Below are 56,468 nucleotides of genomic sequence, written 5' to 3'. Positions count from 1 at the left end.
AGCGCCAACTGCGTCGTCGTCGCCGGCCGCCGCGGGGGCGAGACCCGGTACGCCGCCGTCATGGTGCTCGCCACGGACCGCGCCGACGTCAACGGCGTCGTCCGCCGCCACCTCGACGCCCGCAAGATCTCCTTCGCCCCGCACGACGAGGCGGTGGGCCTCACGGGGATGGAGTTCGGCGGGATCACGCCGGTCGGCCTGCCCGAGGAGTGGCCGGTGCTCGTCGACGACGCCGTCGTCGAGGCCGGTGAGGTCGTCATCGGCAGCGGGACCCGCGGCGGCAAGCTGCTCGTCACCGGCGTCGACCTGCTCGCGCTGCCCGGGGCCGAGCGGCTCGCGCTCACCCGCCGCCCGGACTGACCCCGCCGCAGGCGCCGTGGGCGGCGGGGTCCGGCACGAGGACGCGCACGGTGAGGGCGGTGACGACCGGCTCCCCGTGGCTGGGGTGGAAGCGGTGGACCTCCCGGTAGCCCCGGGCGGGGTCGAGGCCCACCGCCGACGCCGCCGGGACGACGCCCAGCGGGTTGTCCGGGTCGGCGACGAGGACGACGGCGGAGCACAGGTCCCGCCGGTCCTCCTGCCCGAGGGTGAGGGCCGCCCCCCGGTCGGCGCCCCGGAAGGTCCCGAAGAAGGACGCGCGCCCCAGCGGACGGGTCCCGAGGAGCAGCTGGTAGCCGGCGCCGAACCCGGTGAGGTCGACCGACGGACGCCCGGCCAGGTGCTCGCGCTGCCGCGCACCGGTCAGCCCGCGCACCAGCGCGGTCGTGTCCCGGTCCAGGCCGAGGGTGCCGCCCAGCACCGGCGTCGTGGACCTCGCCCCGAGCACCCCACGGCCCTCGACGGCGTCACCCAGCCAGAGCACCTGCGTGAGGACCGTCGTCGTCACCAGCGTGAGCGCGACCGGCACCGCGAGCCGGTCGGTGCGGGGCCACCGCGCCCGCACGAGGGCGAGCCCCGTCGTCACGGCGAGGGCCCAGCAGGCGGCCGCCTGGGTCATCGTCGCCGAGAACCCGGTGTTCGTGCCCACGGCGACGGTCCAGGGCAGCACGACGAGCACGCCGGTCAGGACCACGGGTGGGCGGGGGGCGCGGGACGCGGCGAGGGCGAGGAGGCCCAGGGCACCGAGCCCCCAGGGCAGGAGCAGCTGCGCGGACTGGGCGCCGTAGCCCTGCGCCGACAGGAGCCACGCGCCGAGCACCGCCACGCCGACCGGGACGACGACGCCGACGACCGTCGCCAGGCCCGTCGGCCACCGCGGCACCGCGCTGGAGCGCACGTCGTGGAGGGCGAGCAGCAGGGGCAGGAGGACGAGCGGGCCGAGGACGAGGAGCACCCGCGCGGGCACCGGGGCGACGCCGAGCATCGCGAGCCACGACGAGTGCGTCGCTGCCGCCTCGTCGACCTCCAGCCCGCCCGCGAGGTGCCGGACGAGACCGGACGGCGAGAGGCCGGCCACGACGAGGACGGCGGCGCCGGCCCCCACCGCACCGACGAGGGCGCAGGCCACCGTCGGCAGGACCTGGCGACGGCCGGCGCACAGGGCGGCGAGGAGCACGAGCGCGAGGGCGGCCGCGGTGGTCGGCTTCCCCGTGAAGGCGAGGACGCCCGCCGCACCGGCGAGCGCTCCCCACGCCGGGCGGCGCGTCGTCCAGACCCGGGCGAGGGCGACGACGAGCCAGAGGGCACCGAGCAGCGCGACCACGCGGTAGCCGGGGACGCGGCCCACCCCGACGTAGGCCGTGGCGGTGGAGGCCGCGACGACCGCCGTCGTGAGGAGCGACCGGCGACGCGTCACCTCGACCCCCTCGGCGCGCAGCAGCGCCGACACCGACAGGGCGGCCGCGGCCGCGGTCACGAGGAGCGCGCCGAAGCCCACCGCCTCGAGGAGGGCGACGTCCCGTCCGACGAGCACCCACACCGGGTGCAGCAGGTACTGGACGGTGACGACCTCTCGGTCGAGCGCGACCCCGGGGTGCTCGGCGAGGACGAGGGTCCAGGCGCCGTCCCAGAAGTCGAGGCCGCGTCGGAACGAGGCCAGCTCGAGGACGACGGAGGCCGCCGCGAGCGCGACGACGACGGCCGTCGCGGCACGGTCGGTCGAGCGGGCCATGACGCGCTCCCTCCCCACCGTGCCGGACGGCCGCCACCCTAGGGGCGCCCGTCAGGCCGGCGAGGTGCCGCCGGGGCGGGCCCGGCCGAACGGACGAGTCGGTCCCGGCCCAGGAGGTGCGCTCAGGAGGTGCGGTCGCGCAGGTCCGTGACGTGCCGCGACACCGACGGGTCGAACCCGAGCCCGAGGGCGAGGTAGGTGGCCGCGAAGTCGGTGAGGGCGACGAGCGACGCCAGCCGCTCGAGCGGGTGGCCGGCGCGGGCCTCCTGCTGGAGGACGACCGCACCCGCGTCCTCGGCGGAGGCCACGACGGCGTCGGCGAGGCCGGCCGCGGCCGGGTCGAGGGTGGGGTCGCGCAGGACGAGCAGGCCGAGGCGGGGCATCGCGGGCCCGTCGAGGTAGGGGTCGGCGAAGATGTCGCGCCCGCCGCCCGCTCCCCCGCCGTCGCGGGCCCCGAGGCCCGCCGCGAAGGGCCCGTCCAGCGCGGCGACGGCGGCGCTCGCGGCGTCCGGCAGGCGGCCGTGCGTCGCCGGGACGCGGGCGGTGCGCGAGAGCATCTGCGCGGCCCGGCAGGCGGCGACCCCCGTGAGGGCGCCGTCGCCGAGGACGACCGGCACCGTGCCGTCGAGCGAGGTGGCGAGCACCTTGGCCGGGTTGACGAAGGCGTCGGACGACGGCCGGCACTCCTCGGCCACCTCGTCGAGGACCCGGGCGACCCGCTGCAGCGCGTCGTCCGGGGCGTCGGCGAGCCCGAGGCGGTCGGCGGCGACGAGGACGGGGACGAGCAGCGACCAGAGCGCCGTGCGCGAGGACGGCGCCGGCAGGGCGACCTCGACGTGGACGCCGCGGGCCCGGGCGGTGACGTCGGCCAGCGGCGAGTCGGCCGCCCCGACGGTGAGCAGCGACGCCCCGCGGCGGCCGGCCTCGGCCGCGAGGGCGAGCGGGCCGGCGGCGCGCCCGGACTGCGAGACGGCGACGACGAGGTCGAGGGGGCCGACCCAGCCGGGCAGCGGCCCGTCGGCGCGCAGCATCACCGGGACGGGTGAGCCGGGGTCGGTCAGGCAGTCGAGGACGTCGCCGACGACGGCCGAGCCGCCGAGGGCGGCGACGAGCACGGAGCGCGGGCGCTCACCACCGGCGACGCGCGCGATGCCCGCCTCCTCGGCGGACACGAGGGAGCGCCGTACCTGGGCCCCGGCCTGCGCGAGCGAGCGCAGCGTGTCGCGGGAGTCGAGCGCCGCGAGGGCCTCGACGTCGTCGAGCCGTGCCTCGTCGACCCACCCCATCGCGGCGTCCGCCTCAGGCCGGGTGCCGGGCCTCGTCGACGAGGAGCACCGGCACTCCCTCGTCGATGCGGTAGGCGAGGCCGCAGGCGCCGTTCGTGCAGACGAGCTCGGGACCGGAGGGACCGGTGTCGTCGCGCAGCTCGCTCCGGCACGCCGGGCAGCGCAGGATCTCGCGCAGCCAGGGCTCGAGGTGGGCGCTGGTGCCGGCCGGCTCGCTCATGGGGTCCTCTCCGGGGTGTCTGGACGTCGTCGCCGATCCTCCCACACCGGCGCACCGCCCGGCCCGGCCGCGCGGCGCGCCCGGGGACGACCGTGGCCGTCCCACGGTGTGTCCGGTGTTGTGACCTGCGGGGACGGTCTCTAGGGTCGGGAGGAGACGACGCCGCAGGGACGACGCGTGGGAGGAGGCGTTGTGTACCTGGAGGTCCTCGGACGGCTGCGCCTCACGGGCCCCTCGGGCCCGCTGCGCCTCACCGAGCTCGAGAGCGGCCTCCTCGCCCTCGCCGCCCTGCGCGACCAGGTCGACGTCGACTCCCTCGGCACCTGGCTCTGGGACGGTGAGCCGCCCGCGTCGGCCCGCAACCGGGTGCAGGCCCTCGTGTCGGGCATCCGCCGCAAGGCCGAGGGCATCCAGGTCCTCGTGACCGACGGTCGCGGCTACCGGCTGGCCGACCGCGTCGAGCGCGACGTCGCCGTGTGGGCCGACCGGCTGGCGGCGGCCCGGCGGGCGCGGGCCACCGACCCCGTGACGGCCCTCGAGCTCTACGACCGGGCCCTGGCGACCTTCGTGCACGAGCCCCTCCTCGGGCCCCCCGCCACCGCGGCCGTCGAGGTCGAGCGCAACCGGCTCGTCCAGGAGCGGCTCTCGGTGCTCGAGGAGCGCCACGAGACCGCCCTGCGCGCGGGGGTGCTCCAGGGCCTCGTCGCGGAGCTCGACGCACTCTCCGCGCGCCACCCCTTCCACGAGGGGTTCACCGCGCTGCTCGTCCAGGCGCTCGCGGCCACCGGCCAGCAGCGCCGCGCCCTGCAGGTCTTCCACGCGGCCCGCGAGCGGCTCGACCGCGAGCTCGGGGTGCGGCCCTCCGACGCCCTGGCCGGCGCGCTCCAGGCCGTGCTCACCGGCTCGCGCCGCCCGGCGTCCCGGCCGGGGTCGCTCCCCGCCGACGACGCGCCCGCGCCCCCCGCGGCGCTGCCGGTCCCCCGCACGCTCCCGCGGCGGCCCGACGTCGTCGTGGGCCGCGCGGCCGAGGTCGACCGGGTGCTGCGCGCCGCCGCCGGCCTCGAGCACGCCGCCGTCGTCGTGTCCGTCACCGGGCTGCCGGGCACCGGGAAGTCGACCCTGGCCCTCGAGGCCGGCCACGCGCTGCGCGACCGCTTCCCCGGCGGGACGCTCCACCACGACGGCGGCAACCTCCCGGGCGGCACCCCCGTCGAGACCCTCGTGACCACGTTCCTGCCCCTCCTCGGGGTCCACCCCGAGGGCGTCCCGGCGTCGACGCGGGCCCGGGTGGGGCTGCTGCGCTCGCTGCTCGACGCCCGGCGCGTCCTGCTCGTGCTCGACAACGTCGCCGGGGACGAGGACGTGGCGCGCCTGGCGGACCTGCTGCCCGCGGGCGCCGGCTCGATGGCCCTCATCACCTCGCGCCGTCCGCTCCCGGGGCTCGCGGCCGGGCACCACGTCCGCCTCGGCAGCCTCGACCCCGCGTCCTCCCGCCGCCTGCTCGAGGAGCTCGTCGGCACCCTGCGCACCGACGAGGCGCCCGAGGCCACCGACGAGGTGGTCCGGCTGACCGGGGGCCTGCCCCTCGCGCTCCGGCTCGCCGCCGGCCGGCTGGCGCAGCGCCCCGACCTCGGCTTCGACGACCTCGCCGCCCGGCTGCGCGGCAGCACCTCCTCGGGCCACGACCTCGCGGTGGTCCACGAGAGCCTCGAGGGGCTCGTCTCCGGTCTGCTCCCGCCGTCGCGGTCGGCGCTCGAGGCGCTGGCCCACCTGCCGGTCGACGCCTTCAGCGGCTGGGTCGTCGGCGGGGTGCTCGGCGACCCGACCGCGGGCGAGGCCGCCCTCGACGCGCTGCTGGAGGCCGGCCTCGTCGAGCCCGTCGTCCGCGAGGGGCACGACACGCAGTACCGCCTGCACGACCTCGTCCGCGCGCACGTGCGCCACACGACCCGGGGCGACCGCCCCGGAGGCGCCGGGCCGAGCCCGTCCGAGGTCGAGCTGCTGGGCTCGGCGGCGGTGGCCCGCGCGGACGCCTTCCTCGTCGACCGGCCCTACCGCCTGGTCCCGGTCCCGCAGCTCCCCGCTGCGGTCGCGCCTCCCGCCCCCGCCCCCGTGGTCCGCCGACGCTCGCGCCGCTTCTTCCGCACCGAGACACCCCTGTTCGTCGCGCTCTCGCGACGTCTCACGCCGGTCCGGTCGGACCTCGCGTGGCGCCTCCTCGCCCAGACCGCCCTGGGGACGGATGCCTCCAGCGACCTCCACGCGTGGTTCGAGGCCGACCGCGAGGTCCGGGGCGCCCTGGTCGGGGCCGACGACGACAGCCGTCTCGGGGTCGCCCACCTGCTGCTGTGCCGCGCCTGGCTCCTCCAGGACCGGCGCTCGGCGTCAGCGCAGGCGCGGGAGCTCGCGGAGGCCGCCCGGCGGCGTCTCCACCTGCTCGGGGCGCACGACGCCGCCGCTGCCGCCTCGATCGTCGCCGCGCTGGCCTCGGTGTCGCTGGGGCACCGGGCCGACGCGGAACGGGCGGTCCACGCCGCGGAGACGTCGATCGGTCGCGGCGGTGACGCGACGCTCGCGGGCTGGGCGGCCGTCGTCCGCGGGACCCTGCACAACGACTACGACGAGCTCGGCCCCGCTGCCCGGGAGTTCACCCGGGCCCGCCGGCTCCTCGAGGACTCGCCCCGCACCGTCGCCTACGCGCTCGCGACGCTCGAGCTCTCGCGGGTGCACCGCCGCACCGGGGAGCTCGGCCCCGCCGTGCTGCTCATCGACGAGGCGCTCGACCTGCTCGCGAGCATCGAGGCCGTCCACATGTACTCGTACGCCCTCGACGCCCGCGCCGAGGTGGCGCTCGCGAACGGCCGTCCGCAGGAAGCCCTCGACGACGCGCAGACGGCGCTCGACCGGGCGCTGACCTCGCACGACGCCTTCCTCGCGGCCCGGTCGCGCCGGACCCTGGCCCGCGCGCGGCTCGCCCTCGGCGACCTCGCCGGCGCGGAGTCCGACCTGCGCACCGTCATCGAGGAGTTCACGGCGCTCGAGAGACCGCTCAGCGTGGCCTTCGCCTACCAGGTCCTCGCCGACGTGCTCGACGCCACCGGCGACCGGGTCGGGGCCGGCGAGGCGCTCCGGCTCGAGGAGCAGGCGGTCCGACGGGCCACGCAGGCCCGGGTCGTGGCGCCGCGCCGCAGCAGCCCCGGCCCCGCCTGAGCCGGTCGCGCCGGCCCCGGCCGTCAGCCGGCGCGGACCACCGCGAGCACGGCGTCGCGCACCCGCGCCATCGTCGGGACGTCGGCGGCCTCGACGTTGAGGCGCAGCAGCGGCTCGGTGTTCGAGGCCCGCAGGTTGAGCCACCACATCGGGTCGCCGTCACCACCCCGGTGGGTCAGCGTCAGCCCGTCGAGCCGGTCGACCTCCACGCCCTCGGCCTCGCCCCACGCGAGCACCCGCTCCGTGGCCGCGGCCGCGTCGTCGACGGTCGAGTTGACCTCCCCCGAGGCGGAGTAGCGCGACAGGTCGGCCATGAGCACGCTGAGCGGCTGGTCCTGCTCCCCGAGGGCCGCGAGCGTGTGCAGCGCGGCGAGCATCCCGGTGTCGGCGAACCAGAAGTCGCGGAAGTAGTAGTGGGCGCTGTGCTCGCCGCCGAAGACCGCACCGTGCCGCGCCATCTCGGCCTTGATGAACGAGTGGCCGACGCGGGTGCGGACGGCCCGGGCCCCGGTGGCCGCGATGACCTCGGGCACCTGCGCCGAGGTGATGACGTTGTGCACGACCGCGACGTCGGCCGCGTCGGCCCCCTCGGCGACGGCGCGGGCCACCTCGCGGCGGGCGATGAGAGCGGTGATCGCGCTGGGGCTCACCGGCTCCCCGCGCTCGTCGACGACGAAGCAGCGGTCGGCGTCACCGTCGAACGCGAGCCCGAGGTCGGCGCCGTGCGCGACGACGGCGGCCTGGAGGTCGCGCAGGTTCTCGGGCTCGAGGGGGTTCGCCTCGTGGTTCGGGAAGGTGCCGTCGAGCTCGAAGTACAGCGGCTCGACCTCGACCGGCAGCGCCGGCAGGCCTGCCTGCGTGCCCAGCACGGCGGGCACGGTGAACCCGCCCATCCCGTTGCCCGCGTCGACGACGACGCGCAACGGCCGGATGCCGGAGAGGTCGACGAGCCCTCGCAGGAAGCCGGCGTAGTCGGCGAGGACGTCGCGCTCGGTGAGCGTCCCCTGCGGCCCGTCGGGGTCCGCGACCTCGCCGGCGAGGATGCGCTCGGCCAGCACGCGGACGTCGGCGAGGCCGGAGTCCTGCCCGACGGGCCGGGCGCCGCTGCGGCACAGCTTGATCCCGTTGTACTGCGCCGGGTTGTGGCTCGCGGTGAACATCGCGCCCGGCCGGTCGAGCGCCCCGCTCGCGTAGTAGAGGCCGTCGGTGCTGCACAGCCCGATGAGGACGACGTCGCGCCCCCGGCTGCGGACGCCCTCGGCGAAGGCCGTGACGAGCGCCGGCCCGCTGTCGCGCATGTCGTGGCCCACGACGCACGCCGGCGCGTCGTCCGCGGCGAGGACGACCTCGGCGAAGGCGGCCCCGAGGGCGCGCGCGACCTCCGGGTCGAGCTGGTCGGGGACGGTTCCGCGCACGTCGTAGGCCTTGACGAGGTCGCTGAGGGATCGCGTGGTCACGGCGCCCGAGCCTACGTGAGCACGCCCCGCGGGAAGGCCGCGGGCGAGGTCACTCCACCAGGCGGATGGGGTCGCCGTCGAGCGTGGCGCTCCACGACGTCGTGTCGGCGGGCTGCGAGCCCGCGCCGTAGTTGAACTCCAGGCGCACCCAGCACCCGCTCGACGAGGAGTCGGTGCACGAGTACGTCGACGGGATCGGGACCGTGATCGTCTGCCAGCGACCGTTGTAGATGCTGCTCACCGCGATGGTGCAGTCGACGAGGTTGCCGTTGGTGATGCCCTTGCCCTTGCAGCCGCTGAAGCTGCCGCCGGTCTCGCTCGGCGGCACCACCTTGACGGTGCTCCCGGCCACGGCGCCGTCACCGATGTCGAAGAGGTTGACGTTGAAGAACTGGCCGCTCGAGTTGCTCGGCACGCGGGCGAGGAAGAACTTCGAGGTGGTGCTCGGGATGTTGGCGTACAGGACCATCTGCGAGTAGCCCGCGACGGCGATGTTGTCCTTGTCGGAGCCGCCCGCGCCGTAGGCCCGCAGCGAGAACCGGTTGTGGCCGCTCTGGGTGTCGGTGCCGAGCCCGTTCGTGTGGACCTGGATGGAGTAGGTCCCCGGCTGGACCGTGCCCGGGATGGTGCACAGCGTGACCCAGCGACGGAAGGTCTCGGCGATCTCCGGGTTGGCGAGGTTCTGCGCCGAGTTCTTCTTGAGGGCGAGGGAGAGGTCCTCGTTGTAGCCGCCGAAGGTGCGCGGCTTGCAGCTCGCGGTGTTGAGGGTCGGCCACGCCGTCGGCTCCCAGGGGTTGCCGGCCGGTCCCTTGATGACGAACTCGGTCTTGGGCTTCGCGCCGGTGGTGAACGGCTGGTCGCCGGTGCACCACGGGGACGTGTTGCCCTTCGCGTACCGCTGCGCGGGGTTGCTGACGTAGGTGTCCGCCGCGGCCAGCGCCGCGGCCTGCGGCAGCTTCGCCGTCGAGAGGTCACAGAGGTCACCGACGGCGACGAAGGCCGGGTCGAAGGCCTGGATCGTCAGGTTGGTCACCGGCTGGCGGACGGTGACGGTGAAGACGTGCCCGTTGGGCTCGTAGTCGGCGTTGTCGCCGTTGGTGCAGCCGTCCGAGGTGGAGCTGGTGCAGTAGTCGTTCTGGAAGGCGTCGCCGCTCTGCTTGTTGGCCGGGATGCTGCCGACGTTGGCCCAGAAGGCGCCGGTGTTGTCGCAGTTGCTGCTGGCGGTCGAGCCGACCTCGGGGTCGTCCCCGAAGTGGTTGCAGGGGCTGCCGAGCGGCACCGGCCCGGCGAACTCCGCCGTCGCGTGGCGCGACACCTTCGTCGCCCCCAGCCCGAGGAAGCCACCGAAGAAGTTGGTGACGGTCGAGTCGACGTCGACGCGCAGGCGGGTCGAGCCACCGGCCAGCGACGGGGAGACCACGGCCCGGTTGACCCCGTTGGTGAACCCGTTGGTGGCGGCGTAGCGCTGCGCCTCCGCGTAGGCGCCGTACCGGTCGTCGGGGAGCTTGGTGACGCCGGCGAGCGCGGCGGCGTCGGCGGCCCGCTGGGCGCGCTGGCCCTCGAGGTACCAGTGGCCGACGTCGACCGCGAAGGCCGAGAACCCGAGCAGGACGATGAGCATGAGCCCCGAGACGACGGCGACGTAGCCGCGCTCGTCGCGCTGACGTCGGCGCAGCGGCCGGGACATCACTCGCACCCCTGCGTCTGGGGCATGGGCTCGAAGCGCAGCACGGCCGACTCCTCGATGGTGATGGAGCTGAAGACGAACTTCGTGAACGCGTTGTGCCGCGTCTTGAGGTACACCCCGATGCGGTCGGGTGGGTTGTAGGAGCACGCCTTCTGGTTGATGGCCGCCCAGTTGGAGTAGGTCGGTGCGAAGCGGGTGCCGTTCCAGCGGAACTTGACGCAGGTCGTGCACCCGCCGGCGAAGCTGCTCGTGCCGGCCGGGTACTGGTTGGCGGTGTTCGCCTTGTAGACCCAGAGCTCCTGCACCTGGCCGCGGTTGAAGGCCGTGCCCTCGGCCGCGACGCTGTCGGCGGCGTCCTGGGCGTAGGTGCTGATCCGCGGCTCGGCCGACGCGGTGCGCACGCCGGCCCGCACGGCGTCCGCGACGGAGAGGTAGTCCTTGAAGAACATCCCGAACTCGATGATGCCGACGACGAGGAGGATGAACATCGGCGTGACGAGCGCCGCCTCGACCGCCACCGCACCGCGCTCGCCGCGCGGCCGTCGGCGCATCACGGCCCCGTCCCGATGCACGGCTGCGTCGAGGGGATCTGCTCCAGGCGCATGACGACGTCCTCGGTGATCAGCGCGTTGTTGGCGAACATCACCGACGCCTTGTGCCGGTAGACGACCCGCACCCCGACGCTGTCGACGGCGACGAGCGCGCCCGAGCAGGCGTTGCGGGTGGGCCACGTCCCGGTCCCGGCGCTCGGCGTGCCGGGACCGGTGAGGGTGAACTTCACGCAGTTGACGGCGCACACCGCCGGCGTCGCGAGGACCGAGGTCGTGCCGACGTTGGCCTTGTAGACCCAGATCTCCGTGACGTCCTGCCAGCGCAGGTCGGTGAGCGCCGAGGCGGCCTGCGTGGCCGCGGAGCGCGTGAACGTCGCGTTGAGGGGGTCGGCGGACGCCATCCGGGCCCCGGCCCGCGCGCCCGTCGAGACCGAGTAGGCGTCCTTGAAGTACATCGACAGGTCGATGACGCCGGCGAGGATGGCGAAGAGGAAGAGGAAGACGATGGCGGCCTCGAGGGCGACCGCACCGCGCTCGTCCCGGGCGTCGGGGCCCGGTCCGGGGCAGCCTCGAGCGAGGCGGAGGCGCGGGCGTGCCACAGAGGGCCCCTTTCCCTGCGAGCGGTGTGGGCGCTGCCGACGCTAGGCGCGCTCGGCGGCGACCGGAACGGCTCCGGGGGCGGGAGGGGCCGAACGGCCGAGGAGGTCGGACCGGCCGGGTGAGGACGCGGCGCGCACCGGCGTCCCCGAGCGGCTCAGGCCTCGGCGCTGCCCCGCAGCATCCGCAGGTGGCCGCGCCGCGCGACCTCACCGGTGACGGGCGCCTCAGGGGTCACCGGGGCGGCCGCGGGCCGCGGACGACCGGCCTCCCGGACCGCGTCGGCCAGGGCGAGGAGGTCGTCCGACGACGGCTCGGGGTCGGGGTACTCCGTGGCCAGGCGCAGGACCTCCCAGCCCCGGGGGGCGGTGAGGCGGGTCGCGTGCTCGGCGCACAGGTCGTAGGTGTGCGGCTCGGCGTAGGTGGCGAGCGGGCCGAGGACGGCGGCGCGGTCGGAGTAGGCGTAGGTGAGCGTCGCGACCGCCGGCTGGCGGCAGCCGGTCTTCGTGCACTTCCGCGACAGGTTCACACCGAGACTCTAACCGTGCCTGCCACCCGCCCGCGGAGGCACGCCGTAGCATCGACCGGGTGAGCCCACGCCGCCGCGACCGCCACGGGCGGGGCCCCCGGGGCCCCCTCGCCTGGCCGACCGTCCCCGTGATGGCCAGCCGCCGCGAGCGCTTCGACGACCTCGTCCTCGACGCCGCGGACCGCCTGCGCCCCCACCTGGGGAACCGCTACGCGGGAACGGAGTTCGCGGTGCAGGAGGTCCCCCCGACCGACCCCGCGCCGTGGGACGAGCAGGTGGCCCCGCTCGGCCGGCTCCTGCGGGCCACGGCCGCGCGCACCGACCGCGTCGTCGTCTACCGCCGACCCGTCGAGGCCCGGGCCCACGACGACCTCGAGCTCGCCGACATCGTGCGCGAGGTCGTCACCGAGCAGGTGGCGGCGCTCCTCGGCGTGCCGGCGCACGAGCTCGACCCGGAGGTCGACCCCGACGCCTGACCGGTCAGGGCAGCGGGAAGGCGCGGCTGACGGGTGAGGTGACGTCGGTCGGCGCCAGGGGCACCTCCGAGAGCAGCTGCTGGGCGCCGGAGCCGGAGGTCGACACCACGCCGCCGCGCAGCGCCCCGGACCCGTCCGTCCGCTCGACCCAGACCGACGCGGCGCCGGCGAGGTCGACGTCGGCGGACCGGTCGGCGAGGAGCGAGACGGTCCGGGTGCGCGACTCGCCGTCGACGACGACGGTGACGTCGGCGGTGCTCGCGCCGCCGGTGCTCACGAGGTGCAGGGTGCGGGACACCCCGGGCGTCGGCGGCAGGGCCAGTCCCGCGACCTCGTCGACGACCGGCCCCGAGACCGCCCAGCCGATGTCGCCGGCGCCCTCCGGGTCCCCGACCCGGGTGAGCACCCCGGCGACGACCGGCACGTCGGAGCGGACGACCACCGCGTACGTGCCCGCCGGCACCGCCGGCAGGGGCAGCTCGGCCACGCCCTCGGCGCCGACGGTGAGGACGGTGTCGGCGCTCGTCGTCACGGGCCCGTCACGGCCGAGGAGGGTGACGCTGGCCACCGCCTCGTCCCCGCCGGGGGTGGCGACGCGCAGCGTGGCCCGGCCCCCGAGCAGCGCGGCGGGCACGACCTGCACGGTCGAGGGGTCGGCCGTGGGCACGGTGGTCTCGGCGCCGAGCGCGGTCGTCCCCTCGATCCACGTGTCGGACAGGAAGGCCGTGAGCCCGCCACCATCGGCGACGACGTGCACGGCGGGGGTCTTCTCGTCCGCGGCGACGGCGTCGAGGAGGAGGGTCGTGCGACCGCCCGGGGGCACCGTCTCGGTGCGTGCCGGGCCGACCGGCCCGTCGGCGCCGTGGACGGTGACGTCGGCGGTCACGGGGTTGCCGCCGGGGTTGGCGAGGACGAGCCGCTCGAGGCGCCCGGGTCCGGCGCCGCCGCCGAGCAGCCAGAGGTCCGTGGCGGCGGTGCGGCACGGCGTGGTCACCAGGCCGCGCAGGTCGGCGCTGGCGCTCGACCACTCCTGCGTCGCGGTGACCGCCGGCGCGAGCGAGCCCTGGGCCCGCAGGGCCACGGGACCGCTGCGGGGCAGGGCGCCGGTGCTGCGCGAGGAGCGTCCCGAGAGGGTCGCGATCGGGACCGACCCGCCGGTCGCGCGGGCGCTGCCGGCCCCGGTCGCGGGCACGGGCAGCAGCTCGGCCGGTCCCGCGACGGCGCTCACCCGGCCCGCGGGGCGGACGTCGGCGACGCCGGCGACGCCGGTCAGCTCGGGCCCGGGGCACATCGCGTCGACGCTCGTCGCGAGGCTGGTCGGGGCGACGGGGGCCTCGGCGACCCCGCTGGCCTGCGCGAGGTCGAGCGTGTCCGGACGCGCCGTGGCGCCCCACACGAGGCCGGCCGCTGCCCCGGCCGCGAGCAGGACGCGCACCGTGCCGGGGACGGCGGGGCGCAGCGCCGAGAGGCGGCTCATCGCTCCCCCACCCGGCTCTCGCGCCGGCCGAAGGGCACGGCGAGGAAGGCGAGCACGGCGACCGCGAGCAGCTGCCCGAGGTGCCACCAGCGTTGCGGGTCGGTGAGGGTGATGGTCAGCTCCCCGCGGCCGGCCGGCAGGTCGTAGGTGGGGGTCGGCTCGCCGTCGACCGCGGTGAGGACGCGGCCGTCGACCTCGACGACCGCGTGCTCGGCCCAGCCGGTCGGCTCGGCGACGACGAGGCGGCTGCCCTTCGGGGCGTCGAGCGTCGTCACGGTCGCGCCGTGGGCGCCGGTGGCGACGACGAGGCGGACGTCGTCGGGGGTCTCCATCCGCAGCCGCGGCGGCGCGACGAGGGCCTCCGAGTCGGTGCCGGAGGGGCTGAGCCGCCACAGCTCCCAGCCCGCCCGCGGCGAGATCCGCTGGAGGCCGTCGGTGGCGTCGAGGCGGCGCGCGACCTCCGGGACCTGCTCGCCCCGGACCGCGAGGAGGTCGGCCGCGGTGTCGCGGACGAGGGCCTCGCTGCCGGGGACGGCCCCGAGGAGGGCGGTGACGTCGCCGGAGACGGCGGCGTCGGCGGAGGAGGCGACGGGCAGGCCGCGCACGAGCGTGGCGTCCTCACGGCCGACGAAGCGGTAGCCGGCCCCGCGGTCGCCCGGCACGACGAAGAGCGAGCGGGTCGCGAAGGCTCCCTCGGACTGGTCGACGGCCACGGCGGGGCGGGGGTCGCTCCAGGGGCCGAGGAGGCGCCCCAGCCCGCCGGCGACGAGCCCACCGGCCAGGAGCGCGACCGTCGCGACGCCGGCCCCGAGGACCGTCCAGGCCCCGGCCCGGCGCGCACCCTGCAGGCCGCGCAGCGGCAGGCCGTCGAGGCCGCGGACGAGCGCGAGGACCAGCACGAGGACGAGCGGCAGCAGCAGCGTCCCGGCCCACGGGGTGATGGGCTGCCCCGCGGCCGGCAGCCCGGCGGGGACCGTGCCCAGCCGCACCCGGGGCGCGGCGAGGGCCACCGCGAGCAGCAGCGGGACGAGCAGCGCGAGCGTGGCGGCGCCACCGCGGCGGCGCCGGCCGGCCCCGAGGGCGAGCACCGCGACGGCGACGAAGGGGGCGGCCGTCCACCACAGGGGGGCGCCGGCGCCGCCGGCGTCGAGCAGGGCGGTGCGCCACGCGGGGAGCGGCTCCCCGCCCCACGCGGCGAGCCCGGAGCCGGCCACGACGGCCGGCCACGAGACGGCGCCGGCCGCGGCCACCCACGGCGCGAGCACCGCCGCCGGGACGAGTGCCGTGACGAGCGCCGCGGTGCGCGAGCCCCGGCGCACGAGCGCGAGGACGAGCGCGGCGAGCACCCCGAGCGCGGCGAGCACCGGCGCGAACGCGCCGAGGACGACGAGCGCGAGCGCCGTGGCGAAGGCGCTCGTGGCGGTGGCACGGCGGGCGGCGAGCAGGGCCAGCCCACCGGCGACCGCCGGGAGGAGGACGAGGGCGACGGCGGCGCCGAGCCGGCCCTGGGCGACGCCCGCCGCGGCGGGGCCGGAGGTGGCCCAGGCCAGCGCGCCGAGGGTCCGCAGCCAGCGCCGGGAGGTGACCGGGCGCAGCATCAGGTAGGCGGAGAGGGCGCCGAGCGGCATCGCGAGGAGCAGGACGAGGCCGACGACGAGCCCGGCGGGCGAGGCGGGCACGGGGACCATCGGCAGGTGCGCGACGAGCCACGCGGGCCCGGCGAGCAGCGCCGCGGCCGGGCCGGCCTGGTCGGGGCCGCCGAGGCCGCTGCCGCTCCAGCCGTCGCGCCAGGAGTGCCACAGGCCGGCTGCGGTCGCCCGGGCGCCGACGAGCTCGCCACCGGACAGCCCGGAGCCCAGGCCGGTGACGACGCCGAGACCGAGGGTGCGCCCGGCCGCCACGGTGACGGCCAGTGCGGCGAGGACGGCGACGACGGCCGGGTGGCGCAGGACGCGGACCAGCCACGAGCGGGGGTTGAGGTCGGCGGCGGCGTCCCCGATGGGGGCCTGTGGCGGGAGCAGGGCGTGGTGGACGCTGTCGCCCCACGAGGTGAGGACGGCCCGCCGCGGCTCGAAGACCGCGGCGAGGTCGCGGCGCCGGACCGCGGCGCGGTGGCGGGTGCGCCACTTCGAGCGCAGGCCGCGCACCGGGTCGAGCGAGGTGAGGGCGCCGAGCTCGGCCCACGCGCTGCGCGGCCGCTTGAGGAGCAGCAGCCCGACGGCGGCGACGACGGAGGTCAGGGCCACCCAGACGACGAGGACCGGCGACCACCACCAGGGCGCGCGGGCCAGCGCGACGCGGCGGGCCGCGCGGCGGCGGGCGGCGGTGGAGGCGGTGGCGACCGCGACGCCGGGGGCCGAGCGCATCCGGGAGGTGGGGACGACGACGACCCGGCGGCCGCTCAGCTGGGCGCGCCAGCCGAGGTCGAGGTCGGCCCCGACGTCACCGAACGAGGTCTCCCAGCCGCGCAGGTCGACGAGGAGCTCGCGCTCGACGAGGGATCCGGCGAACGGGACGGCGAGGACGTCGCTCGTCGTGTCGTACTGTCCCTGGTCGGGCTCGCCGGGCAGCGGGCGCGCGAGCAGGCGCCCGCCGCGGGTCGTGCGGATGGACAGCGCGCGCAGGCGGTGCGGCGCCTCGGCGTCGACGTGCTTGGGGCCGACGATGCCGGTCGAGGGCGAGCGGCGCCAGGCGTCGACGAGGCGGACGAGGGCCGCGGGCTCGGGGGTGGTCCCCACCGGCAGCAGCCAGAGCAGGTGCGAGCGGTCGCCGAGGGTGTCGAGGACGGCGCGGTGCACGACCCGGCGCACGGGCGCCCGGCCGTCGGCGGCGACGACCCGGACCGCGACGTCGTGGCGCGAGCGCAGCCGGTCGACGAGGGAGGTGACCGTGACGTCGCCGACGCCGTCGGGGTCGGGGACGGAGGCGCCGCCCGTGCGGTCGACGAGGAGGACGTCGTCCGGGCGCTGGGTCTGCGCGAGGAGGGCGTCGAGGAGGCGGCCGAGACCCGAGGGGTCGCGGTGGGTCACGACGACCGCCGTGACGACGGGGCGCACCGCACCGGCGCCGGCGGGCGGGGCGGTGTCCACGGGACGGGGTGGGGCGAGCGTCATCCGAGCGGGGCCTGCGACGAGGGGAGACCCCTCGTCAGACGGCGCGCTTCTTCAGCTTGCGGCGTTCGCGCTCGGACAGGCCGCCCCAGATGCCGAAGCGCTCGTCGTTGCCGAGCGCGTACTCGAGGCACTCGGAGCGCACCTCGCACGAGACGCAGACCTTCTTGGCCTCGCGGGTGGAGCCGCCCTTCTCGGGGAAGAACGCCTCGGGGTCGGTCTGGGCGCAGAGCGACCGCTCCTGCCACGACAGGGCCCCCTCGTCCGGCTCCGGTGAGCCGAGCATCCCCTCGACCAGAAAGAGCTCGTGCATCATGCTTCCTCCTCGACCTCGACCCGTGCACCCCGGCCGGTCACCCCGGAGTACATGCATGGAATTACACGCGTGTCATGCCACGCACGTCAAGCCAAACGGTGTTATCGAGTGGATTTCCCGTGATCCGGTGCCTGTGGTACGGGAGTGACGCGGCGAAAGGCGCGTGACGTCCGCGACCGCCCCGTGCACGACCGGTCGTGGTCCGCCGCCGGTCCGGCGGCGACGGGCTGAGAGACTGGCGCCCATGCGCATCACGGCTCTCGCCGGTGGCGTCGGCGGGGCCCGGTTCGTCCGGGGCCTGCGGCACCACCTCGACACCACCCCCGGCCTCGAGGACACCGAGGTCACCGTCGTCGCCAACACCGGGGACGACATCACCCTCTTCGGGCTGCGGGTCTCCCCCGACGTCGACACCCTCCTCTACACGCTCGGCGGCGGCATCGACGAGGCGCAGGGGTGGGGACGCGCCGACGAGAGCCACCGCGTGCAGTCCGAGCTCGCCGCCTACGGTGCGCAGCCGCAGTGGTTCGCGCTCGGCGACCGCGACTTCGGGACGCACGTCGTCCGCTCGCAGTGGCTGGGCCAGGGCCTGAGCCTGTCCGAGGTCACCGCGCGGCTCGCCGCGCGCTGGGGGCTGCCCGAGCAGCGCATCACGCTCCTGCCGATGACCGACACCCCGGTCGAGACGCACGTCGTCGTCGACGAGGGTGACGGCGAGCGCGCGATCCACTTCCAGGAGTGGTGGGTCCGCCACCAGGCGTCGGTGCCGGCTCGCCGCTTCGTCGTCGCGGGGCTGGACCGCGCCGCGGCCGCGCCGGGGGTCCTCGACGCCATCCGGCAGGCCGACGTCGTGCTCTTGCCGCCGAGCAACCCCGTGGTCTCGATCGGCATCGTCCTCGGCGTGCCCGGTGTGCGGGACGCCCTGCGCGGCACCACCGCCCCCGTCGTCGGCGTCTCGCCGCTCATCTCCGGCCGCCCCGTGCGGGGTCACGCCGACGCGTGCCTCGAGGCCATCGGCGTGCCGGCCACCGCCGCGGCCGTCGGCGGCCTCTACGAGGACTTCCTCGACGCCTGGCTCGTCGACCCCGCCGACGCCGGCACCACGCTGGCCCGTGCGCGGGTCGAGGTCTTCGACGGGCCGCTCCTCATGTCCGACGTCGACGCGACGGCGCGCATCGCGGCGCACGCGCTGCGGCTCGCGTCCTCGGTCACGGCGTGAGCGAGGGGGCCGTCGAGGTCCACCCGCTCGCCGGGCTCCCCGAGGTCCGGGCGGGTGACGACCTCGCGGCGCTGCTCCTCGCGGCGCTCGCGGCGTCCGGGCTGGTGCTGTCGGACGGTGACTGCCTCGTCGTCTCGAGCAAGGTCGTCTCCAAGGCCACCGGCCTGACGTGGCCCGGTGAGCGGGCCGACGCGGTCGCCGCGCACACCCGGCGGGTCGTCGCCGAGCGGGCCGGGGCCACCGGGGTCACCCGGGTCGTCGAGTCCGCGGCCGGGCCGGTCATGGCGGCGGCCGGGGTGGACGCCTCCAACACCGGGCCGACCGGTGCGGTGCTGCTGCTCCCGGAGCAGCCGGACGCCGAGGCGACCCGGCTCCGCGACGCGCTGCTCGCGGCGGCCGGTGGCACCCTCCCCCGACGCGCGCTGGGGATCGTATTGTCCGACACCGCCGGTCGCCCGTGGCGCGCCGGCCAGACGGACTTCGCGCTCGGCGCGGCCGGCCTCGCCGTCCTCGACGACCTGCGCGGCGGGGTCGACCACGACGGCCGCCCGCTCGCCGTCACGGCCCGCGCGGTGGCCGACGAGGTCGCCGCGGCCGCGGACCTCGTCAAGGGCAAGGCCGACGGCGTGCCCGCGGCGCTCGTGCGCGGGCTCCCGGCCTCGTGGTTCACGGCGGCCGGCGACGGCGCTGAGGCACTCGTCCGCACCGGCCCGGGCGACTGGTTCGCCCTCGGCCACGTCGAGGCCGTGCGGGCCGCGCTGGGGGTCGCCCCCGGGTCGCGCGACTCCACGGACGTCGGGCTGCGCTCCGTCGCACCGGAGCCGCTCGCCGACCGGGTCGGTCGCGTCGTGGCGCTCGCGCTGCACGACGTCGAGGACGGCTCGGCCGACGTCGACGTCACCGACGAGGCCGCGGAGCTCGTCCTCGCCGCGCCCGACCCCTACGACCTCGGCCGGCTGGTCACCCGCGCGCAGGTCGCCGCGGCGAGCGAGGACCTGCGCGCCGAGGTCGTCGCCCGCGGCCCGTCCTCGACCACCCTGCGCCTCACCTGACGACGCCCGCCCCGCTCAGCGGCCCCTGGTGGGCAGGTGGGTCGGCAGCGTCATCCGCGGCCCACGGCGCGGCCGGTGGTGGCCGCCGAGCTCGAGGAGGCGCTGGACCCGGTAGCGGTGCCCGCGCCACGGCTCGAGCAGCTCGGCGAGGGCGTCGTCGTCCTGCGGGGTGCCGGTCAGCGCCCAGGTCATGTCCTTGGCGACGTGGTAGTCGCCGAAGCTCACCTCGTCCGGCAGGCCGAGCGCCCGTTGCGCGACCTCGGCCCACGTCCACCGGCCGATGCCCGGCAGCGCCGTGATGCGGGCGCGCGCCGCCTCGACCGGCATCCCGACGCACTCCTCGAGCCGGCCGGCGTAGCGGACGGCCGCCGAGACCGTCCGCGAGCGCTGGGGGTCGACGCCGGCGGCCAGCCACTCCCACGACGGCACCGACGCCCAGCCGGCCGGCGTCGGGGCGACGGCCAGGCCCAGCTCCTCACCCGGGCCGGGCGCAGGCTCACCGAAGCGGCGGACCAGCCGGCGGTACCCCGCGAAGGCCTCCTTGCCGGTGACCTTCTGCTCGATGACCGACGGCACGAGGTTCTGCACGACCAGGCCCGAGCGGGGCACGCGCCACCCGGGCCGGCGTCGCCACTCCTGCGCGACGAGCGGGTGGAGCGAGGCGTCGAAGCCCGCCACGTCGTCGTCCTCGCCGAGCAGCGCCGGCACCTGCTCGAGCATCCAGCCCGCGCCGCTCCCCCACGCCCGCGCGGTCACCTCGTCGGACGCGCCGCCGGGAGCGGTGAGCCGCAGCGTGACCGGGCCGTCGGGGGTGCGCCAGGCGAACCACCAGCCTCCGTCGTCGCGACGGCTCGTGGGGTCGCCCCCACCGCGCCGGAAGATGCCGACGACCGCACCGAGCGGCACCGGCCGTGCGGTGCGCACGACCCGGAGCGCGCCCTCGGCAGACATCAGCCCACGTGGCGCGGCGCCACGCGCAGCGGGGGTCCGGCCGGCCGCGCGGCGCCCTTGAAGGCCGCCCAGACGTACGTGGGGACCAGCGGCAGGGCGGCGGCGAGGACGGGCTCGGGCACACGGGCGGCCCATCCGGGCACGTTGTCGCCGGCGGAGAAGGCAGCGGGGTCGGCGAGGACCGGCAGTGTGTAGTCCCAGACGTCGTAGGCCGCGAAGAGGCGGCGCAGCCCGGCCGGCGAGTAGTAGTGCTCGTAGTACGTCTCGCCCTTGCCGGTGAGGCGCATGTAGCGGTCGGCGGCCCGCTGCGGCAGCCAGGAGAGGAACGGCAGCCGGTGGTGCGGCTCGACGACCTGCCAGCGGTGCCCGATGCCGAGGTAGAGCAGCCCGCCGGGACGCAGCACGCGGTGGATGTCGGCGACGACCGCCTCGGGGTCGACGACGTGCTCGTAGATGTGGTTGAGGACGACGACGTCGACCGAGCCGTCGTCGAACGGCAGGTCCTCGCCGCGCGCGAGGCGGAAGTCGACGCGCTCGCCGAAGCGGGCGCGCGCCTTCTCGAGGCCCGGCTCGTCGATGTCGACGCCGCTCGTCGTGGCGCCGGCCAGCGCCAGCTCGTCGGCGATGAAGCCGGCCGAGCAGCCGACGTCGACGGCGCTCAGGCCCTCGAGCGTGTCGACCCCGAGGGCGTGCCGGACGACGGCGATCAGCTTGGCCGCCTTCTGGCGGCGCGCCTGCTCGTCGAGCATCTTCGCCATGGACTCCGAGTAGGCGAGCTGCTCCTCGCGCTCCGGTCGCTCGCTCATCCCGCAGATCCTAGGAGGTGCTGCCGACGTCCCCACGCCCAGCCGCCGCCCGCGACGAGGAGGTCGGCCACGATGGCGAGGAAGCGAGCCACGACGACGACCGCCGTCGCGGCCGACAGGGGCATGAAGGTGACGAGGAGGAGGGCCAGCACGCCGTCGCGCACCCCGACCCCCGCCGGGACGAGCACGGACAGCTGGCCGGCGGCCGACGCGAGGGCGAAGCCGCACACGCCGGCGACGGCGAGGTCGGTGAGCGAGGCCGCGGGCTGGAGGGAGCGGACGAGCACCGCGACCCCGACGCCGGCCGAGACCCACGCGCCCGTGAACCACGCGGCCGTGGCGAGGACGGCCCGGCCCCCGAGCCCGTGCTCGAGCGGCTCGCGGCGCAGCACCCGCAGGCCGAGCGCGACCATCGCGTTGAGCAGGCGCGGCCAGAACAGCACGGCGCCGACGACCACCGCCGCGACGACGACCCAGGCCGTGACGGGCGAGCTGCCGCGCGCGAGCAGGCGCGGCAGGGCGACCACCCCGAGGAGGCTGCCGCAGAGGATGGCCAGCCCGATGGAGAGCAGGCCGGTGACGGCCATCCGGCGGCGCGGCACCCCGAGCTTGGCCCCCATCTCGGCCTGCGCGAGGACGGTCCACACCGACCCCGGCACGTACTTGCCGAGCTGGCCGACGAAGAAGACGCTCGCCGCCGGGGCGAGCGGCAGCCGCGTGCCGAGGTCGGCGAGGAGGATGCGCCAGCCGACGAGCGTGCACAGCGGCGCCCCGAGCGTGAGGACGAGCGCGAGCACGATGGCGGGTGCGCTCATCCGGCCGAGCTCGCGGGAGACCTCGTCCCAGCTGCCGGCCAGCGCCCAGACGACGGCGGCGAGGACGAGGACGAGCAGGCCGTAGCGGACGACGACGAGGACGCGCGCGCGGTTCACGGGGTCACTTCCGCCGGAAGGTCAGGCGCAGCACCGCGTAGGCGGGAGCCCCGTTGTCGCCGAACGCGACCCGTGCGTCGCGCATCTGCGAGAGCACCTCGCCGTCGGCGTCGCCGACGAGGGCCAGGCCGAGGTCGTCGGCGCGCGCGACGATGCCGCGCACGTCGGCCGCGCGCACCGCGAAGTCGGGGTCGTCGTCCCCGATGGGCAGCGTGAGCAGCAGGAGCCCGCCGGAGCGCAGCGACCACGACGCCTGCCCGACGACGTGCTGGACGTCGTTGGCGGTGCAGCCCCCGGGGTGCAGGCGGGCCACGACGTCGAGGCTCGCGGTGTCGACGTCGAGCGCCTCGACGGCCGCGCGCCGCCCGGTGAGCTCCAGCTCGACCGGGGCGAAGCCGAGCGCCCGCGCCCAGCGCGAGAACGGGCTCGACGAGCCGGACTCGTCGACGATGACGGCCGTGCGCGAGCGGTCGTCGAGGACCCGCACGAGCGAGGCGACGGCGCCGAGGGCGGCCCACGCGGCGACGGGGTCCTTGGCGCGCGGCAGCCCGAGCTCGCGGGCCACCTCCGCGGCCCGGACGGCGTCGGCGTCGACGGCGAGGAGGTCGGTGGCGCGGACGTCCTCGGGGAGGTCGAGCGGCCCGATGGTCAGGACCGGCTGCCGACGGGCGCGCAGGCCGGCGACGGCGGCCTTCGCCCGGGCGACCGGACCGACGGGGACGACGGACGGCTCGGGCTCGTCGACGGGGACGGCCGGCGGCGCGGCGAGCGCCTCGAGGGCGCCGACGTAGTGCGCCCAGGGGCCGGACAGGTCGGGCTCGCGGACGGCGTCGGCGAGCCGGTCGGCGGTGCCCGGCTCGGCGAGCGTGCGCAGCGCCGCCACGAGCGCCTCGCGGTCCGCCGGCGGCACGAGGAGGCCGTCGACCCCGTCGCGCACCTGCGCCGGGAAGGTGCCGACGCTCGTCGCGAGCACCGGCCGGCCGTGGCGGCGGGCCAGGAGGACGTTCTGCGAGGCCGTCGCCGACCGGTAGGGCAGGACGACGACGTCGTGGCGGGCCATCAGGCCGGCGATGCGGTCGGCCGGCACGTAGCCGCCGTGGACCTCGACGCGGCCGCGCAGCCGGGGGTCCGCCGCGAGCTCGCGCACGCGGCGGCCGGCATCCCCCCAGAGCTCGCCGGCGACGGTCAGCGTCGGGCCGTCGACCTCGCGCAGCGCCTCGAGGAGCAGGTCGATGCCCTTGTAGTCGCGGACGATGCCGAGGGAGAGCAGGCGCACGGGTCCGTCGTGCTCCGGACGGGGCTCGGGCGGGCCGCCGGGCAGGTGCGGCGGCAGGTCGACCTCGCGGACGCGGGGCGCGCCGAGCTCGGCCGCGAGGGCCGCCTGCTCGTCGGAGTGCACGAGCACCGCGTCGGCACGGCGCAGGAGGGAGCCGACGAGCGGCCGGTCCCCCGGCCCCGGCTCGTGCGGCAGGACGTTGTGCGCGACGACCACGACGCGCGGGCCGCGACCGCTCCCGGCGCCCGCGGCGCGCAGGAGGGCGAGGTGGGCCGGCACGACCGCCGGCACGACGTGGACGACGACGACGACGTCGACGTCGCGCAGCCGGCGCCCGGCGCGCAGCCAGGTGTCGGGGCGGGCCCACGACAGGACGCGCAGCGTCCGCGGGAAGGGCTCGACGTCCGGGGCGCCGCCGGGGACGGCCTGCTCGCCCGGGTAGAGGAACGCCGGGTACAGGTGGCTCCACGACACGAGGGTGACCTCGTGCCCGGCGTCCGCGAGCTCGTGGGCGAGGCTCGTCGTGTGCGCCGCGACACCGCCCTTGAACGGGTGCGTCGGCCCGACGAGGGCGACCCGCAGCGCGCTGTCCGACACCTCAGACACCGTCGCGCGAGCGCACGACGAGGTCGGAGAGCAGGGCCAGGGAGGCGATCATGATGCCGCTGACGACGAGCAGCACCGTGCTCGCCGGGAAGTAGAACGGGTGGCGCACCATGTCGACGACGGCCTTGACGAGACCGAGCGCCACCATCCACAGGGCCGGCGGCATGAGGACCTTGAGCGGGTCGAAGTACATGACCATCCGCAGCACCTGGAGGATGTAGCGGTAGGCGTCGCCGACGAAGTGGAACTTGCTGACGCCGGCGCGCTTGGCGTAGCTCGTCTCGACGTACTTGATGTCGTGCTGGTTGGACAGGAACGCGATGGTGATCGTCGTGACGCACGAGAAGCCGGCCGGCAGCAGGCGCAGGTAGGGCAGCGAGACCTCGCGGCGGAACGCGCGCAGGCCCGAGTTGAGGTCGGGGATGCGGGTCTTGGTCAGCCACTCCGCGATCTTGCGGATGAGCCACTTCGCGGGCACGCGGGCCCACTTGTGCGTGCCCTCCTCGGTCGTGCGCGCGCCGACGACCTGGTCGTAGGTCGGGTCGTCGCGCAGGATCCGCACGAGCTCGGGGATGCGCTCGTTCTCGTAGGTCATGTCGGCGTCGGTCCACACGACGATCTCGCCGCGGGCCTGCTGGGTGCCGATGCGCCGCGCGGTGCCGGAGCCGCCGTTGCGCCGGAAGGGCAGGACGCGGATGTGCGGGTAGCGCCGCTGGGCGCCGCGCAGCACCTCGAGGGTGTCGTCGGTGCTCGCGTCGTCGATGCAGAGGATCTCGTAGGTGTGCTCGGAGTCCTCGAGCACGGCGGAGATGCGGTCGATCTCCTCGAGCACGTGCGCGCCCTCGTTGTAGCAGGGCAGGACGACCGTGACGTACGGCGCCGGGCCGGGGCCGTCGGGCCCGTCCTCGATGACGTAGCCGCCGCTGGTCCGGGTGGCCCGGCCGCCGGCCGCGGGGTCGTTGCCGCGGCCGGCCATCTCACCGGTGCGGACGTCGATCTGCTCGGTGGGGGCCGCGTGGAGGACGTCGTGGGTGGGGTCGCCCTCGGGCGCCGCGGGGTGCTCGTTCATCGCCCGCGAGCCTACCGGCGCGGCGCGGCTGCGTTCGTCCCGCCGCTCCCGGGGGTGCGCCGTGGGGCGGGTCAGGCGCCGTCGATGAGGCGTGCGACGGCCTTCTCGATCGCCGCCTGCCGCTTGGCGTCGTCCGGGTAGGAGCGCCGCAGCGTCCCCGCGATCGTCACGCCGTCCTCGTACTGGTCGATGACGCGCGGGTCGATGTAGGACTTGCGGGCGATCGTCGGGGTGTTGCCGAGGTAGGCCGACACCTCCTCGACGGCGGCCTTGACCGCGCGCCGGCGGGAGGCGGCGGTGTCGCCCTTCTCCGGCGACTCGGCGAGCGCGACGGCGGCGAGCACGGTCGCGTGCCAGGTGCGGAAGTCCTTGGCGGTCAGGTCCTCCGCGACCATCGTCGAGATGTACTCGTTGACCGCCGACGCCTGCAGGTCGGCCCACTTCGCCTCGCCGCGGTAGGCGAGCAGCCGCTTGGAGCCGCCGCGCCGCTTGCGCATGTAGTTGAGCGACTCGATGACCTGGGGGTCGCTGACCGAGATCGAGTGCTCGATGCCCGACTTCCCGACGAAGCTGAAGACGAGGTCCGAGCCGCGGCGGCGCACGTGCCGGCGCTCGAGCGTGGTCAGCCCGAAGGACCCGTTGGCGTCGGTGTAGGCGTCGGAGCCGATCCGGAAGTAGCCGAGGTCGAGCAGGCGCGTGGCCGTCGCCGCGGCGCGCGCCAGGGGCATCCCCTCGGCGGCGAGGTCGCCGACGATCGACTCGCGCGCCTTGGCCAGCCGGGTGCCGGCGACCTTGACCCGGTCGAACTTCAGCTCGTCGCGGGCGGTGCGCCAGTCCGGGTGGTAGAGGTACTGGCGCCGGCCCGCGGCATCCGTGCCGACCGCCTGGATGTGGCCGTTCTCGCGGGGGCAGATCCACACGTCCTGCCACGCCGGCGGGATGGCGAGGGCCCGGATGCGCTCGACCGACTCCTTGGGCAGCGGCTCCCCCGCGGCGTCGCGGTAGGAGAAGCCCTTGCCCGCCCGCTTGCGCGTCCACCCCGCCGACCGCGGGGACACCCGCCGCAACCTCGCCATGGCGCGACCCTACCCACGCGAGGCCCGCCCCACGCGCGTGACCTGCGCGGACGTGCCGCTCAGCCGAGGAGGCGCACCAGCAGCACCGGCACGCACGCGACGAGCGCGAACACCGGCAGCACGAGGAGCCCGAGGAGCCGCCCGCCACCGCCGCTCGCCCGCTCGCCGGGCGCGGTGACGAGGTCGGCGGGGGCGCGGGCGAGCAGCACCGACCCGGCGAGCACCGCGGCCGCCCCGGCCACGAGGACGAGGGGCGCGGACACCCGCACGAGGACCTGCGGGAGCAGCAGCACGAGCCCGGCTCCGAGGGCCACGAGGGCCGGCGCGAGCAGGAAGGACACCCACCGGCGGCAGACGAGCAGCGCGAGCAGCGGCGCACCCGGCAGCACGAGGCCCGCGACCGCCCCGCCCAGCAGCACGGCGGCGAGCACCCCGCCGAGCGTCACGGTGACGCGGGTGCCGTCGAGCACGGCCCCGAGCGCCGCCGGCACCAGCACGACCCCGACCAGGGCGAGCACGGCCATCGCGACCGTCGAGCGGTCGACCGCGGCGGCCGGGCCACCCCCCGGCGCGAGCGAGCGGGCGTACTCGCGGGGGTCGCCGAAGGCCTCGTCGACCGCCTCGCCCGACTCGCGCAGGTGCGTGTCGACGACGACGAGGTGGTCGCCGATCTCGTCACCGGGGACGCCGAGCAGCCGCAGCTCGACGACGAAGGCGTCGACCCAGGCCGGGTCCGCCGCCGTGGCGAGCTCGCGGGGGTGGCGCGTGGACGGGGTCTCGCTCATCGGGGGGTCCTCTCGGAGGCGGTGGACGGGGACAGCACGACGCCGGTGGTGCGGCAGAAGGCGGCCCACCGCTCGCCCTGCTCGGCGAGGTGGCGGCGACCGGTGGCGGTGAGGCGGAAGACCTTGCGGCCGGGGCCGGCGGTGCCGGGCTTCCACTCGCCCTCGACCCAGCCGGCGTCCTGCAGCCGCCCCAGCAGCGGGTAGAGGGTGCCGCCGCGGACCTCGCCGAGGCCGCGCTCGGCGAGTCGCTGCGCCACCGCGTAGCCGTGGGCGGGCGAGTCCTCGAGCACACCAAGGACGGCGAGGCCGAGCACGGCCCGCAGCCACTCGGTGGGCCACTCCTCCGTCGTCATGGCTACATCGTGGCACTACCTAGGTGGTCTGTCTATCTACCTCGACCGACGATCTAGTGGACGGCCGGCCGGGCGGGTCCGAGACCCCGGTTCGTCCGCGAGACCCCGGCTCCGAACCGGGGTCTCGTGCACATTTCGGGGTGACCCCGAAAAGTTGAGGGGGGTGGGGTCGTTTTGGCCGGCGTCGGTCCCGTGTGGAACCGTGGCCCCCATGTCCGGCCTCTCGACCGACGCCGTCGCCGACCTCCTGCGCGAGGTCGCCGCGGAGGTCATCACGCCCCGGTTCCGCTCGCTCGGCGAGGGCGAGGTGATGGAGAAGAACCCCGGCGACCTCGTCACCGTCGCCGACCGCGAGGCCGAGGTGGTCATCTCCGCCCGCCTGCGCGAGGCCTACCCCGACGCCGTCGTGCTCGGCGAGGAGGCCTTCGCCGCCGACCACGCCCTGATGGACCGCTACCTCGGGGCCGAGCACGCCTTCACCGTCGACCCGGTCGACGGCACGAAGAACTTCGTCCACGGCTCCCCCGACCACGCCGTCATGGTCGCCGAGACGATCGGCGGCGAGACCGTCCGGGCGTGGATCCACCAGCCCGAGCACGGCCGGACCTGGGTCGCCGAGAAGGGTGCCGGCACCTTCCGCGACGGCGAGCGGATGACCTGCACGCCCGTCCCCGAGGACCGCGCCCCGCAGGGGGTCACCTCGATGTGGAGCCTGCGCGACCACGCGTTCGACGGCCTGCCGAGGATGCGGCTGTCGTGGGTGTGCTGCGGCGTCGACTACACCCGGCTCGTCGAGGGCGCGACCGACTACATCGTCTACTCGCGCTCCAACCCCTGGGACCACGCCCCGGGCACGCTGCTCGTCACCGAGGCCGGCGGCTCGGTCGTCCACCCCGACGGCACCCCGTACGGCCCGCGCTCCCTTCTCCCCGGGCTCGTCGTCGCCGTCGACCCGCACACCTGCGGCGCGGTGCGGCGCCGCGCGGCGGAGCACTTCACCCGCTGACCCATCGCCGCCGGCCGCGGCCGGTGGCGAAGAGCGCTCAGCGCAGCGGCACCTCGGCCACCGAGACCCGGACCCCACCGAGGTCGGTGCGTCGCGGCGGGCGGTCGAGCGCGTGCTCCTCCTCCGGGAAGCGCAGGTCCGCCACCGAGCGCGGCGTGAGGCCGAGCTCCTCGATGGCCTCGGGGCCGTCGGCGGCGAGCAGCACGAGCCGGTGCCCGCTCGAGGACGCCCCGCGCGCGAGCTCCTGGACGAGCACCGCGAGGCGCTGCGGGTCCTGGCGCACCGGGGTCGCCGCGACGAAGAACGGGCGGCCGCACATCCCGCGCACGGTCTGCGGCCACTCCGAGGAGGCCCGGCCGTCGATGCCGAGCACGACGTCGTCGGGGCCCAGCGCCGCGCAGACGCGGTCGGCCGCCTCGAGCGACCCGCGCTCGACCCCGACCCCGCGGAACGGCCACGTCGCGAGCACGGCCGGCACCCCGAGCGCGAGCACGGTCGCCACCGCCACCACCGGTGTCCCCCAAGGGCGCCCGGACGACACCAGCCGCCGCGCCGCCCACGCGGCCGCCACGACGACGAGCACGACGACGAACGGCAGCATGATGAGCAGCCGCCGGTCGGCCCACGGGTGGTCCGGGGTGATGCCCGGGCGCAGCAGCGTGAGGACGGTCGAGCCCGCGGCCATGACGAGGACGGGCGCCCACGGCTCGAGCCGCCCCTCGCCGAGCGAGCGCAGCGCGCGGCGCAGCAGCACGGCCAGCGCGACGAGCGCGACGACGAGCGCGACCCAGCCGACGTACCAGGAGAGCCAGTCGACGGTGTGCTCGGCGTAGGTGCGGCCGCCGTCGACGGGCAGGCCCTGGCGGCGCTGCATCCCGGCGACGTAGCGGGCCCCGGGGTCGTTCGGGTCCTGGCGCACGGTCATCCACCACGGGCGGGTCCACAGGCCGACCCCGACGACGACGGTGAGCGCGCCGACGACGTCCGGCAGCCGGCGGACGACCCCGCCCGGCAGCCGGCGCCCGCGCCGCCACAGCACCAGGCCCCCGACGGAGGCGACGAGGACGAGGGCGGCCATCGCGACGAGCGGCAGCAGGCTCGCGTGGATGTCACCGAGGTAGCGGTAGGACAGCAGCACCGCGAGGCCCCAGGCGACGACGCTCGAGGCCGCGAGCCCCGTGACGAACGGACGCACCCAGCGGTGGCCGAGGGCGGCGCCGACCGCGAGGAAGGGCAGGAGCAGGAGGACCTCGCGCAGCGCGTCGACCCGCGCCAGGGCCGTCCCGCCGACGAGGACCCCGGCGACGAGCGCGAGCCGCCGGGTGCCCGGCACGTCGCGACCGACCGCGAGGGTCAGGGCGAGCAGCCCGCCGACGAGGGTCAGCAGGGCCAGCTGCTCGGAGTACGTGCCGCGGGCGACGTTGAGGACCGGGAAGAGCACGGCCGTGAGGCCGGCGGCGGCGACGCCCCACCACGGTCCGGCCAGGTGCCCCGCGAAGAGCCCGAGGACGAGGAGGACCAGCGCCATGACGACCGCCGGGAGCAGCTGGGCGAGCGGGGGCCCGCCGGCCCACACGCCGTAGCCGTAGACGACGGCCGGGGCCATGAGGAACTGCGGCTGGACGGCGGGGTCGTCGGCGGACCCCACCTGGTAGAACGCGGCGCTGGCGACCGTGACGTCACCGTCCTCGAGGGGCCGCGGCCCGCCGATGACCGAGGGGTCGACGGCGACGACCCGCTCCCCCGTCGCCGCCAGGCTGACGGCCGCCTGGAGGTTGCTCGCGGCGTCACGGCGCGGCAGGACGTGCTCGGAGTGGGTGACGCCCGCGTAGACCGCGAAGCCGAGCACGAGCGCGACGAGCGCGAGGCCCGGTGCGGCCGCGGTCCGGACGGCCGGGAGGCCGCGGACGGCCCACCACGCCCCGACCGCGGCGAGCACCGCGACCGGCCAGCCCAGCCAGGGCGACCAGACGCCCACCGCGGCGGCCACGCCGCCCACCGTCGTGACGACGACGACCCAGAGGCCCGCGCCCAGGCCGGTGGCGGTGAGGCCGCGGCCGGTCACGACCCGAGGCCGGAGATGTGCTCGATGATGCCCGTCGTCGACACCGAGGGGGTGCGCGGCAGGTAGACGACCTCGCACACGTCCGACACCCAGTCGAACTTGCCCGCCCAGTCGTCGCCCATGACGAGCACGTCGGCGCCGTGCTCGACGACGTAGTCGCGCTTGGCCTCGAGCGACTCCTCGACGAACACCGCGTCGACGACGCGCAGCGAGCGCACGATCTCCATCCGCTCGTCCTGCGTGTAGACCGGGGGCCGGCCCTTCTTGGCGACGTTGAGCGCGTCGGCGGAGACCCCGACGACGAGCCGGTCGCCGAGGGCGGCGGCGCGCTCGAGCACCCGGACGTGGCCGACGTGGAAGACGTCGAAGGTCCCGAACGTGATAACGGTGCGCCCACTCATGGTCGCCGAGCCTAGTCGGTGAGGCCCTTGCTACCGTCCGGGGGATGGCCCCCGCGCGCACCCCCGCAGCCCTCCTCGCCGGCCTCGTGGCGGCCGACCCGGGACGGCCCCGGGTCACCGTCTACGACGACACGGACGGCCCGACCGCGGGTGAGCGCGTCGAGCTCTCGGCACGCGTCCTCGCCAACTGGGTCGCCAAGGCCGGCAACCTGCTCCAGGACGAGCTCGACGCCGGGCCGGGCAGCGTCGTCCGCCTCGCCCTCCCGCCGCACTGGCGCACGCTGTACTGGGCGCTGGCCGCCTGGTCGGTCGGGGCCTGCGTCGAGGTGGCGCGTCCGGGCGACGACGGGCACGGCGCCGACGTCGTCGTCACCGACGACCCCACCCGCGGCGACGGCGCCGAGCACCTCGTCGTCGTCACCCTCGCGGCCCTGGCCCGGACCGCCGCGGTCGAGGTGCCGGGCGGCGCCGTCGACGAGGCGCGCGACCTCGCCACGCACGGCGACGTCCTCGTCGCCCTGGACGAGCCCGACCCCGCGGACCCGGCCCTGCGGGACGGCGCCGACGTCCTCGCCTACGCCGAGGTCGTCCCCGCCGCCGGCGACGGGACGGGCGGCCGGGTGCACACGCAGACCACCGACACCGGTGAGCTGCTGCGGCTCGCGCTCGCGGCGTGGGCCGGTGACGGCTCGCTCGTGCTGACCCGGGGCACCCCCGGGCCGGGCACCCGCGCGGCACGCCTCGCGAGCGAGGGCGTCACGCGGGAGGCCTGAGCCCCGCTCAGCGGGCGCGGCCCTCGACGGCCTTCCACGTCACGGTGGCGACGACGCCCGTCTGCGCCAGGTGGGCGGCCCTCTGCGCGGCCTTGACGGCGGTCTCCGTCGCCGGCCCGAAGGACCCGTCGGCGGTGATCCCGAGGGCCCGCTGGAGCGCGACGACCGCGGCGCCGTGCGAGCCCCGCTTGAGCACGGTGTTCCAGTGCGCGAGCAGCGGGTGCACGGAGCGCTCCACCGCGTCCCACGTCGCCCGGTCGACGACGCCGGTCGCCGTGAGCCCGGCGGCGCGCTGGAAGGAGACGACCCGCGCCTGGGTGGCCGGCCCGTAGCGGCCGTCGGCGGACAGGCCGCCGAGGGCGCGCTGGAGCGCCTTGACCGCCGCGCCGGCCGAGCCGGACCGCAGGGTGCTCCCCTTGTGGGCGGTGAGCTCGGTGCTCGTCGTCGCGGGGGTGGACGTCGAGGGCTTGGAGGTGGCCGGCGTCGACGCGGCGACCCCGGACGAGCCGCCGGCCAGCACCTTCCAGTCCTTGGCGTCGACGACGCCGTCGGCCGCGAGCCCCTTCGAGCGCTGCCAGGCCTTGACGCGGGCCTCGGTCGCCGGGCCGAACGACCCGTCGACCGCGATGCCGCCGACGGCCTTCTGCATCGCCTTGACGGCCTCGCCGCGCGACCAGAGGCGCAGGACGACCTTGGAGTACTTCGCGAGCGACGAGCCGGTCGAGCCGGTGGCCGCGGTCGAGGTGCCCATGAGTGCGGCCCACACCGTGGCGTCGACGACACCGTTCTGCGGCAGGCCCTTCGACTTCTGGTACGCCTTGACGCGGGCCTCGGTCGCCGGGCCGAACGACCCGTCGGCGACGAGGCCGCCGACGGCCTTCTGCATCGCCGTGACGGCCTCCCCGCGCGAGCCCTTGCGCAGGACGGTCCCGGCGTACTTCGCGAGCGCGCTCGTCGTGGGCGTGGTCGAGCCGGAGCCGGTCGTACCGCCGGTGCTCGGGGCGCCGATGATCGCGTTCCAGACACGGCTGTCGACGATGCCGTTCTGCGTGAGGCCCTTCTCCTTCTGGTAGCCGAGGACGCGGCTCTCGGTGGCCGGGCCGAAGGAGCCGTCGACGCCGATGCCGCCGATGGAGCGCTGGAGCACCTCGACGGGCTTGCCGCGCGAGCCCCGGCGCAGCGTCACCTTGACGTAGTCGCGCGGGTCGTTGGAGGTGGGCATCTCCGTACCGGGAGGGCCGGTGAGGTAGTTGGTGACCGCCGTGCCGGTCCACCACGACGTGCGCTTGACCGCGCCGTCCCAGGTGAAGGAGAGGTGGATGTGGTCGGTGTGGGGCGAGGAGCCGGTGTAGGCCTGCCAGCCGCGCTCGGGCGCCCAGGCCTTCCAGATCTGCCGGTTCCAGATGATGTAGTTGATGCCCACCCGGCGGGCCATCGCGCCCTGGCGGCCCTGGGCGTCGGGGGCGGCGAGCCAGCGGGTGATCGCGTTGCCCATCGCGAGGTCGGAGCTCTTGGCGGCATTGAGCATCCAGTCGAGGGCGCGTCCCTCGCCGTGCTCCTGGTCGCACTTGCGCAGGACGCCCCACACGTGCTTGCCGTAGGTCGCGTCGAGGAGCTTCGCGAAGGCGACCGGCCCGACCTGGTTCTCGGTCAGGCACAGCGTGCCCGGCTGGTAGGGCGGGGCCACGTCGAGTGCCGAGGGCAGGGTCCGGCTCGGCTTGGGCAGCGGCAGGGTCGCGGCCTCGGCCGTCCCGGCCGCGAGCGGGAACGCGATGACGGAGGCCGACAGGGCTCCGAGGGTCCGCACGGGCAGGCGTCGGTTCGTCGGGGCGTCGACATGGGGCAGGGACACGCAGGGCTCCTCGGCAGGGGGTACGCCCGGGGCAGGGGACCGGACGTGGCCCGGAATCCGTCGTCTCAGATGTCACATCCGCCACCGTCGGATCACCGGGCACACCTGTTCTCTCACTGGGCACGACGGGCGCGCAACCGGTTCCGTCGAATTACACCGCTGTACTTGTCGGCCCGGACCGTCCGGCCGACGTCGTCGGCGCCGACCGGCCGGTCCCCGCGCATGGCGGCCGACCCCGCTCGCCGGCCGGACCTGTGTGGTCGGCACCCGTCGTGGGGCCCCGGTCGGCCCGCGCTAGGGTGCCGACCATGGACAAGGTCGTCGCCACACCAGCCGAGGCCGTGGCCGGGATCTCCGACGGGGCGACCCTCGCCGTCGGTGGGTTCGGGCTCTGCGGCATCCCCTCGGTCCTCATCGCCGAGCTCCACCGGGCCGGCACCAAGGACCTCGAGGTCGTCTCCAACAACTGCGGGGTCGACGAGTGGGGGCTCGGCATCCTCCTGCAGAGCAAGCAGATCCGCCGGATGGTCTCCTCGTACGTCGGCGAGAACAAGGAGTTCGCCCGGCAGTACCTCGAGGGCGAGCTCGAGGTCGAGCTGACGCCGCAGGGCACGCTCGCGGAGCGGCTGCGCGCCGGCGGCGCCGGCATCCCGGCGTTCTTCACGCCGACCGGCGTGGGCTCCCAGGTCGCCGACGGCGGCCTGCCGTGGAAGTACGACGGCTCCGGCGGGGTCGAGGTGGCCTCCCCCGCCAAGGAGGTGCGGGTCTTCGAGCGCGACGGCGAGGAGCGCGAGTACGTCCTCGAGCACGCGATCGTCGCCGACTTCGGCCTGGTGCGCGCCTGGAAGGGCGACCGGCACGGCAACCTCGTGTTCAACAAGTCCAGCCGCAACTTCAACCCGCTCGCGGCGATGGCCGGACGCATCACGGTCGCCGAGGTCGAGGAGCTCGTCGAGCCCGGCGAGCTCGACCCCGACGAGGTCCACCTGCCCGGCATCTACGTCCAGCGCGTCCTGCCGCTCACCCCCGAGCAGGCCGCCGACAAGCACATCGAGAAGCGCACCGTCCGTGCGCCCCAGGAGGCCTGAGCCATGCCGCTGACCCGTGAGCAGATGGCCGCCCGCGCCGCCGCCGAGCTCGAGGACGGCGCGTACGTCAACCTCGGCATCGGCCTGCCGACCCTCGTGCCGAACTACGTCCCCGACGACGTCGAGATCGTCCTGCAGTCCGAGAACGGCATCCTCGGCGTCGGTGCCTACCCGGCCGAGGACGCGGTCGACCCCGACCTCATCAACGCCGGCAAGGAGACCGTCACGGTCCGCCGCGGTGCCTCCTACTTCGACTCCGCCCTCTCCTTCGGGATGATCCGCGGCGGCAAGGTCGACGCCGCGATCCTCGGCGCGATGCAGGTCTCGGCGACCGGCGACATCGCCAACTGGATGATCCCCGGCAAGATGGTCAAGGGGATGGGCGGCGCCATGGACCTCGTCCACGGCGCGAAGAAGGTCGTCGTCCTCATGGAGCACGTCGCCAAGGACGGCTCGCACAAGATCGTCGACGAGTGCTCGCTGCCCCTGACCGGCAAGGCTGTCGTCCAGCGGATCATCACCGACCTCGCCGTCATCGACGTCACCGAGGACGGCCTCGTCCTGCGCGAGCTCGCGCCGGACGTCACCGAGGAGCAGGTCCGCGAGGCCACCGGCGCCCCGCTGACCGTCGACCTCGCCTGACGGGCTCCCCCGCCACACGCCACGACACGACAGAGGGCCGCGCGATGCTCGCGCGGCCCTCGGTCGTCGGGTGCCGTCAGGAGGACCAGCGGGTCCAGGTGCGCCACGTCGAGGTCCCGGCCACGTCGGACCCGGCGGTGAAGCCGCCGGCCCCGTCGCCGCGCAGGACGACGAGCGCCCCCGTGGAGGACTTGCGCGCGACGAGGTCGGCGCGCCCGTCGCCGGTGACGTCACCGGCGCCGACGACGGTGCTGTAGCCGGACCAGGAGCCGGGGACCACGACCGGCGCCGAGAGGCGGCCGTCGCGCGACGGGGCCGCGGCGTAGAGCAGCATCGCGTCGTCGCTCGCCCGGATGCCGAGGACGTCGGGGAGGCCGTCGCCGGTCACGTCGCCCGGCGCCACGAGGACGCGGAAGGCCCCGAAGCCGGAGCCGATGAGCTTGGTGCCGAGGACGCCACCGCGGCCGTCGCCGCGGTAGATCTTCAGCTGGCCGTTGACCTGGCGCGCGAGGAAGTCGGTGCGCCCGTCCTGGTCCATGTCGCCGGTGCCGGCGACCCAGTCGACGCCGTCCCAGCCCGAGCTGATCTTCTGCCGCGGGTTCAGCCGGCCGTTGCCGTCGCCCGGGTGGTAGTACAGCGTCCCCTTGTCGCGCTCGACGACGTCGTGGCGGCTGTCGTTGTCCCACGTCCCGACGTTGGCGACGAGCGAGACCGACGACCAGTCGGTGCCGACCATCGGCCTGCTCGAGAACCCGCCGGCGCCGTTACCGGCCACGACGGTGAGCCGCCGCGAGGAGTCGACGGCGAGGAGGTCGCCCTTGCCGTCGCCGGAGAGGTCCTTCGGGAACGAGGCCGCCGACTGCGCCGGCGCCGAGGTCACGGTCCACCACGTGCTGCGCAGCCCGAGCCTGCCCCGGAAGGAGTCACCCGAGACGGTGCTCTCCCCGTCGAGGCCCTGGACCGTCACGGACGCGATGCGGCCGCCCCACGTGGAGTTCCCGTCGCGGGCGTCGACGCGCAGCGCGGTGAGCCGGCCGACCGAGGGGAAGGCCCGCTCGACCGCGGCGACCGAGAGGGTGCTCGTCCACCGGCTGGGGCTGCCCGAGGGCACGGCGTCGTAGGGGTCGGCCACCGCGCGCTGGTACGGCAGCGACGACGCCACCGTGTAGCCGCCGTTCGACGACGAGAACTCGGTGAGGGCCGGCGCGCCGCCGTAGTACAGCGCGCGTCCCGTCGTCGCCTTGACCGCCGCGGTCGTGGCGGCGTTCTCGAAGGGGATGACCCCGCCGCTCGAGGTGTAGCCGTTGAGGCCCTTGAAGACCTGGCACGACGTGCTGTCGCAGACGTCGTACAGCGAGCCCGAGGGCCGGTGCGCACGCTGGTAGAGCGCGTAGGTGCGGGCGGCGACGGCCTGCGTGCGCAGGGCGGCGCTCGACCACGAGGCCGGCATCTCCGAGGGCACGACGCTCTGCAGGTAGTAGTCGAGCGAGAGCACGTTCGTCGTCAGCGCGCCGGAGCCGGACTTCGTCGTCTCGACCGTGCGCCGGTAGGCGCGCTCCTCACCGCTCGGGAGGACGACGCGGACCTTGCCGGCCCGGGTGTCGACGAGGCGGACGCCGCCGGTCATCGCGCGCCAGCTCGACGTGCTGCGCCAGACGCCCTTCTCGAGCCACTGGAGGGTGAGGCCCTTGGAGTCCGGGACGAGGCGCCAGCGGTCCCGGACGCTGCCGTCGGCGTTGCGGCCGTAGATCGTCGCGGTGCGACCGCCGGTCGACATCACGAGGTCGGGCGTCGAGCGCACCGAGGTGCCACCGCTGCCGACGGCCGAGAGCCAGACCCGCAGCGTGGGGTTGCCGATCGTCGACACGAGGGAGGTCTTCGGGTAGTAGAAGGCGAGCGTCTGCTCGGTCGTCAGGCCCTTGAGCGCAGCGCCGTAGGCCCCGTACTGGCTCATCCCGCGGCCGTGACCGAAGCCCCGGCCCGAGAGGTCGAACGACGACCCGGCCGGGCGGCCGTAGGCCTCGTCACCGGAGGCACCGGTCATCGCGCCGACGCTGCTCGCCAGGTCCTCCTGGTAGCGCGCCTGGACGGCGGTCCGCAGGGCCGGGAGCTGGGTGTAGTAGAGGTTGCCCGGGCACGAGGTGAGGCTGAAGTCGCGGTGCCCCGAGACGCGCGGGCGGGTGATCTTCGTGCCGGGGGTGTACTTGTCGGCCCCCGAGGCGGCGGTGAACGTCGCGCTCGTGCTCGGGTCCCAGCCGTTGAGCACGGCCTTCCACGCGATGACCTTCGCGACGGTCGCGAGCACCGAGCTCGACGGCGTCGTGGCGCCGGCCTGCGAGGAGTCGTGGGTGCCGATCGACGCGATGCCGACGGTCTGGGCGTTGAAGCCACCGGCCTGGGCGCCCTGGACGTTGCGCTCGACGCCGCCGTAGCGGCCCTCGTAGAGCCGGCCGAAGCGGTCGACGAGGAAGTTGTAGCCGATGTCGCACCAGCCGTTGGAGCGCGTGTGGTACGCGTAGATGCCGCGCACGAGCCCGGCCGCCTCGGACGCGGAGTAGTCGTTCGCGTTGACCGTGTGGTGGACGATGGCGCCGGAGATCTTGTCGTTGTAGCTCGGGGAGCAGCCGCGCAGGCTCTCGTCCGCGCCCCACTGGGCGCGGGTCACCATCGCCGGCGCGAGGCCGGCCGCGTGGGCCGCCCCGAGGGCCGGCCGACCGACGGAGGCGTCCGCCGCGCTGTCGCCGGCGTCGACGAGGGCCGCGTGGGCCTTCGTGAGGTCCACCCCGCGGGCGGCGCGGACGCGGATCTGCACCGCCTCGGACCCGGCGACCGCCACGGGCTCGGTGCCGACGCGGGCCCGGCGGGCCTCCTCGGTGTCACCGTCGGGGCCGTCGGGGTCGACCGCGGCCTCCACCCAGGCGTTCCACCGGCCGTCGGTCTTCGTGCGGACCTCGACGGTGGAGCGGGCGGCAGAGGCCTCGTCCGGGAAGCTGACGCCGACGACGTCGAGGCTCTCGCCGTCCCGCTCGAGCAGGCTCTGCTGCTCCCCGGCGGGGGTGGTCGGCCGGGTGCCGACCGTCGGCGTCGCCGAGGGCGAGGGCGACGGGCGCGAGGACGCGCTCGGGCTCGGGGTCGCCGCGCGCAGGGCGCCGGCTCCCGTCGCGTCCGGTGAGGGGGTCGGCGTGCCGGTCGGTACGGGTGTCACGGCGGGCATCGGGACGTCCTCCACGACGGGAGTGACGGCCCGCGCCGTGACCGGACCGGTCACGGGGGCGACGACGGCGAGGCCACCGAGCAGGGTGGTGGCGGTGAGCAGGCGGAATGAGCGCATGGCGAAGTCCACGGAGTGAGGGGATTTTCCCCGACGGCACGGCGTGGCACCTCGGGGACGGCAGGGTCCTTCGAGTCTGTCACAGCCGTCACTCGCGTACCGGGGTTTCGGCGCAACCCGAGGACGGCCCGCCGGTATGCTTCGCCGATGCCCTCCGCGCCCCCGCCGCCGGAGCGCCCCCCAGGCTCCACGCCCGCAGCGGCGTTGCGGGACAACGCAGCGCTGAGCACCTACGCGACGGCGGTCCAGGGGGCCGCCCGCCTCGTCTACAGCGTCATCATCGGCCGCCTCGGCTCCCGCGAGCTGCTCGGCCAGGCCAACAGCGCGCTGTCGATCTCGGTCCTCACGAGCCTCGCCTGGGCCTCCCCCGCGGCGAGCGCGGGCACCCGCTTCGTGGCCCTGCGCCGCTCGCTCGGCGACGAGGAGGGCGCCCTGCGCGTGGCCCGCCACATCGCCCAGCGCTCCCTCCTCGTGGCCACCGTCCTGCCGACGGCCACCGGGCTGCTCGGGGCGTGGTGGCTCGGGCTGCAGCCGGTGCAGGTCGTCGCGAGCGTCGTGCTCTGCTGGACCTACTCCGTCTACGTGACGACCCGCGGCGTCCGGTTCGGGCTCCTCGGGTTCCGGCAGGTGGCCCTCTGGGACACGCTCGCCGCCGTCACCTCCCTCTCCGTGCTCGCGCTCGTGCTGGTCCTCGACCTCGACCTGCTCACCCTGCTCCCCCTCGCCGTCGGGTACGGCCTCTTCGCGGTGGCCACGTGGCCGGCCCGCGTCCGGGGTCGCCTCGACCGCGCCGCCCGGCGCGAGATCGACCAGTGGGTCGCGTTCTCGGCGGTCGGCGTCCTCGCGGGCGGTGGGCTGCTCCAGGCCTCGCAGCTCGCGGCCCACCACTGGAGCGGCGAGAGCGGCGCCGGCGACTTCGCGGCCGCGCTCTCCCTCGCCACCCCGATGTCGATGTTCGCCATCGCCCTGAGCACCGCCCTCGTCCCGCCGCTCGTCGCCGCCGCGGGGCGCGCCGACCGCGCGGCCGTGCGCCGGCACAGCGACGCCATCGCGCGCCGGCTCGTCGCGATCTTCGTCGGGGTCATCGGCGTGCTCGTCATCCTCAGCCCGCTCGGCATCCGGGTCGTCTACGGCGCCTCGTTCGCCCGCTCCGAGGCGGTCCTGCCGGTGCTGCTCGGCGCGGTGATGCTCACCTCCGTCGCCCTCGGCGGGGCGACCGCCCTCCAGTCCACCCGGCGACGCGGCCCGCAGGTCGTCGCGGCGGTCAACCTCGGCGGGCTCGTGCTCGGCGTCGCCACGTGGTTCGTCCTCGCCCCGTCGATGGGTGTCGACGGCGTCGCGCTCGGCTACCTCGTCGGGGCGGGCAGCGCGTCCCTCGCGACGCTCGGCGCCGTCTGGTGGCTCGAGAGGCAGTCCTGGCTCGACCTCGCGCTGCGCCTCGTGGCCGGTGTCGCGGTCGTCGCCGCCGTCGCCCTGCTGACCCGCGACCTCGCGGGCCCCGCCGGCGTGCTGGCCCAGGTGGGTGGGGCGCTCGGCTTCGCCGCGCTCTGGGGGTGGCTGAACCGGCGCGAGGTGGCGAGCCTCTGGGCCACCCTGCGCGGCGCGGGCGGCGACCCGGCCGCCTCCTAGACTGCTGGCCGTGCCCCCCACCGTCACCGTCCTCATGACGACCTACCACGGGACCACGGTCGCCGACCTCGAGCGCTCGGTCGCCTCGGTGACCGGCCAGACGCGGCCGCCGGAGGAGTTCCTCGTCGTCGTCGACGGCCCCGTGCCGGACGCCCTGGACGCGGCGCTCGCGGCGGCCGCCGCGGAGCACCCGTCCGTCCGCGTCGAGCGCCTCCCCCGCAACGTCGGCAGCGGCCTGGCCTCCGCGCGCGGCCTCGAGCTCGCGACCGGCGACCTCGTCGCCCGGCACGACAGCGACGACGTCTCGCTCCCCACCCGCCTCGAGCGCCAGGTGCGCCACCTCGAGGAGCACGGCCTGGACCTCGTCGGCTCCGCGATGCTCGAGTTCCGCGGCGACCCCGGGCACGTGCTCGGCGTCCGGACCAACCCCGCCTCGCACGCGGCGATCATGCGCCGTCTGCCCCTCAACAACCCGGTCAACAACCCCACCTCCCTCTTCCGCCGCGAGCTCGCCCTGCGGGTCGGGGGGTACGCCGACCTGCGCTACATGCAGGACTACGACCTCTTCGCGCGGATGCTCGCGGCCGGGGCGCGGGCCGAGAACCTCGAGGAGCCGCTCGTGCTCTTCAACGCCGGCGACGAGATGATCTCGCGGCGCGGCGGCTGGCGGATGCTGCGCTACGAGTGGGACCTCCAGCGCCGGCTGCGGGCCGCCGGCGTCGTCGGCGTCCCGCGGATGGCCGTCAACCTCGTCGTGCGCGGGGCCTTCCGCCTCGTCCCCGGGCGCCTCCTCGGGCCGGTGTACGCCGCCCTCTTCCGCCGCGGCGCACGCGAGGCGACGGCATGAGCCCCGCCCCCGCCCTCACCTGGGTCGTCGTGTCCTACGGGGGCGTCGACGACGCCCGCGGCCTCGTCGCCTCGCTCGGCCCGGACGCCCCGGTCGACCTCGTCCTGTGCGCCAACAAGCCCGGCGACACCGCGGCCGCCCGGGCCGCCTTCGGGGACGACCCGCGGGTGCGCGTCCTCGACTTCGAGGACAACCCCGGCTACCTCCCCGCCCTGCACCGGGCGCTGCCCGAGGTCGACCCCGCCCTCCCCCTCGTGCTCTCCAACTGCGACCTCGTCGCCGACCCGGGGTGCGTCGCGGCGCTCCTCGACGGGGTGGCGCAGCACCCCGACGCCGGGTGGCTCGCGCCGTCGGTGCTCGGCGCCCTCGGGCAGGACCAGAACCCCAACCTGCTGCACCCGCCGAGCGCCCGCCGCCTGCGCCTGCTCGCGGCGGCCCACCGCTTCCCGGCGGTCGCGGACCTCTTCCTCCTGCGCCGCGGAGGGCACAGCTCGCGCACGGTGAGCGGGGTCGAGCCGGGCGCGGCCGTGTTCGCCGGCCACGGCTCGTGCGTCGTCCTCACCCCCCGCTACCTCGCGGCGGGCGGCCGCACCGACTACCCCTTCGCGCTCTTCGGCGAGGAGCTGTGGTTCGCGAGCGAGTGCGAGCGCCTCGGCCTCACCGTGCGGTACCTCCCGAGCGCCGTCCTGCGGCACGCCGAGCACGTCGCGACCGGCCGGCGGCGCCGCGGCCACGTCGCCCGCGTCAAGTACGAGGGCCTGCGCTGGTGGGCCCGCCGGGCGGCGCGGGCCGGATGGTGAGGGCCTCCCGCCCGGCCCCGTACGCTGGTCGGCGATGAACACCTCACGGCAGGTCGACACCTCGGGTGTCTGGCTGGTGATCCCGCTCTACAACGAGGCCGCGGTCATCGGGGACGTCGTCACCCGGGCCCGCAGCGTCTTCCCCCAGGTCGTCGTCGTCGACGACGGGTCCGTCGACGACGGGGCCGAGGTCGCCCGCGAGGCCGGGGCCGTCGTCGTGCGCCACCCCGTCAACCTCGGCCAGGGCGCGGCGCTGCAGACGGGCTTCGAGTACGTCCGCTCCCGCCCCGACATGGAGTGGGCCGTCACCTTCGACGCCGACGGCCAGCACCAGACCGACGACGTGCTCGCCATGCTCGAGAAGGCGCGCGCCGAGGACCTCCAGGTCGTCTTCGGCTCCCGCTTCCTCGACGACCGCACGACCCCGAGCCTGGCCAAGCGGCTCGTGCTGCGGGCGGCCGTCGGGTACACCAACCTCACGACGCACACGCGCCTGACCGACGCCCACAACGGGCTGCGGCTGCTCCGCCGCGACGTCGTGGAGCGGATCGACATCACCCAGAACCGGATGGCCCACGCCTCCGAGCTCGTCGAGCAGATCGGCGCGATGGACGTGCGCTACGCCGAGAGCCCGGTGCACATCCTCTACACCGACTACTCGCGCTCCAAGGGCCAGTCGCTGTGGAACTCCGTCAACATCCTCGTGGAGCTGATCCTCCGATGAAGCTCGTCGTCGTCCAGGTCCTGCTCATCGTCGTCGTGGCCGTCGTCGCGGCCCGCCTGTTCCGCTCGCGCGGGGCCCGGGCGCAGGCCATCCGCCGCCTCGGGGTGCTCGCGTTCGCCGCGTTCGCCGTCGTGTCGATCATCTTCCCGGACGTGTGGACGCGCCTGGCGCACGTGTTCGGCGTCGGTCGTGGCACCGACCTCGTCCTCTACGGGCTCGTCGTCGCCTTCCTCAGCTTCACGGTGACGACCTACCTGCGCTTCCGCGACCTCGAGACGCGCTACACCCGCCTCGCCCGCCGGATCGCCCTCGACGAGGCCGAGGTCCGAGGACGCCTCGAGGGCGGCCCCGAGCACTGAGCCCGGCCGCGTCCCCGACGGGGCGTCAGCGCACGAGGTAGAGCTCGACGACGCGGTCCGGGGTGGCGTAGACCAGCTCCCAGCTCGCCGGGGGCGTCGGGTGCGCCTCCATCCAGGGGCGGATCGACTCGTAGCAGTGCACGCACACGCCGTCGTCGTAGGCGCTGTAGTAGAGCACCGCGTCGCCGGGCCGGGGCTGCGAGTCGGGGCGCAGGCGCTCCCCCGGGCCGCTCCAGACCTGCGGGCCGTTGAACACCGGCCGCTGGTAGGCGGGCAGCACGCGCATCGTGCGGCTGTCGGTCCACACCGCCGGCACCCGGAAGTCGCGGCCCTCGAGGGCCGAGCGCAGCCGCTCCATCGCGTCGCCGCCGTTCGGGGCGAAGGCGCTGGTCGTCGTCATGAAGCGCTGGGCGTGGTGGGCGGGCACCGCGCAGACGAGCACGGCGACGCCCCCGACGGCGGCGGCACGCAGGAGCCGCCGCCCGCGGGGCAGCGCCCGGGCCAGCCGGGCCGCGAGGAGCGCGGTCACCCCGCCGACGACGAGCGCGATCGGCGGGAAGTACTGGATCCAGTACCGCGGGTTGTCGATGCTCCCGAGCGGCCGGGTCGGGACGGCCACGCCGCCGGCGAGGAGGTTGAGCGCGTAGACGCTGACGAAGCCGAAGGCCATGAGCCGCAGCGCCCGGTTGCCCGCCACGAGGGCGAGGATCGCGAGCACGCCCGTGGCGACCATCCACAGCCCGTCGGGCCGCGTCTCGAGCGCCCGCAGCGGGACGGCCAGGAGGTAGTAGCCGCGGGTGCGCTCCGAGAGGTCGGCCGGCGGGCCGCCGCTCGTCGGCGGCGGGTACCCGACGCCCTCGGGGTTCATCCCGAGCAGCGCCTGCACCTTGGCGAGCGGCGTCCCGTAGGCGAGCGTGCTGATGGCGACGTCGACCGCGGCCCACGCGAGCACCGGGAGCGCCACGAGCGCCCAGGTGCGCAGCGCCGACCCCCGGCGGGTGAGGACGGCGAGGACGACGGGCCACGAGAAGAACGCCGTCTCACGGACCTCGAAGCTCCACCCGAGGAGGAAGCCGGTGGCGAGCACCCAGAGCACCGCGCCGCGGCCGCGCAGGCCTCGGTCGCGCGCGAGGACCGCGGTGAGCAGCGCCAGCACGACGAGCGCCATCGCCATGACGTCGGGGTAGAAGCGGGAGGCGTTGTAGAACAGGACGGTGTTCGCGAAGAGCACGACGACGGCGACGAGCCCGGCGAGCACGCCCCAGAAGCGGCGGCCGAGCAGGTAGACCGAGGCCGCGAGGACCGCGCAGGAGAGCAGGGGCCAGACGTAGTACGTCGCCTCCGCGTTCTTCCACAGCAGGGCCGGCGGGATGGTGGCCAGCATGATCCCGTACCGCGTCAGCCCGAGGGCGATCCACTGGTCGCTCGGGAAGTCGAGGGTCGCCATGACGTAGTGCCACGGGTCGGTCGGCACGAGCGGCGAGCGCCACACGAGGACGACCGCCGCGACGACGAGCCCGACGAGGACGCCGACGCCGACGTCGAGGCGGGTGGTCCGCCGCCCGGTCACCAGGCCGGCGGGGTCGGCGACGGCGGTGGGCGACCCCGCCGCGGGGGTCGGGTCGTGCGTCGCGGGCTCGGTCATCGGGCCGGGCCTCCTCAGGCGTTGCGCTCGAGGTCGGCGTTGTACTGGTCGAGGACCTCGTCCATCGAGCCGTCGACGGCGAGCCGGCCGTGGCGCAGGTAGAGGGCGCGGTCGCCGAAGCGGCGCAGGTCGCGCTCGCTGTGGCTGACGAGGAAGAGCGTGCGCCCGTCGGAGAGCAGGTCCTCCATCCGCTTGTAGCACTTCTCGCGGAAGGCCTTGTCGCCCACCGCGAGCACCTCGTCGACGAGGACGATCGGCTCGTCGAGCGTCGTGACGACCGCGAAGCCGAGACGCACCTTCATGCCGGAGGAGAAGTGACGGTACGGGGTGTCGAGGCCGGCCTTCACCTGCGGACCGGCGAAGGCGACGATCTCGTCGAAGCGCTCGTCGACGGCTTCCTTGGAGACGCCGTGCAGCCCGGCCAGGAGGTAGACGTTGTCGCGCGCCGTGAGGTCGCCGACGAACCCGCCGGTCAGCTCGATGAGGGGGGCCACGCCGCCGTTGACGGTGACCGTGCCCTCGTCGGGCAGGAGCACCCCGGCGATCATCTTGAGCAGCGTCGACTTGCCGCCGCCGTTGCCGCCCACGACCCCGACGGCCTCGCCGGGGTGGATGTCGAAGGAGACGTCCCGCAGCGCCCAGAACGTCTCCTTGGACGTGCCGGACGAGCCGCGGAAGAGCATCTCGCGCACCGAGAGCCGGCGCCGGCGCGAGCGGTAGAACTCGACGCCGAGACCCTCGACGGAGATGACGGGCTCGGTCATCAGATCTCCTTGAGCACGGCGCGCTCGAGGCGGCGGAAGACCGCCACCCCGACGAGCAGCATGACGAAGGACACGACGACGGCCGTGACGACCGACCCCCAGACGATCGGCAGCCGGTCGTGCTTGAAGAAGCCGGCCCGCATCATCTCGAGGATGCCCGTCATCGGGTTGAGCCAGGTGATCTTGTCGTACGGCGCGGGGACCAGGTGCGTCGCGTAGATGACCGGGGTCGCGTAGAAGAGCATCCGCAGCACGATGCGCACGACGCGCTGCATGTCCGTGACGAGGACGGTCAGCGGCGCGAGCACCAGCCCGAAGCCGAGCAGCGCGACGGCCTGGAGGGCGACGGCGACCGGGAAGAGCAGCAGCCACGCGTTGAGCTGGGCCTCCCCCCGGACGAGGTAGAAGAGCAGGAAGGCCAGGAGCACCGGGAGCGAGAGCAGGTACTCGACCCCCTTGCTGAGGACGACGCGCACGACCCAGATCTCGCGCGGGAGGTTCGTCGAGCGCACGAGCTTGGCCTCGCCGGTCAGGGCGCGCGAGGTGTCGGTGAGCACCGTCGAGAACCACTGCCAGGCGAGCAGGCCGACGATGAGGAAGAGGAAGTACGGCTGGTGGCCGAGGTCGCCCCGCTTGAAGATGTAGACGAACACCACGAAGTAGATGAGCGACATGAGCAGCGGGTCGAGCACCGTCCACACGTACCCGAGGACGCTCTGCGCGTAGCGGATCCGCAGATCCCGCACCACGAGCGTCGCGAGCACGCTGCGACGGCCCCAGAGCCGCTGCGTCGTGCGTACCAGTTCCATCGAATCCTCGTCGCTCGGGTCGGGCCCGCGGTCGCGGGCCCGAGGGTCGAGAGTACCCGGTGCGCGTGCACCGCCCGATAGCCTGACCCGCGCCCCACCCGACGACCCCCAGGTGACCCCGTGTCCGGCCCGTCCGTGTCCTATCTCGTGCCCGTCCTCAACGAGGCGCTGCGCCTGCCCGACGCGGTGCGTGCCGCGCTCGCGCAGGACCACGACGGGCCCCAGGAGGTCGTCGTGGCCCTCGCCCCGTCGAGCGACGGCACCGAGGAGGTCGCGGCCCGCCTCGCCCGCGAGGACGCCCGGGTGCGGGTCGTCGAGAACGACGCCACCGACATCCCCGCGGGGCTCAACCGCGCCCTCGAGGCCTCGACCGGCGAGTTCGTCGTCCGGGTCGACGCGCACTCCGAGCTGCCCGCCGGCTACACCCGCCGGATGGTGGGCGTGCTGCTCGAGACCGGCGCCGCCAACGCGGGCGGCGTGATGCGCGCCGTCGGCCGCACCCCGCTGCAGGCCTCCGTCGCGCGGGCGTACAACAGCGGCCTCGGGCTCGGGGGCGGGGTGCACCACGGCGGCCTCGCCGCGGGGCCGGCCGAGACCGCCTACCTCGGGGTGTTCCGCCGCTCGGCGCTGGAGGCCGTCGGGGGCTACGACGAGACGCTGCGCCGCGGCGAGGACTACGACCTCAACGAGCGGCTGCGCGCGGCGGGGCTCGAGGTGTGGTTCGTCCCGGACGTCGAGGTGACGTACTGGCCCCGCGAGGCCTGGCGCCCGCTCGTCCGGCAGATGTGGGCCACCGGTGTGTGGCGCGGCGAGATGGTCCGTCGCCGTGGCCGCTCGCGGCTGCGCTACCTCGCGGCGCCGGCGGTCGTCACCGGGCTCGCCGCGAGCGCGGCCGTCGCCCTGACCGGCGCCGACCGCCGGCACCCGGTGCCGTTCGCCCTCGCGCACGCCGCGCCGGTCGCCTACGCCGGCTTCCTCGGCTACGTCGCGGCCCGCGCCGGCGCGACGGAGCCGGCCGACCGGCTGCGGGACGCCGCGGTGGTCGCGACGATCCAGACGACGTGGGGCGCGGGCTTCCTCAAGGGGCTCCTCGCGGGGGCCGGGACCACGGTCGACCGCTCGCGGCTGCGGCGGCACCGGGCGGTCCCCCGCCCCTGAGGCTCACCGGCGGGGCAGCGCCCCGACGTCGAGCAGGCGCCGCACGACGCGCTCGGCGGCGTGGCCGTCGTCGAGCGCGTTGAAGTCCGCCCGCCAGCGCGCGTAGCGCTCGGCCCAGCGGGCCCGCTCGTCCGGGTCGTCGGCACGGGCCACGGCGTCGGCGACCTCCTCGACCGAGCGCACGAGCGGCCCGGGGGCCCGCTCGCCGAGGTCCCACGCGAAGCCGCGCACCTCGCGCTCGTAGTGCTCGGCGTCGGCGACGTGGAAGACCATCGGCCGCCCGGTGGCGCTGAAGTCGAACATCACCGACGAGTAGTCGGTCACGAGGACGTCGGCGAGGGCGAGCAGGTCGCTGACGTCGGGGTAGCCGGTGACGTCGAGGACCCGGTCGGCGCCCACCTCGGCCCGCAGCCCCAGCGTGCGCGCGTGTCCGCGGGCCAGCACCGTCCACCCCGGGCCGAGCCGGTCGGCGAGGGCGACGGCGTCGAGGGGGTCGGGGCCGTCGAGGGCGTCGTCGCGCCAGGTCGGTGCGTAGAGGACGACCCGCGGCGTCGTGACGCCCAGGCGCGCCCGCACGTCCTCGCCGGAGGAGGTGACGACGACGTCGTTGCGCGGGTAGCCGAGCGTCCACATCGGGCGGGCGACGGCGTAGCTGCGGCGCAGCGCCCGGGCCGCGAAGGGGTTCTGCGCGAGCATCGCCGACCAGCGGGTCGACTGCTTGACGACCGCCGCGAACAGGCGCGGCGTGCGGTCGCGCCGGCCGAGCGCGATCCGCTTGAGCGGCGTGCCGTGCCACGTCTGGAGGACGAACTGCTCGCGGCGCGGGCGCCAGCCGTCCTCGATCCAGTCGTTGAGGACGAGCAGGTCGGCGCGGTCGCGGGCGGCCAGCCACTCGGGCGACCCGACGCGCACGGCCGTCGCGCCGGCGGGCACCTCGACGTCGTCGCGGGAGACCGACCAGTACCGCTGCACGTCCGGCGCGACCCGGGCCAGCTCGCGGTCGATGGCCGCGGGGTTGCACGAGACGTTGCGCCCGTGGAAGCTCTCGAAGAAGGCGGTGCCGCGGACGGGGCCCACCGGCGCGGTGGCGGGCCGTCCGAGCAGGGCGTCGACCCGGTCCACGACGCGCGCGGCCGCGCGCCCGTCTCGTCGCTGGTGGTAGCGGTCGGCCAGGGCGCGGGTGTGCCGCAGCGCCTCGTCACGCCCGGGCGCCCCGACCCAGGTGTCGGAGAGCCGGTCCAGCGCCTGCGCCCAGGTGCGCTCGACCCGTCCGCCGGTCGTCGCCGCGTAGGGCTCGTAGAGGCCGTGCCGCCGCGTGTAGTCCTCGAGGTCGGGCGCGAGGAACACGAGCGGGACCCCGGTGACCGCCGCGTCGAGGACGACCGACGAGTAGTCGCTGACGACGGCGTCGGTGGCCCACAGGACGCGCATCACCTCGGGCTCGAGCGCGGAGTCGAGCAGCCGGACGGCGTCGGACCGGTGCGACCAGTCGCCGACCGCGAGCGGGTGCGGGCGCACGACGAGCACCGCGTCGTGGGCGGCGAGCCAGGACTCGACGGCGGCCCACTCCGCCGATGTCGGCACGACGGGGTCGGCGGCGCCGTCGCGCCAGGTGGGGGCGAGGAGGACGACACGCCGCCCGCCGAGGTCGCCGACCGAGGCCTCCAGCCGGGCCCGCGCGGCGTCGCGCCTCTCCTGCTCGGTGCCGCGGAACAGCACGTCGGCGCGCGGCTCGCCGAGGACCTCGACCCGCTCGGGGTCGGCCCCGAGCGCGGAGGCCATGAGCGGCGCCACCGTCGGCGACGACACGGGCAGGAGGCCGATCCGGGCACCCCCGCGCCGGTACATCGCCCCGAGCAGGGCCGGGACGGGCGGAGCGTCGCCGAGCAGCGGCAGGCGCATCGCGGCCGGGCTGTCCAGGTGCATCCGCTTGAGCGGGCTGCCGTGCCACAGCTGCACGACGAGGGCTCCCCCGGTGCCGAAGCGGCTGGCGTCGCCGTAGCCGTGGGTGAGCACGACGACGGCGGCCCGGGTGGCGGCACGGAAGGCCGCGAGGGAGCCGTGGCGCAGGGCGCGGACCCCGAGGGCCCGGGCGTCCGCGGCCTCCTGCGGGGTGCGGGCGAGCCACGTCACCTCGGCGGCCCGGCCACGCTCCACGAGCTCCTCGACGAGGGCGCGGGCACCGTCGTGGACGCCGTAGGCGCTGCCGACCACCCAGGTCCCGGGACGCCGGGGCACGACCCTCGTCACGAGGTCCCCGAGCACGTACTGCGGGAGCCAGAGGACCTTCTCGGCGTTGCGTCGGGCGAAGGCGGTGTCGGGCACGGCGGTCAGTATTGCCCATCGGGTGACGGCGCCGACGGTGCGCGCGGCGGACGTCAGCCGGCCGAGCAGACGCCGGCGAGGTCCTCGGTGTTGGCGTCGGGGTCGGTGCCCGGGCGCTCCATCACGGCAGGTGTCGAGGCCTTGGGCGTCGGGGCGGCCTTCGGCGCGGTGCTCGTGGTCGCGGCGCCGCTCTTCGCGGCGGGCGACGCGGCCGCGGCACGCGGCGCCGGCGCCTTCTCGGAGGCGGCGATGGCCTTCGCCACGGTCGAGCGGACGACGGCCGGGTCGTAGTCCCACGGCTTGATGAGCGGCGGGACGAAGTTGACCGACGTGATCTTCTCCTGCTTGGTCTTCACCGCGACGTCGGCGAGCCCGGCGAGCGCGTCCTGCGGGATGTCGGTGCTGAACACGCCCTTGGAGGCCGCCGCGAGGTCACCGAAGTTGAGGAGCACGGTCTGCGGGTCGAGCTGCTTGACGAGGGCGGTGACGACGCAGCGCTGCCGGGCCATCCGCTCGTAGTTCGTCGACTGCGTGCGGCTGCGGGCGTACCAGAGGGCGTGGAAGCCGTCGAGGTGCTGGCGACCGGGCTCGATCCACTCGAAGATCTCGCGCGACCCGCCGCCCATCGGCGTGCGGCGCTGCACGGCGATGTCGAGGCCGCCGACGGCGTCGACGAGGCTGCTGAAGCCCTTGAGGTCGACCATGACGTAGTACTGGATGTCGAGGCCGGTCAGCGACTCGACCGCCTCCCGGGTCGCGAGCAGGCCCGGGTCGGGGGTGCCGGCGGGGAACCGGTCGGCGTGGTCGTGGCCCCAGGTGTAGAGCGCGTTGAGGAGGCACTCGTCGCCGCAGGTCCAGCCCTCGGGCATGAGGCCGGCCATGACCGACCCGGGGCGGAACCGGATGTTCTCGGTCTCGCGCGAGAACCCGAAGAGCACGGCACGACCGCTCTGCGCGTCGACGCTCGCGAGCTGGATGGAGTCCGGGCGCAGGCCGGTGCGGCCCGCGCCGCTGTCGCCGCCGAGGAGCAGGACGTTGTACCGGCCGTCGACCGCGCCCGCGGCCTCCCCGGTCCCGAAGACCGAGGTCATCGCGGCCCGGGCCGTGCCGACGGTCGTGCCCAGCCAGCCGACGAGGCCCGGGACGAGCAGGAGCACCAGGAGCAGCACGAGCAGCCGGCGGCGGTCGCCGGCCGGGAGCCGGTCCGGGCGCCCGAGCCGCCAGGCGTCGACGAGCAGGACGACCCAGAGGACCGCGAGGCACAGGAGCAGTCCCTGGAGGAGAACCAGGACGACGCCCGAGGTGAGCACCGAGAGCAGCGTGGTGCGGCTGACCAGCCCGACGAGCACGGCCACGAGGGCCAGGCAGAGCACCCCGGCCCACACCCGCAAGGCGAGGCGACCCAGCCGCTTGTTGCCGGCGGCGACCTGCGCGCTGCCGGGCAGCACGAGGGTGAGCACGAGGAGGGTGACGGCGCGGCGCCGCTCGCGGCTGCCGGCGCGTCGTCCCCGCGTGTCGACCCGCAGCGTGTCCCCGACCGCGTCGCGCTCGAGCAGGTCGGTACCCCGTCGCTCCTCCATGGTCAGCCAGTATCGGCACGCCCGGCGCGGGCGCGGCCGAGGCGCGCCGGGGGCCGGCCGAGCGCGCGACCGGCGCCGCGGCGCGCTCGGCCGGCCCCGCCGTCGCCGCCCTCCCGGCCGGTCCCGTCATACTGGATCGCCGCGACCGACCCGGAGGTGGACCCACGATGCGCGACGACGACCGCGCCCGACCGATCCCCCAGGGGTCCGACGACGACGTCTACGTCGTCGACACGCGGCGGCGCCCCCGGGCGTCCGCGCCCCGGTCCGCACCCACCGGCTCCCGCTCCGCACCCACGGGTGCCCTCCCCCGGACCCCGCGCCGGCCGGCGCCCGCCGAGCCCGCCGGCGGGTACGACGAGTACGGCCGTCCGCTCCCCGCGCGCGGCGGGGACGGAGGTCGCGGCGGCCGCCCGGCGCGCCCGGTGCGCGAGCCGCGGCCCCCGCGCCGTCGCCGTCCCGCCCGCCGGGTCGCGCTCCTCCTCGTCCTGCTCCTCGTCGGCTGGGTGGCCGTCACGGCCGCGGCGCCGTGGCACGCGTGGACGACGGTCAGCCGCGAGGACACCGAGCCCGCCGGCGAGCGCCCCGCCGCCGGCGACGGCCACACCTACCTGCTCGTCGGGTCGGACAGCCGCGAGGGGCTGAGCGCCGAGCAGAAGAAGGCGCTCGGCACCGGCTCCGCCGAGGGCCGCCGGACCGACTCGATCATCCTCGTCCACGTGCCGTCGGGCTCCGGCAAGCCCGCCCTCGTCTCCGTCCCGCGCGACAGCTACCTCCCGATCCCCGGCCGCGGCAGCAACAAGGTCAACGCCGCCTTCGCCTTCGGCGGTCCGAAGCTGCTCGTCCAGACGCTCGAGCAGGCCACCGGGCTGCGCATCGACGGCTACGTCGAGATCGGGTTCGGGGGCTTCGCCAACGTCGTCGACAGCCTCGGGGGCGTCGACATCTGCGTGCCGCGCGACATCAAGGACAAGAAGGCCCACCTCGACGTGAAGAAGGGCTGCCAGACCCTCGACGGGCCGACGGCGCTCGGGTACGTGCGGACCCGGTACTCCGACCCCAAGGGCGACCTCGGCCGGGCCGAGCGCCAGCGCCAGTTCCTCGGCGCCGTGATGAAGGAGGCCGCGACCCCGGGGACCGTGCTCGTGCCGTGGCGCTGGTGGTCCTTCACCCACGCGGCGGCCTCGAGCGTCTTCGTCGGCGAGGACACCTCGCTGCTCGACGCGTACCGCATCCTCTCGACGATGCGGAAGGTCTCCTCCGACGAGGCGCTGAGCCTCGTCGTGCCCGTGTCGGACCTCAACGCGACGACGCGGGCGGGCTCCTCGGTCCTCTGGGACGAGCAGCGCGCGAAGGAGCTGTTCGGCATGCTGCGCGACGGCACCCCGCTCGACGCGCCGCCGCCGGGGACGGACGGCACCCCCTCGGGTCGCTGACGAGGGCGACACCCGGACGGGCCCGACCCTGGACGCGCTCCCCAGCCCGGCTCGTTACACTCCCCGACGTCCCGCACCGCGGGGCCCTGACCAGCACCCGTGGGGAGGACCCGGTGGACGGCGTCGAGCCGGATGCGCACGAGACACCCGCGGCCGACGCGTCACGCTCCCGTCGCCGGGAGGTGCACGGCGGCCGACCGCGGTGGCGTCGCCGCCTCGCGATCGGCCTCGTGGCCCTCGTCGTCGTCGGGGGCGCCGGCGGCGCCGTCGCGGCGTGGCGGCTGAACTCGAACATCACGAAGGTCGACGTCTCGGGCGCGCTCGGTACCGACCGGCCCACGTCCGCCCCGCAGGCGCGCGGCGCCGTCAACATCCTGCTCGTCGGCTCCGACACGCGGGAGGGCGACGGCAACGACGCCATCGGCAAGGTCGTCGAGGACCCGGGCCAGCACTCCGACACCAACCTGCTGGTCCACCTCTCCAAGGACCGCTCGTGGGCCACGGTCGTCTCCATCCCGCGGGACTCGATGACCAAGGCACCCCCGGAGTGCTCCCCCACCGCCCCGAAGGACCAGTGGGTCACGCGGCAGTGGAACCACAACTACAAGATCGGTGGCATCGGCTGCCTCATCCGCACCCTCGAGGGCAACACCGGCGTGCGCGTCGACCACTACGGCGTCGTCGACTTCCGCGGCTTCCAGTCGATGGTCGACGCCCTCGGCGGCGTCCCGGTCTGCACCCGCGAGGCCATCGACGACAAGGAGTCGGGCCTGCGCCTGAGCGCGGGCACCCACACCCTCCAGGGCAAGCAGGCGCTCGCGTACGTCCGCACCCGCAAGTCGGTCGGTGACGGCTCCGACCTCGGCCGCATCCAGCGCCAGCAGGCCTTCCTCTCCTCGATCGCGCAGAAGGCCACCTCGAGCCAGCTGCTCTTCCAGCCCACGCGGCTCTACGGGTTCCTCGACGCCGCGACGCGCTCGCTGACCACCGACCCGGAGTTCGGCCTCGGCACGATGAAGGACCTCGCCGAGAGCGTGCGCGGCATCGGCCTGGACAACATCGAGTTCGTCACCGTCCCCAACGAGGCCTACGAGCCCGACCCCAACCGCGTCCAGTGGCAGGAGTCGGCGCAGGTCATCTGGACGGCGTTCCGCGAGGACCGCCGGCTCGGGCAGGAGCCGGAGGCCACCGCGTCGCCGTCCCCGACCGCGTCGCCGCTCACCGTCTCCCCCGACGACGTGCGGGTCGAGGTGCGCAACGGCTCGGGCGCCTCGGGTCTGGCCTCCCAGGCGGGCGCCGCCCTCGCGGTGCAGGGCTTCACCGTCACCGCGACCGGCAACGGGGAGCGCCGGACCGGCACGCTCGTCGAGTACGGCGCCGGGCAGGAGGAGGCCGCACGCACCGTCGCCGCCGCCTTCCCCGGGGCGACGCTCGAGGAGGCGTCCGGGCTCGGGAGGACCGTCCGGGTCACGCTCGGCGCCGGGTCCGAGAACGTCGTCGAGGTCGAGAACCGCACGGGGACGAAGGCCCTGCCGGACCAGCCGGTCAGCGCACCGAAGCCCGCCCCGACGCCGACGCCCACCATCGAGGCCCGCCCCGCCGACGCCGACATCTGCGGGGCCTGAGGACGCACCCGGTCCGACGACCGACGGCGGCCCCGGTGCGAGAGCACCGGGGCCGCCGTCGTCGTCAGGGCGAGGTCAGGGACGCAGCCGCGAGGCGACGAGCCCGCCGAGCACACCGCCGGCGAGCGGCGCGAGGACGAACAGCCACACCTGGCCGAGCGCGGCGCCGCCGGCGAACAGCGCCGGGGCGATCGAGCGGGCCGGGTTGACGGAGGTGTTCGTCACCGGGATGGACACGAGGTGGATCAGCGTGAGCGTCAGGCCGATCGCCAACGGCGCGAACCCCTTCGGGGCGCGCTCGCCGGTGGCACCGACGATGACGAGGACGAACACGGCCGTGAGCACGACCTCGACGACGAGGGCCGCGAGCAGCCCGTACTGCTGGGGCGAGCGGTCGCCGAAGCCGTTGGTCGCGAACCCGTCGGCCGTCGTGAAACCGGGACGCCCGGAGGCGACGGCGAGGAGGACACCGGCGCCGAGGACCGCCCCGACGAGCTGCGCCGCGACGTAGGCGGGCACGTCCCGCCACGAGAACCGGCCCGCCACGGCGAGCCCGACGCTGACGGCCGGGTTGAAGTGCCCACCCGAGAGGTGGCCCACGCCGTAGGCGGCGGTGGTCACGGCGAGGCCGAAGGCCAGGGCGACGCCGAGGTAGCCGACCCCGACGAGCACGGGTCGACCGTCGGCCTGCGCCGTCGCGGTGGCGGCGAGGACGGCCGTGCCGCACCCGGCGACGACGAGCCAGAAGGTTCCGACGAGCTCGGCGCCGAGCCGGCGGGTGGTCGAGACGGTCCCGGTCGTGGCCCTCATCGGTCGTCCTCCTCGGTGTGGTCGGTGCTGGTGGTGGGGTCCGGGTCCTCGAGGTCGGCGACGGTGACGTCGACACGGCCGACGCGCAGGCCGGTCATGCCCTCGACGGCCTCGACGACGTGCTCGCGCACGTCATCGGCCGTCTCGTGGACGGGGCGGTCACCGGTGGCGACGAGCTCGACCGTGAACGAGGCGGTGCCCTCGTCGACGACGACGGTGACGCCGGCGGTCGAGGTGGCGCTGCCGGTCAGGCGGTGCACGACCTCGCCGGCGAGGCGCTCGGCCCCGGTGCCGACCCGGGCGAGGCCCGGTACCTCGCGGGCGGCGAGGGCCGCGACGGTGCCGACGACCGAGTCGGCGATGCGGGTGCGCCCCCGGGCGGTGGGGGCGGTGGCGACGGTCCCGGCCGTCGTGGCGGGGCCTGTCATGGTGAACAGCTCCTTCTCTCTCGACGATGTGTTCCACCCCGTCAGTCGCCCGGGCGCGACGGAGCGCACGCCGTGTCGAGGGTGATGCGCGCCACACCGCCACCTCGTCCCCCGACCCTCGCCGTCGAGGGTTTGACCGCTTCTTGAGGAGATCTTTCTGGAGCCTCCGGCCGCCGCCGCCGATGGGGGATCACGATCCGAGGTGGCGACCGGCCCCTGGGACGCACGAGCCCGAGGGACGGACCCCGATGAGCGCTGCCACCCCGACGACCCCGCGCCGTGGACCAGCCACCGTCCTGCTCGCACCCGTCATCGTGGTCGTCCGGCGGTTGCGGCTCCCCGCGCGCCTGCTCCTCCTGACCGCCGTCCTGCTCGTCCCGGTGCTCCTGCTGGGGCGGTCCTACCTGGCCCTCAGCGCACCGGACATCGCGACGACCACCGCCGAGCGCGAGGGCCTGGCGGTCCTGCGACCCGCGGTCGGGGGGCTGGCCGAGCTGGCCGGTGGGCGTCCGCTCGACCTCTCGCCGCTGCGGGCCGCCGTGGCCGCGCACCCCGAGCTCGGTGTGGAGGAGGAGATGGCGGCCGTCGACGCCCAGGCCCCCGACACCACACCGGCCGGTGTCGCCGACACCGCGGGGGCCCTCGTGGACCTGGTCGCCGCAGTCAGCCGCGCGTCGAACGTCACCCTCGACGCGGACCTCGACTCCTCCAGCCTCGCCGACGCGACCTTCGCCGAGCTGCCCGACCTGCTCCTCGAGGCCACCCAGGCCCGCGTGCCCACCCGGGCCACGACCGTCGACGAGCGCGTCGCCGAGCGCGCCCTGTTCGGGGGCACCCTGAAGACCCAGGCCCGCTCCATCCGCGACGACCTCGAGGTGGCCGTCTCCGACACCGACCGCGCGGCCCTCGCCCGGGAGGTGCAGGGCCTGCGGGACGCGGCCGATGCCGCGGACGCGCTGTCCACGAGCGTCGTCCGTGACCTCGAGAACCGGGAGCCGGCCGACGTCACCACGGTGGCAGCCACGGCGACGAAGGCCGCCGAGCCGACGATCGACGCGTTCGACGCGCTGCTCGCCGGCCGCCTGGACGAGCTGACGGCCGCCCAGCGGGAGGACCTCACCGCGACCCTGGTCGCCCTGGTCCTGGCGTTGTGGCTGGTGGCCGGGATGGTCGTGCTCACCCGCCGCGACGCCGGCCGCACCGTCCACGCCGTCCAGGCC

The 56,468-nt window shown here is 75.8% G+C and carries 48 protein-coding genes (1 of these 48 cut by a window edge); 18 read left to right on the top strand and 30 right to left on the bottom strand.

Features of this window, described 5'->3' with window-relative positions; translation table 11 throughout:
• A protein-coding gene (locus J3473_RS08095; RefSeq protein ID WP_207022676.1) for a YbaK/EbsC family protein crosses the window boundary here: on the top strand, positions 1-360 show its 3' portion. The gene continues 177 nt to the left of window position 1, outside the view; the window shows 360 of its 537 coding nt (coding positions 178-537); its start codon lies beyond the left edge, outside the window; its stop codon occupies positions 358-360.
• On the opposite strand, the gene J3473_RS08090 is transcribed toward J3473_RS08095, so the two are convergent.
• From J3473_RS08090 to J3473_RS08080, 3 genes are all read right to left on the bottom strand, one after another.
• Complete coding sequence (locus J3473_RS08090) at positions 341-2,110, bottom strand: hypothetical protein (protein ID WP_207022675.1); 1,770 nt, start codon at positions 2,108-2,110, stop codon at positions 341-343. The genes J3473_RS08095 and J3473_RS08090 overlap by 20 nt on opposite strands.
• 122 nt (positions 2,111-2,232) lie before the next feature.
• On the bottom strand, positions 2,233-3,396 hold the full coding sequence (locus J3473_RS08085) for an SIS domain-containing protein (RefSeq protein WP_030527618.1): 1,164 nt from the start codon (positions 3,394-3,396) through the stop codon (positions 2,233-2,235).
• Between the two features lie 13 nt (positions 3,397-3,409).
• Positions 3,410-3,616, bottom strand: a complete 207-nt coding sequence (locus tag J3473_RS08080) for a Trm112 family protein (protein WP_030527619.1) — start codon at positions 3,614-3,616, stop codon at positions 3,410-3,412.
• Between the two features lie 192 nt (positions 3,617-3,808).
• Between J3473_RS08080 and J3473_RS08075 the strand changes: the two genes are divergently transcribed.
• A complete protein-coding gene (locus J3473_RS08075) occupies positions 3,809-6,826 on the top strand; it encodes a BTAD domain-containing putative transcriptional regulator (protein ID WP_207022674.1) in 3,018 nt (1,005 codons plus the stop codon).
• A gap of 23 nt (positions 6,827-6,849) precedes the next feature.
• On the opposite strand, the gene J3473_RS08070 is transcribed toward J3473_RS08075, so the two are convergent.
• From J3473_RS08070 to J3473_RS08050, 5 genes are all read right to left on the bottom strand, one after another.
• Positions 6,850-8,283, bottom strand: a complete 1,434-nt coding sequence (locus tag J3473_RS08070; RefSeq protein WP_207022673.1) for a phosphomannomutase/phosphoglucomutase — start codon at positions 8,281-8,283, stop codon at positions 6,850-6,852.
• Positions 8,284-8,332: 49 nt separating this feature from the next.
• Positions 8,333-9,970, bottom strand: a complete 1,638-nt coding sequence (locus tag J3473_RS08065) for a pilus assembly protein TadG-related protein (protein ID WP_030527622.1) — start codon at positions 9,968-9,970, stop codon at positions 8,333-8,335.
• On the bottom strand, positions 9,970-10,521 hold the full coding sequence (locus J3473_RS08060) for a TadE/TadG family type IV pilus assembly protein (RefSeq protein ID WP_051750352.1): 552 nt from the start codon (positions 10,519-10,521) through the stop codon (positions 9,970-9,972). Before J3473_RS08060 ends, J3473_RS08065 begins: the two co-directional genes overlap by 1 nt.
• On the bottom strand, positions 10,521-11,120 hold the full coding sequence (locus J3473_RS08055; protein WP_207022672.1) for a TadE/TadG family type IV pilus assembly protein: 600 nt from the start codon (positions 11,118-11,120) through the stop codon (positions 10,521-10,523). The genes J3473_RS08060 and J3473_RS08055 overlap by 1 nt, the downstream gene beginning before the upstream one ends.
• 155 nt (positions 11,121-11,275) lie before the next feature.
• Complete coding sequence (locus J3473_RS08050) at positions 11,276-11,647, bottom strand: DUF3499 domain-containing protein (protein WP_030527625.1); 372 nt, start codon at positions 11,645-11,647, stop codon at positions 11,276-11,278.
• Between the two features lie 59 nt (positions 11,648-11,706).
• Here J3473_RS08050 and J3473_RS08045 point away from each other — a divergent pair, with 59 nt between their 5' ends.
• Positions 11,707-12,123 (top strand): metallopeptidase family protein, encoded by a 417-nt coding sequence (locus J3473_RS08045; protein ID WP_242525772.1) that lies wholly within the window; start codon positions 11,707-11,709, stop codon positions 12,121-12,123.
• A 4-nt stretch (positions 12,124-12,127) separates the two neighbouring features.
• Here the strand turns inward: J3473_RS08045 and J3473_RS08040 are convergent, their stop codons facing one another.
• From J3473_RS08040 to J3473_RS08030, 3 genes are read right to left on the bottom strand one after another with little or no spacing between them, the layout of a single operon-like run.
• Positions 12,128-13,600, bottom strand: a complete 1,473-nt coding sequence (locus J3473_RS08040) for a DUF5719 family protein (RefSeq protein WP_207022671.1) — start codon at positions 13,598-13,600, stop codon at positions 12,128-12,130.
• Positions 13,597-16,713: a glycosyltransferase family 2 protein gene (locus J3473_RS08035; protein ID WP_207022670.1), complete on the bottom strand. Its 3,117-nt coding sequence runs from the start codon at positions 16,711-16,713 to the stop codon at positions 13,597-13,599. Before J3473_RS08035 ends, J3473_RS08040 begins: the two co-directional genes overlap by 4 nt.
• A 34-nt stretch (positions 16,714-16,747) precedes the next feature.
• Entirely contained in the window at positions 16,748-17,023 is a 276-nt protein-coding gene (locus J3473_RS08030; protein WP_030527629.1) for a WhiB family transcriptional regulator, read from the bottom strand.
• 247 nt (positions 17,024-17,270) lie between these two features.
• On the opposite strand from J3473_RS08030, the gene cofD reads away from it, so the two are divergent.
• Positions 17,271-18,245 (top strand): 2-phospho-L-lactate transferase, encoded by a 975-nt coding sequence (gene cofD / locus J3473_RS08025; RefSeq protein WP_030527630.1) that lies wholly within the window; start codon positions 17,271-17,273, stop codon positions 18,243-18,245.
• Positions 18,242-19,297: a coenzyme F420-0:L-glutamate ligase gene (gene cofE / locus J3473_RS08020; protein ID WP_207022669.1), complete on the top strand. Its 1,056-nt coding sequence runs from the start codon at positions 18,242-18,244 to the stop codon at positions 19,295-19,297. Before cofD ends, cofE begins: the two co-directional genes overlap by 4 nt.
• A gap of 15 nt (positions 19,298-19,312) precedes the next feature.
• Here the strand turns inward: cofE and J3473_RS08015 are convergent, their stop codons facing one another.
• The 8 genes from J3473_RS08015 to J3473_RS07980 form a co-directional block, all read right to left on the bottom strand.
• Positions 19,313-20,248, bottom strand: coding sequence for a DNA-3-methyladenine glycosylase (locus J3473_RS08015; protein ID WP_207022668.1), 936 nt, complete (start codon positions 20,246-20,248; stop codon positions 19,313-19,315).
• Positions 20,248-21,054 carry a class I SAM-dependent methyltransferase gene (locus J3473_RS08010; RefSeq protein WP_207022667.1) on the bottom strand — a complete coding sequence of 269 codons (807 nt, stop codon included), beginning with the start codon at positions 21,052-21,054 and terminating at the stop codon, positions 20,248-20,250. Before J3473_RS08010 ends, J3473_RS08015 begins: the two co-directional genes overlap by 1 nt.
• On the bottom strand, positions 21,051-21,986 hold the full coding sequence (locus J3473_RS08005) for a lysylphosphatidylglycerol synthase domain-containing protein (protein ID WP_207022666.1): 936 nt from the start codon (positions 21,984-21,986) through the stop codon (positions 21,051-21,053). Before J3473_RS08005 ends, J3473_RS08010 begins: the two co-directional genes overlap by 4 nt.
• 4 nt (positions 21,987-21,990) lie before the next feature.
• On the bottom strand, positions 21,991-23,859 hold the full coding sequence (locus J3473_RS08000; protein WP_242525771.1) for a glycosyltransferase family 4 protein: 1,869 nt from the start codon (positions 23,857-23,859) through the stop codon (positions 21,991-21,993).
• A 1-nt stretch (position 23,860) separates the two neighbouring features.
• A complete protein-coding gene (locus tag J3473_RS07995; RefSeq protein WP_207022664.1) occupies positions 23,861-24,937 on the bottom strand; it encodes a glycosyltransferase family 2 protein in 1,077 nt (358 codons plus the stop codon).
• 71 nt (positions 24,938-25,008) lie between these two features.
• A complete protein-coding gene (locus tag J3473_RS07990; protein WP_242525770.1) occupies positions 25,009-25,995 on the bottom strand; it encodes a DNA topoisomerase IB in 987 nt (328 codons plus the stop codon).
• Between the two features lie 77 nt (positions 25,996-26,072).
• Positions 26,073-26,798: a hypothetical protein gene (locus tag J3473_RS07985; RefSeq protein ID WP_207022663.1), complete on the bottom strand. Its 726-nt coding sequence runs from the start codon at positions 26,796-26,798 to the stop codon at positions 26,073-26,075.
• Positions 26,795-27,151, bottom strand: coding sequence for a PadR family transcriptional regulator (locus J3473_RS07980; protein ID WP_207022662.1), 357 nt, complete (start codon positions 27,149-27,151; stop codon positions 26,795-26,797). The genes J3473_RS07985 and J3473_RS07980 overlap by 4 nt, the downstream gene beginning before the upstream one ends.
• A gap of 211 nt (positions 27,152-27,362) precedes the next feature.
• Here J3473_RS07980 and J3473_RS07975 point away from each other — a divergent pair, with 211 nt between their 5' ends.
• Complete coding sequence (locus J3473_RS07975; RefSeq protein ID WP_207022661.1) at positions 27,363-28,157, top strand: inositol monophosphatase; 795 nt, start codon at positions 27,363-27,365, stop codon at positions 28,155-28,157.
• A 37-nt stretch (positions 28,158-28,194) separates the two neighbouring features.
• Here the strand turns inward: J3473_RS07975 and J3473_RS07970 are convergent, their stop codons facing one another.
• Both J3473_RS07970 and J3473_RS07965 read right to left on the bottom strand, forming a co-directional pair.
• Positions 28,195-30,222, bottom strand: coding sequence for a hypothetical protein (locus J3473_RS07970; protein ID WP_207022660.1), 2,028 nt, complete (start codon positions 30,220-30,222; stop codon positions 28,195-28,197).
• On the bottom strand, positions 30,219-30,623 hold the full coding sequence (locus J3473_RS07965) for an adenylyltransferase/cytidyltransferase family protein (RefSeq protein WP_030527642.1): 405 nt from the start codon (positions 30,621-30,623) through the stop codon (positions 30,219-30,221). The genes J3473_RS07970 and J3473_RS07965 overlap by 4 nt, the downstream gene beginning before the upstream one ends.
• A gap of 44 nt (positions 30,624-30,667) precedes the next feature.
• On the opposite strand from J3473_RS07965, the gene J3473_RS07960 reads away from it, so the two are divergent.
• On the top strand, positions 30,668-31,396 hold the full coding sequence (locus J3473_RS07960; protein WP_207022659.1) for a TIGR03089 family protein: 729 nt from the start codon (positions 30,668-30,670) through the stop codon (positions 31,394-31,396).
• Between the two features lie 7 nt (positions 31,397-31,403).
• Here the strand turns inward: J3473_RS07960 and J3473_RS07955 are convergent, their stop codons facing one another.
• Positions 31,404-33,248 (bottom strand): peptidoglycan-binding protein, encoded by a 1,845-nt coding sequence (locus J3473_RS07955; protein WP_207022658.1) that lies wholly within the window; start codon positions 33,246-33,248, stop codon positions 31,404-31,406.
• Between the two features lie 308 nt (positions 33,249-33,556).
• Between J3473_RS07955 and J3473_RS07950 the strand changes: the two genes are divergently transcribed.
• Both J3473_RS07950 and J3473_RS07945 read left to right on the top strand, forming a co-directional pair.
• On the top strand, positions 33,557-34,336 hold the full coding sequence (locus J3473_RS07950) for a CoA transferase subunit A (RefSeq protein WP_207022657.1): 780 nt from the start codon (positions 33,557-33,559) through the stop codon (positions 34,334-34,336).
• Between the two features lie 3 nt (positions 34,337-34,339).
• Positions 34,340-34,978 (top strand): CoA transferase subunit B, encoded by a 639-nt coding sequence (locus J3473_RS07945; RefSeq protein ID WP_207022656.1) that lies wholly within the window; start codon positions 34,340-34,342, stop codon positions 34,976-34,978.
• A 76-nt stretch (positions 34,979-35,054) separates the two neighbouring features.
• Here the strand turns inward: J3473_RS07945 and J3473_RS07940 are convergent, their stop codons facing one another.
• On the bottom strand, positions 35,055-38,309 hold the full coding sequence (locus J3473_RS07940; protein ID WP_207022655.1) for a SpoIID/LytB domain-containing protein: 3,255 nt from the start codon (positions 38,307-38,309) through the stop codon (positions 35,055-35,057).
• 147 nt (positions 38,310-38,456) lie between these two features.
• On the opposite strand from J3473_RS07940, the gene J3473_RS07935 reads away from it, so the two are divergent.
• From J3473_RS07935 to J3473_RS07915, 5 genes are read left to right on the top strand one after another with little or no spacing between them, the layout of a single operon-like run.
• On the top strand, positions 38,457-39,938 hold the full coding sequence (locus J3473_RS07935) for a lipopolysaccharide biosynthesis protein (protein WP_157577428.1): 1,482 nt from the start codon (positions 38,457-38,459) through the stop codon (positions 39,936-39,938).
• A 10-nt stretch (positions 39,939-39,948) separates the two neighbouring features.
• Complete coding sequence (locus J3473_RS07930; RefSeq protein ID WP_207022654.1) at positions 39,949-40,785, top strand: glycosyltransferase; 837 nt, start codon at positions 39,949-39,951, stop codon at positions 40,783-40,785.
• Complete coding sequence (locus tag J3473_RS07925; protein ID WP_207022653.1) at positions 40,782-41,585, top strand: glycosyltransferase family 2 protein; 804 nt, start codon at positions 40,782-40,784, stop codon at positions 41,583-41,585. Before J3473_RS07930 ends, J3473_RS07925 begins: the two co-directional genes overlap by 4 nt.
• Positions 41,586-41,619: 34 nt before the next feature.
• Entirely contained in the window at positions 41,620-42,309 is a 690-nt protein-coding gene (locus J3473_RS07920) for a glycosyltransferase family 2 protein (protein WP_207022652.1), read from the top strand.
• Positions 42,306-42,668 (top strand): DUF2304 domain-containing protein, encoded by a 363-nt coding sequence (locus tag J3473_RS07915; protein WP_036829426.1) that lies wholly within the window; start codon positions 42,306-42,308, stop codon positions 42,666-42,668. The genes J3473_RS07920 and J3473_RS07915 overlap by 4 nt, the downstream gene beginning before the upstream one ends.
• Before the next feature lie 25 nt (positions 42,669-42,693).
• Here the strand turns inward: J3473_RS07915 and J3473_RS07910 are convergent, their stop codons facing one another.
• From J3473_RS07910 to J3473_RS07900, 3 genes are read right to left on the bottom strand one after another with little or no spacing between them, the layout of a single operon-like run.
• Complete coding sequence (locus tag J3473_RS07910; RefSeq protein WP_207022651.1) at positions 42,694-44,313, bottom strand: hypothetical protein; 1,620 nt, start codon at positions 44,311-44,313, stop codon at positions 42,694-42,696.
• A gap of 14 nt (positions 44,314-44,327) precedes the next feature.
• Positions 44,328-45,077, bottom strand: coding sequence for an ABC transporter ATP-binding protein (locus J3473_RS07905; protein ID WP_030527654.1), 750 nt, complete (start codon positions 45,075-45,077; stop codon positions 44,328-44,330).
• Positions 45,077-45,886 carry an ABC transporter permease gene (locus J3473_RS07900; RefSeq protein ID WP_207022650.1) on the bottom strand — a complete coding sequence of 270 codons (810 nt, stop codon included), beginning with the start codon at positions 45,884-45,886 and terminating at the stop codon, positions 45,077-45,079. The genes J3473_RS07905 and J3473_RS07900 overlap by 1 nt, the downstream gene beginning before the upstream one ends.
• Before the next feature lie 120 nt (positions 45,887-46,006).
• Here J3473_RS07900 and J3473_RS07895 point away from each other — a divergent pair, with 120 nt between their 5' ends.
• On the top strand, positions 46,007-47,044 hold the full coding sequence (locus J3473_RS07895; protein WP_030527656.1) for a glycosyltransferase: 1,038 nt from the start codon (positions 46,007-46,009) through the stop codon (positions 47,042-47,044).
• Between the two features lie 3 nt (positions 47,045-47,047).
• Here J3473_RS07895 and J3473_RS07890 read toward each other — a convergent pair whose 3' ends face one another.
• Positions 47,048-49,369, bottom strand: a complete 2,322-nt coding sequence (locus J3473_RS07890; RefSeq protein ID WP_207022649.1) for a CDP-glycerol glycerophosphotransferase family protein — start codon at positions 49,367-49,369, stop codon at positions 47,048-47,050.
• A gap of 53 nt (positions 49,370-49,422) precedes the next feature.
• Positions 49,423-50,949, bottom strand: coding sequence for an LCP family protein (locus J3473_RS07885; RefSeq protein WP_207022648.1), 1,527 nt, complete (start codon positions 50,947-50,949; stop codon positions 49,423-49,425).
• A 167-nt stretch (positions 50,950-51,116) separates the two neighbouring features.
• Here J3473_RS07885 and J3473_RS07880 point away from each other — a divergent pair, with 167 nt between their 5' ends.
• Entirely contained in the window at positions 51,117-52,385 is a 1,269-nt protein-coding gene (locus tag J3473_RS07880; protein ID WP_207022647.1) for an LCP family protein, read from the top strand.
• 113 nt (positions 52,386-52,498) lie between these two features.
• Complete coding sequence (locus J3473_RS07875) at positions 52,499-54,010, top strand: LCP family protein (RefSeq protein WP_242525769.1); 1,512 nt, start codon at positions 52,499-52,501, stop codon at positions 54,008-54,010.
• A gap of 75 nt (positions 54,011-54,085) precedes the next feature.
• On the opposite strand, the gene aqpZ is transcribed toward J3473_RS07875, so the two are convergent.
• Positions 54,086-54,820 (bottom strand): aquaporin Z, encoded by a 735-nt coding sequence (aqpZ, locus tag J3473_RS07870; RefSeq protein WP_207022646.1) that lies wholly within the window; start codon positions 54,818-54,820, stop codon positions 54,086-54,088.
• Positions 54,817-55,248 carry an Asp23/Gls24 family envelope stress response protein gene (locus J3473_RS07865; RefSeq protein WP_207022645.1) on the bottom strand — a complete coding sequence of 144 codons (432 nt, stop codon included), beginning with the start codon at positions 55,246-55,248 and terminating at the stop codon, positions 54,817-54,819. The genes aqpZ and J3473_RS07865 overlap by 4 nt, the downstream gene beginning before the upstream one ends.
• A gap of 248 nt (positions 55,249-55,496) precedes the next feature.
• Between J3473_RS07865 and J3473_RS07860 the strand changes: the two genes are divergently transcribed.
• The coding region (locus J3473_RS07860) for a hypothetical protein (protein WP_207022644.1) at positions 55,497-56,468 on the top strand (972 nt) is incomplete at its 3' end.

This window comes from Phycicoccus sp. DTK01, assembly GCF_017312765.1.
Taxonomy (GTDB): Bacteria; Actinomycetota; Actinomycetes; order Actinomycetales; family Dermatophilaceae; genus Phycicoccus; species Phycicoccus jejuensis.
Note: the sequence above shows the minus strand (reverse complement) of the source record. Positions and strands in the feature narration are given on the sequence as shown.

Excerpts from the sequence above, each read along its gene's own strand:
- J3473_RS07975 (WP_207022661.1), top strand. The coding sequence starts at position 27,363 with ATGTCCGGCCTCTCGACCGACGCCGTCGCCGACCTCCTGCGCGAGGTC.
- J3473_RS07915 (WP_036829426.1), top strand. The coding sequence starts at position 42,306 with ATGAAGCTCGTCGTCGTCCAGGTCCTGCTCATCGTCGTCGTGGCCGTC.
- J3473_RS07960 (WP_207022659.1), top strand. The coding sequence starts at position 30,668 with ATGGCCCCCGCGCGCACCCCCGCAGCCCTCCTCGCCGGCCTCGTGGCG.
- J3473_RS08040 (WP_207022671.1), bottom strand. The coding sequence starts at position 13,600 with ATGAGCCGCCTCTCGGCGCTGCGCCCCGCCGTCCCCGGCACGGTGCGC.
- J3473_RS07910 (WP_207022651.1), bottom strand. The coding sequence starts at position 44,313 with ATGACCGAGCCCGCGACGCACGACCCGACCCCCGCGGCGGGGTCGCCC.
- J3473_RS08010 (WP_207022667.1), bottom strand. The coding sequence starts at position 21,054 with ATGAGCGAGCGACCGGAGCGCGAGGAGCAGCTCGCCTACTCGGAGTCC.
- J3473_RS07950 (WP_207022657.1), top strand. The coding sequence starts at position 33,557 with ATGGACAAGGTCGTCGCCACACCAGCCGAGGCCGTGGCCGGGATCTCC.
- J3473_RS08065 (WP_030527622.1), bottom strand. The coding sequence starts at position 9,970 with ATGTCCCGGCCGCTGCGCCGACGTCAGCGCGACGAGCGCGGCTACGTC.
- J3473_RS07935 (WP_157577428.1), top strand. The coding sequence starts at position 38,457 with ATGCCCTCCGCGCCCCCGCCGCCGGAGCGCCCCCCAGGCTCCACGCCC.
- J3473_RS07945 (WP_207022656.1), top strand. The coding sequence starts at position 34,340 with ATGCCGCTGACCCGTGAGCAGATGGCCGCCCGCGCCGCCGCCGAGCTC.
- J3473_RS07985 (WP_207022663.1), bottom strand. The coding sequence starts at position 26,798 with ATGAGCGAGACCCCGTCCACGCGCCACCCCCGCGAGCTCGCCACGGCG.
- J3473_RS08060 (WP_051750352.1), bottom strand. The coding sequence starts at position 10,521 with ATGCGCCGACGGCCGCGCGGCGAGCGCGGTGCGGTGGCGGTCGAGGCG.
- cofD (WP_030527630.1), top strand. The coding sequence starts at position 17,271 with ATGCGCATCACGGCTCTCGCCGGTGGCGTCGGCGGGGCCCGGTTCGTC.
- J3473_RS07905 (WP_030527654.1), bottom strand. The coding sequence starts at position 45,077 with ATGACCGAGCCCGTCATCTCCGTCGAGGGTCTCGGCGTCGAGTTCTAC.
- aqpZ (WP_207022646.1), bottom strand. The coding sequence starts at position 54,820 with ATGAGGGCCACGACCGGGACCGTCTCGACCACCCGCCGGCTCGGCGCC.
- J3473_RS07885 (WP_207022648.1), bottom strand. The coding sequence starts at position 50,949 with ATGGAGGAGCGACGGGGTACCGACCTGCTCGAGCGCGACGCGGTCGGG.
- J3473_RS07865 (WP_207022645.1), bottom strand. The coding sequence starts at position 55,248 with ATGACAGGCCCCGCCACGACGGCCGGGACCGTCGCCACCGCCCCCACC.
- J3473_RS07925 (WP_207022653.1), top strand. The coding sequence starts at position 40,782 with ATGAGCCCCGCCCCCGCCCTCACCTGGGTCGTCGTGTCCTACGGGGGC.
- J3473_RS07900 (WP_207022650.1), bottom strand. The coding sequence starts at position 45,886 with ATGGAACTGGTACGCACGACGCAGCGGCTCTGGGGCCGTCGCAGCGTG.
- J3473_RS07980 (WP_207022662.1), bottom strand. The coding sequence starts at position 27,151 with ATGACGACGGAGGAGTGGCCCACCGAGTGGCTGCGGGCCGTGCTCGGC.
- J3473_RS08015 (WP_207022668.1), bottom strand. The coding sequence starts at position 20,248 with ATGTCTGCCGAGGGCGCGCTCCGGGTCGTGCGCACCGCACGGCCGGTG.
- J3473_RS08090 (WP_207022675.1), bottom strand. The coding sequence starts at position 2,110 with ATGGCCCGCTCGACCGACCGTGCCGCGACGGCCGTCGTCGTCGCGCTC.
- J3473_RS07995 (WP_207022664.1), bottom strand. The coding sequence starts at position 24,937 with ATGAACGAGCACCCCGCGGCGCCCGAGGGCGACCCCACCCACGACGTC.
- J3473_RS08035 (WP_207022670.1), bottom strand. The coding sequence starts at position 16,713 with ATGACGCTCGCCCCACCCCGTCCCGTGGACACCGCCCCGCCCGCCGGC.
- J3473_RS08080 (WP_030527619.1), bottom strand. The coding sequence starts at position 3,616 with ATGAGCGAGCCGGCCGGCACCAGCGCCCACCTCGAGCCCTGGCTGCGC.
- J3473_RS07940 (WP_207022655.1), bottom strand. The coding sequence starts at position 38,309 with ATGCGCTCATTCCGCCTGCTCACCGCCACCACCCTGCTCGGTGGCCTC.
- J3473_RS07965 (WP_030527642.1), bottom strand. The coding sequence starts at position 30,623 with ATGAGTGGGCGCACCGTTATCACGTTCGGGACCTTCGACGTCTTCCAC.
- J3473_RS07880 (WP_207022647.1), top strand. The coding sequence starts at position 51,117 with ATGCGCGACGACGACCGCGCCCGACCGATCCCCCAGGGGTCCGACGAC.
- J3473_RS08085 (WP_030527618.1), bottom strand. The coding sequence starts at position 3,396 with ATGGGGTGGGTCGACGAGGCACGGCTCGACGACGTCGAGGCCCTCGCG.
- J3473_RS08030 (WP_030527629.1), bottom strand. The coding sequence starts at position 17,023 with ATGCACGAGCTCTTTCTGGTCGAGGGGATGCTCGGCTCACCGGAGCCG.
- J3473_RS07920 (WP_207022652.1), top strand. The coding sequence starts at position 41,620 with ATGAACACCTCACGGCAGGTCGACACCTCGGGTGTCTGGCTGGTGATC.